General features: G+C 72.7%; 52 protein-coding genes, 1 pseudogene and 1 riboswitch (2 of these 54 cut by a window edge). Of the genes and pseudogenes, 22 read left to right on the top strand and 31 right to left on the bottom strand.

Annotated features, from left to right (window positions below):
• Positions 1-1,563 carry the 5' portion of a beta-N-acetylhexosaminidase gene (locus tag ABT360_RS02565; protein WP_351809483.1) on the bottom strand. Its footprint begins 75 nt before the window's first position, so 1,563 of the gene's 1,638 nt are visible here — the first part of the coding sequence; its start codon is at positions 1,561-1,563; its stop codon lies off the left edge, out of view.
• 178 nt (positions 1,564-1,741) lie between these two features.
• On the opposite strand from ABT360_RS02565, the gene ABT360_RS02560 reads away from it, so the two are divergent.
• From ABT360_RS02560 to ABT360_RS02525, 8 genes are all read left to right on the top strand, one after another.
• The gene (locus tag ABT360_RS02560) at positions 1,742-2,509 is read left to right on the top strand and encodes a 2-oxo-4-hydroxy-4-carboxy-5-ureidoimidazoline decarboxylase (RefSeq protein WP_351809480.1); all 768 of its coding nucleotides are present in this window, start codon (positions 1,742-1,744) and stop codon (positions 2,507-2,509) included.
• A 125-nt stretch (positions 2,510-2,634) separates the two neighbouring features.
• Positions 2,635-3,015: a succinate dehydrogenase, cytochrome b556 subunit gene (sdhC, locus tag ABT360_RS02555; RefSeq protein ID WP_156692719.1), complete on the top strand. Its 381-nt coding sequence runs from the start codon at positions 2,635-2,637 to the stop codon at positions 3,013-3,015.
• An 8-nt stretch (positions 3,016-3,023) separates the two neighbouring features.
• Positions 3,024-3,503, top strand: coding sequence for a succinate dehydrogenase hydrophobic membrane anchor subunit (locus tag ABT360_RS02550; RefSeq protein ID WP_351809476.1), 480 nt, complete (start codon positions 3,024-3,026; stop codon positions 3,501-3,503).
• Between the two features lie 22 nt (positions 3,504-3,525).
• Entirely contained in the window at positions 3,526-5,280 is a 1,755-nt protein-coding gene (sdhA, locus tag ABT360_RS02545) for a succinate dehydrogenase flavoprotein subunit (RefSeq protein WP_351809473.1), read from the top strand.
• Complete coding sequence (locus ABT360_RS02540) at positions 5,280-6,038, top strand: succinate dehydrogenase iron-sulfur subunit (protein WP_351809469.1); 759 nt, start codon at positions 5,280-5,282, stop codon at positions 6,036-6,038. Before sdhA ends, ABT360_RS02540 begins: the two co-directional genes overlap by 1 nt.
• Before the next feature lie 180 nt (positions 6,039-6,218).
• Positions 6,219-7,409 carry a cytochrome P450 gene (locus tag ABT360_RS02535; protein ID WP_351809467.1) on the top strand — a complete coding sequence of 397 codons (1,191 nt, stop codon included), beginning with the start codon at positions 6,219-6,221 and terminating at the stop codon, positions 7,407-7,409.
• A gap of 28 nt (positions 7,410-7,437) precedes the next feature.
• A complete protein-coding gene (locus ABT360_RS02530) occupies positions 7,438-7,629 on the top strand; it encodes a ferredoxin (protein WP_351809464.1) in 192 nt (63 codons plus the stop codon).
• A gap of 94 nt (positions 7,630-7,723) precedes the next feature.
• On the top strand, positions 7,724-8,479 hold the full coding sequence (locus tag ABT360_RS02525; RefSeq protein WP_351809512.1) for a TetR/AcrR family transcriptional regulator: 756 nt from the start codon (positions 7,724-7,726) through the stop codon (positions 8,477-8,479).
• On the opposite strand, the gene ABT360_RS02520 is transcribed toward ABT360_RS02525, so the two are convergent.
• Both ABT360_RS02520 and ABT360_RS02515 read right to left on the bottom strand, forming a co-directional pair.
• On the bottom strand, positions 8,445-9,791 hold the full coding sequence (locus tag ABT360_RS02520; RefSeq protein ID WP_351809461.1) for a metallophosphoesterase: 1,347 nt from the start codon (positions 9,789-9,791) through the stop codon (positions 8,445-8,447). The two genes, ABT360_RS02525 and ABT360_RS02520, sit on opposite strands and share 35 nt — an antisense overlap.
• Before the next feature lie 12 nt (positions 9,792-9,803).
• Positions 9,804-10,055 carry an SCO4848 family membrane protein gene (locus ABT360_RS02515; protein ID WP_351809459.1) on the bottom strand — a complete coding sequence of 84 codons (252 nt, stop codon included), beginning with the start codon at positions 10,053-10,055 and terminating at the stop codon, positions 9,804-9,806.
• Between the two features lie 85 nt (positions 10,056-10,140).
• On the opposite strand from ABT360_RS02515, the gene ABT360_RS02510 reads away from it, so the two are divergent.
• Positions 10,141-11,418, top strand: a complete 1,278-nt coding sequence (locus ABT360_RS02510; protein WP_351809456.1) for a D-alanyl-D-alanine carboxypeptidase family protein — start codon at positions 10,141-10,143, stop codon at positions 11,416-11,418.
• Here the strand turns inward: ABT360_RS02510 and ABT360_RS02505 are convergent.
• The 4 genes and pseudogenes from ABT360_RS02505 to ABT360_RS35325 form a co-directional block, all read right to left on the bottom strand.
• Positions 11,357-12,262: a YihY/virulence factor BrkB family protein gene (locus tag ABT360_RS02505; RefSeq protein WP_351809454.1), complete on the bottom strand. Its 906-nt coding sequence runs from the start codon at positions 12,260-12,262 to the stop codon at positions 11,357-11,359. The two genes, ABT360_RS02510 and ABT360_RS02505, sit on opposite strands and share 62 nt — an antisense overlap.
• Positions 12,250-12,694 (bottom strand): annotated as a pseudogene (locus ABT360_RS02500) (GtrA family protein). Before ABT360_RS02500 ends, ABT360_RS02505 begins: the two are co-directional and overlap by 13 nt.
• Complete coding sequence (locus ABT360_RS02495) at positions 12,655-13,530, bottom strand: decaprenyl-phosphate phosphoribosyltransferase (protein WP_351809509.1); 876 nt, start codon at positions 13,528-13,530, stop codon at positions 12,655-12,657. The pseudogene ABT360_RS02500 and the gene ABT360_RS02495 overlap by 40 nt, the downstream one beginning before the upstream one ends.
• Before the next feature lie 34 nt (positions 13,531-13,564).
• Positions 13,565-14,593, bottom strand: a complete 1,029-nt coding sequence (locus ABT360_RS35325) for a phosphatase PAP2 family protein (protein WP_444852163.1) — start codon at positions 14,591-14,593, stop codon at positions 13,565-13,567.
• A gap of 176 nt (positions 14,594-14,769) precedes the next feature.
• Between ABT360_RS35325 and ABT360_RS02480 the strand changes: the two genes are divergently transcribed.
• Positions 14,770-16,137 carry an FAD-binding oxidoreductase gene (locus tag ABT360_RS02480; protein ID WP_351809448.1) on the top strand — a complete coding sequence of 456 codons (1,368 nt, stop codon included), beginning with the start codon at positions 14,770-14,772 and terminating at the stop codon, positions 16,135-16,137.
• Positions 16,138-16,151: 14 nt separating this feature from the next.
• Positions 16,152-16,922, top strand: coding sequence for a decaprenylphospho-beta-D-erythro-pentofuranosid-2-ulose 2-reductase (locus tag ABT360_RS02475; protein ID WP_351809445.1), 771 nt, complete (start codon positions 16,152-16,154; stop codon positions 16,920-16,922).
• 10 nt (positions 16,923-16,932) lie between these two features.
• On the opposite strand, the gene ABT360_RS02470 is transcribed toward ABT360_RS02475, so the two are convergent.
• The 3 genes from ABT360_RS02470 to glyA form a co-directional block, all read right to left on the bottom strand.
• Positions 16,933-17,520: a 2'-5' RNA ligase family protein gene (locus ABT360_RS02470; RefSeq protein WP_351809443.1), complete on the bottom strand. Its 588-nt coding sequence runs from the start codon at positions 17,518-17,520 to the stop codon at positions 16,933-16,935.
• Between the two features lie 98 nt (positions 17,521-17,618).
• Positions 17,619-18,632 carry a tryptophan--tRNA ligase gene (gene trpS / locus ABT360_RS02465; protein WP_351809441.1) on the bottom strand — a complete coding sequence of 338 codons (1,014 nt, stop codon included), beginning with the start codon at positions 18,630-18,632 and terminating at the stop codon, positions 17,619-17,621.
• Positions 18,633-19,019: 387 nt separating this feature from the next.
• Positions 19,020-20,297 carry a serine hydroxymethyltransferase gene (gene glyA / locus ABT360_RS02460; protein ID WP_351809438.1) on the bottom strand — a complete coding sequence of 426 codons (1,278 nt, stop codon included), beginning with the start codon at positions 20,295-20,297 and terminating at the stop codon, positions 19,020-19,022.
• Positions 20,298-20,333: 36 nt separating this feature from the next.
• A riboswitch (ZMP/ZTP riboswitch) is annotated at positions 20,334-20,425 on the bottom strand.
• A gap of 108 nt (positions 20,426-20,533) precedes the next feature.
• On the opposite strand from glyA, the gene rocD reads away from it, so the two are divergent.
• Positions 20,534-21,736, top strand: coding sequence for an ornithine--oxo-acid transaminase (gene rocD / locus ABT360_RS02455; protein WP_351809435.1), 1,203 nt, complete (start codon positions 20,534-20,536; stop codon positions 21,734-21,736).
• A gap of 162 nt (positions 21,737-21,898) precedes the next feature.
• Here rocD and pdxR read toward each other — a convergent pair whose 3' ends face one another.
• A complete protein-coding gene (pdxR, locus tag ABT360_RS02450) occupies positions 21,899-23,335 on the bottom strand; it encodes a MocR-like pyridoxine biosynthesis transcription factor PdxR (protein WP_351809432.1) in 1,437 nt (478 codons plus the stop codon).
• 47 nt (positions 23,336-23,382) lie between these two features.
• Between pdxR and ABT360_RS02445 the strand changes: the two genes are divergently transcribed.
• Complete coding sequence (locus ABT360_RS02445; protein ID WP_351809429.1) at positions 23,383-23,895, top strand: carboxymuconolactone decarboxylase family protein; 513 nt, start codon at positions 23,383-23,385, stop codon at positions 23,893-23,895.
• Positions 23,892-24,617 (top strand): isocitrate lyase/PEP mutase family protein, encoded by a 726-nt coding sequence (locus tag ABT360_RS02440; protein WP_351809427.1) that lies wholly within the window; start codon positions 23,892-23,894, stop codon positions 24,615-24,617. The genes ABT360_RS02445 and ABT360_RS02440 overlap by 4 nt, the downstream gene beginning before the upstream one ends.
• On the opposite strand, the gene ABT360_RS02435 is transcribed toward ABT360_RS02440, so the two are convergent.
• Entirely contained in the window at positions 24,596-25,657 is a 1,062-nt protein-coding gene (locus ABT360_RS02435; protein WP_351809424.1) for a GNAT family N-acetyltransferase, read from the bottom strand. The genes ABT360_RS02440 and ABT360_RS02435 overlap by 22 nt on opposite strands.
• A 157-nt stretch (positions 25,658-25,814) precedes the next feature.
• Here ABT360_RS02435 and ABT360_RS02430 point away from each other — a divergent pair, with 157 nt between their 5' ends.
• The 4 genes from ABT360_RS02430 (at position 25,815) to ABT360_RS02415 (ending at position 29,725) form a co-directional block, all read left to right on the top strand.
• Positions 25,815-26,321, top strand: a complete 507-nt coding sequence (locus ABT360_RS02430; protein ID WP_351809421.1) for a DinB family protein — start codon at positions 25,815-25,817, stop codon at positions 26,319-26,321.
• 82 nt (positions 26,322-26,403) lie between these two features.
• On the top strand, positions 26,404-26,568 hold the full coding sequence (locus tag ABT360_RS02425; RefSeq protein ID WP_351809418.1) for a hypothetical protein: 165 nt from the start codon (positions 26,404-26,406) through the stop codon (positions 26,566-26,568).
• Positions 26,541-26,900 carry a hypothetical protein gene (locus ABT360_RS02420; protein WP_351809415.1) on the top strand — a complete coding sequence of 120 codons (360 nt, stop codon included), beginning with the start codon at positions 26,541-26,543 and terminating at the stop codon, positions 26,898-26,900. Before ABT360_RS02425 ends, ABT360_RS02420 begins: the two co-directional genes overlap by 28 nt.
• Positions 26,901-26,929: 29 nt before the next feature.
• Positions 26,930-29,725, top strand: a complete 2,796-nt coding sequence (locus ABT360_RS02415) for a SpoIIE family protein phosphatase (protein WP_351809412.1) — start codon at positions 26,930-26,932, stop codon at positions 29,723-29,725.
• A 285-nt stretch (positions 29,726-30,010) separates the two neighbouring features.
• Here the strand turns inward: ABT360_RS02415 and ABT360_RS02410 are convergent, their stop codons facing one another.
• The 7 genes from ABT360_RS02410 to ABT360_RS02380 form a co-directional block, all read right to left on the bottom strand.
• Entirely contained in the window at positions 30,011-30,967 is a 957-nt protein-coding gene (locus ABT360_RS02410; protein WP_351809410.1) for an ABC transporter substrate-binding protein, read from the bottom strand.
• Position 30,968: 1 nt separating this feature from the next.
• Entirely contained in the window at positions 30,969-32,870 is a 1,902-nt protein-coding gene (locus tag ABT360_RS02405; protein WP_351809407.1) for an ABC transporter permease subunit, read from the bottom strand.
• Positions 32,867-33,961: a quaternary amine ABC transporter ATP-binding protein gene (locus ABT360_RS02400; RefSeq protein WP_351809404.1), complete on the bottom strand. Its 1,095-nt coding sequence runs from the start codon at positions 33,959-33,961 to the stop codon at positions 32,867-32,869. The genes ABT360_RS02405 and ABT360_RS02400 overlap by 4 nt, the downstream gene beginning before the upstream one ends.
• A complete protein-coding gene (locus ABT360_RS02395; protein ID WP_351809401.1) occupies positions 33,961-35,487 on the bottom strand; it encodes a GMC family oxidoreductase in 1,527 nt (508 codons plus the stop codon). Before ABT360_RS02395 ends, ABT360_RS02400 begins: the two co-directional genes overlap by 1 nt.
• Before the next feature lie 25 nt (positions 35,488-35,512).
• Entirely contained in the window at positions 35,513-37,009 is a 1,497-nt protein-coding gene (locus ABT360_RS02390; protein ID WP_351809398.1) for an aldehyde dehydrogenase family protein, read from the bottom strand.
• Positions 37,010-37,142: 133 nt separating this feature from the next.
• Positions 37,143-37,685, bottom strand: coding sequence for a hypothetical protein (locus tag ABT360_RS02385; protein ID WP_351809395.1), 543 nt, complete (start codon positions 37,683-37,685; stop codon positions 37,143-37,145).
• Entirely contained in the window at positions 37,682-37,936 is a 255-nt protein-coding gene (locus ABT360_RS02380) for a helix-turn-helix transcriptional regulator (protein WP_351809392.1), read from the bottom strand. Before ABT360_RS02380 ends, ABT360_RS02385 begins: the two co-directional genes overlap by 4 nt.
• Before the next feature lie 106 nt (positions 37,937-38,042).
• Here ABT360_RS02380 and ABT360_RS02375 point away from each other — a divergent pair, with 106 nt between their 5' ends.
• A complete protein-coding gene (locus ABT360_RS02375) occupies positions 38,043-39,227 on the top strand; it encodes an acyltransferase family protein (RefSeq protein WP_351809390.1) in 1,185 nt (394 codons plus the stop codon).
• A 19-nt stretch (positions 39,228-39,246) separates the two neighbouring features.
• On the opposite strand, the gene ABT360_RS02370 is transcribed toward ABT360_RS02375, so the two are convergent.
• From ABT360_RS02370 to ABT360_RS02350, 5 genes are all read right to left on the bottom strand, one after another.
• Positions 39,247-40,236: a malate dehydrogenase gene (locus tag ABT360_RS02370; protein WP_351809388.1), complete on the bottom strand. Its 990-nt coding sequence runs from the start codon at positions 40,234-40,236 to the stop codon at positions 39,247-39,249.
• A 166-nt stretch (positions 40,237-40,402) separates the two neighbouring features.
• Positions 40,403-41,473, bottom strand: a complete 1,071-nt coding sequence (locus ABT360_RS02365) for an XRE family transcriptional regulator (protein WP_351809386.1) — start codon at positions 41,471-41,473, stop codon at positions 40,403-40,405.
• Positions 41,474-41,852: 379 nt separating this feature from the next.
• Entirely contained in the window at positions 41,853-43,073 is a 1,221-nt protein-coding gene (locus tag ABT360_RS02360; protein ID WP_351809384.1) for an NADP-dependent isocitrate dehydrogenase, read from the bottom strand.
• 119 nt (positions 43,074-43,192) lie between these two features.
• Positions 43,193-44,038 carry a DUF3017 domain-containing protein gene (locus ABT360_RS02355; RefSeq protein WP_351809382.1) on the bottom strand — a complete coding sequence of 282 codons (846 nt, stop codon included), beginning with the start codon at positions 44,036-44,038 and terminating at the stop codon, positions 43,193-43,195.
• Positions 44,039-44,061: 23 nt separating this feature from the next.
• Positions 44,062-44,928 (bottom strand): bifunctional methylenetetrahydrofolate dehydrogenase/methenyltetrahydrofolate cyclohydrolase, encoded by an 867-nt coding sequence (locus tag ABT360_RS02350; RefSeq protein ID WP_351809379.1) that lies wholly within the window; start codon positions 44,926-44,928, stop codon positions 44,062-44,064.
• A gap of 235 nt (positions 44,929-45,163) precedes the next feature.
• On the opposite strand from ABT360_RS02350, the gene ABT360_RS02345 reads away from it, so the two are divergent.
• The gene (locus ABT360_RS02345) at positions 45,164-45,763 is read left to right on the top strand and encodes a hypothetical protein (RefSeq protein WP_351809376.1); all 600 of its coding nucleotides are present in this window, start codon (positions 45,164-45,166) and stop codon (positions 45,761-45,763) included.
• Between the two features lie 108 nt (positions 45,764-45,871).
• Here the strand turns inward: ABT360_RS02345 and purH are convergent, their stop codons facing one another.
• Complete coding sequence (gene purH / locus ABT360_RS02340) at positions 45,872-47,425, bottom strand: bifunctional phosphoribosylaminoimidazolecarboxamide formyltransferase/IMP cyclohydrolase (protein WP_351809373.1); 1,554 nt, start codon at positions 47,423-47,425, stop codon at positions 45,872-45,874.
• Entirely contained in the window at positions 47,412-48,029 is a 618-nt protein-coding gene (gene purN / locus ABT360_RS02335) for a phosphoribosylglycinamide formyltransferase (RefSeq protein ID WP_351809370.1), read from the bottom strand. Before purN ends, purH begins: the two co-directional genes overlap by 14 nt.
• Before the next feature lie 252 nt (positions 48,030-48,281).
• Between purN and ABT360_RS02330 the strand changes: the two genes are divergently transcribed.
• On the top strand, positions 48,282-49,076 hold the full coding sequence (locus ABT360_RS02330) for a hypothetical protein (RefSeq protein ID WP_351809367.1): 795 nt from the start codon (positions 48,282-48,284) through the stop codon (positions 49,074-49,076).
• Between the two features lie 33 nt (positions 49,077-49,109).
• Here the strand turns inward: ABT360_RS02330 and ABT360_RS02325 are convergent, their stop codons facing one another.
• Positions 49,110-50,843, bottom strand: coding sequence for a cell division protein PerM (locus ABT360_RS02325; protein WP_351809365.1), 1,734 nt, complete (start codon positions 50,841-50,843; stop codon positions 49,110-49,112).
• A gap of 116 nt (positions 50,844-50,959) precedes the next feature.
• Between ABT360_RS02325 and ABT360_RS02320 the strand changes: the two genes are divergently transcribed.
• Positions 50,960-52,138 (top strand): helix-turn-helix domain-containing protein, encoded by a 1,179-nt coding sequence (locus ABT360_RS02320; protein WP_351809362.1) that lies wholly within the window; start codon positions 50,960-50,962, stop codon positions 52,136-52,138.
• Between the two features lie 201 nt (positions 52,139-52,339).
• Here the strand turns inward: ABT360_RS02320 and sucD are convergent, their stop codons facing one another.
• From sucD to ABT360_RS02300, 4 genes are all read right to left on the bottom strand, one after another.
• Positions 52,340-53,224, bottom strand: coding sequence for a succinate--CoA ligase subunit alpha (gene sucD / locus ABT360_RS02315; protein ID WP_351809359.1), 885 nt, complete (start codon positions 53,222-53,224; stop codon positions 52,340-52,342).
• A gap of 20 nt (positions 53,225-53,244) precedes the next feature.
• A complete protein-coding gene (gene sucC / locus ABT360_RS02310; protein WP_344366249.1) occupies positions 53,245-54,423 on the bottom strand; it encodes an ADP-forming succinate--CoA ligase subunit beta in 1,179 nt (392 codons plus the stop codon).
• Between the two features lie 287 nt (positions 54,424-54,710).
• Positions 54,711-55,622: a hypothetical protein gene (locus tag ABT360_RS02305; protein WP_351809355.1), complete on the bottom strand. Its 912-nt coding sequence runs from the start codon at positions 55,620-55,622 to the stop codon at positions 54,711-54,713.
• 95 nt (positions 55,623-55,717) lie between these two features.
• Positions 55,718-55,975, bottom strand: the final stretch of a protein-coding gene (locus tag ABT360_RS02300) for a hypothetical protein (protein WP_351809352.1). 657 nt of this gene lie beyond the right edge of the window; only the last 258 of its 915 coding nucleotides appear in the window; its start codon lies beyond the right edge, outside the window — the gene reads right to left on this strand; its stop codon occupies positions 55,718-55,720.

Raw genomic sequence — 55,975 nt, 5'->3', positions numbered from 1 at the left:
CTTCTGGGCAGTCGCCCGCAGCGGCATCCGGACACCGTTCGCCACCTGTTCGGCGGTCTGGGAGTTCGCCAGGTCGCACCAGATGGCGAACCGGCCGCCCAGGATCTGGTCCCCGTACCGCTCGGGCACCGCCGAAGAGCCGCGCAGCACCAGCGGCGTCCACTCCTGGTAGATCCGCCGGCCGGTGGGGTACGTGAACTGGTTCGGCTCGCCGAGCACGTAGTAGAGGTACTCGTCGTTGAGGTTCACCACCTTGCGGCCCTCGCGGAGGTACTCCACCGGTTCACGGGCGCCGATCTCCTTGCCCGTCCAGTACTCGACCTCGATGTCCTTGTGGGCGCCGACCGCACCCCCGGAGAAGAAGCCGTCGTTCCAGGCCTTGGCCGTCCTCTTCTCCGCGCTGACCACCGCCGCCCGGTCGTTCAGCCAGCCGGTGGCCAGGTCCTGCACGCGGGCGCCCTGCCCGTACTTCTGCCGCGCGGCGGTGGCGAGCTGCGGGTAGGAGGCGGCCGGGTCGCGCACGGTCAGCGCCTGGTACTCGTCGGCGCCGATGTGGAACCACGGGCCGGGGAACAGGTCCGCGTACTCGCGCAGCAGGTCGTCGACGATCCGTGCCGACTCCGGCTTGGAGATGTCGATGGCGCCCTGCCGGGGCGCGCCCTGGACGTTGCGCAGCTGGAGCTGCGGGTGGGCCCGCAGGACGGCGCCGAGGTGTCCGGGTGAGTCGATCTCGGGGACGACGCTGATGTGCAGCCGGTTCGCGAGGGCCACGATGCGGCGCACCTCGGCCTTGGTGAGGTGCGGTTGCGAGACCACCTCGGGGTGCGAGGTGGATTCGATGCGGAAGGCCTGGTCGTCGGAGAAGTGCAGGCCGAGCTGGTTGAGCTTGAGGTCGGCCATGTCGCGCAGCCGGTCCTCGATCCAGGCGGCGCTGAAGTGCTTGCGGGCGATGTCGACGTTCAGGCCGCGCTGCGGCTTGGCCGGCCGGTCGCGGATCACGCCCTCGGGGACGGCGCCGCCCGAGCGGAGGGCCTGCTTGACGGTGCGGGTGCCGTAGAAGGCCCCGGCCTCGTCGGGGGCGGATATGCGCACGCGCCCGCCCCGGGTGGTGAGGGTGTACGACTCGGGGCCGCCGGCCTGGCCGGCGTTCAGGGCCAGCTCGATGTCGCCCGGCCGGGCGGCGGCCTCGCCCCGGTACGCGGCCTTCAGCTCACCGGCGAGGAGCCTGGCCTCGTCCGCGAGGGCGCCGCTGCCCTTGGCGACGACGACCGCGGTCCCGCTGCCGGGCCGCCAGCCGGGGCCGCGGGCGGGTTCGTGGTCGCGTACGGAGGGGATGGTGCGCGGGGCGGTGGAGAGCGGATACGTCCGTGTGGGTGACGGAGTGGGTGACGCCTCGGGTGTGGTGGCTTTGGGGGTGGTCGCCTCGGGGGTGGTCGCCGCCGGGGTCGTCGCCGTGCCGGGCGCCGCGGTGCCCCGGTCGCCGCCGTCGCCGTCGCCGCAGCCCGCGACCGTGAGGGAGAGCACCACGGCCGCGACGAGACCCCCTGTGGAATGCCGGTTCACGCGCGTACCTCCGTGCCTTGGCTGTCCATGGCTGTACGAAAACTCTCTCTTCCGAGTGAACTTCTCGCATCTCCCGAACAGCGCACGCTCACCCTGGGTAATGTTGTGCCCCTTCCCTCACATCTTCCTCACAGATCTCCCGCTGTCCCTTCCCGACGCCCATTTCGAGGAGCCCACGATGGCCGGCGACTCCACCGCAGGCGCCCCGAAGCGACCGCCCACCCTCCCGGCCGGCACGGGGACGCCCGGTACCGGCGCCGCGGGCGCGGGCACCGCCCGCTCCCGACACGCCCAGAGCGAGGCCACCCGCGCGCCGACCGGAGCGGACCGGCCCGGACCGCCCGCCCGCCGGGGCGCCCAGCCCCCGGCCGGACCGCTCGGGGCGCCACGCCCCGAAGCCCCGCTCACCGGCGCCATACCTGCCCAGAGCCCCGGCGGCCACGCCCTCGAAGGCCTGGTGCGGTTCAACGCCGCCCCGGCCGACGCCGCCGAGGCCGCCCTGCTCGCCTGCTGCGGCAGCCGCAGCTGGGCGCGGCGGATCGCCGCCCACCGCCCGTACCCCACGCTCGACGCGCTGCTCGCCGCCGCCGACGAGGCCAGCTACGACCTGTCCGGCGCCGACCTCCACGAGGCACTGGCCGACGAGACGTCGGCGGGCCTGCCGCCGGGCACCCCCACGGCCGCGCACACCGCCTGGGAGGCCGCGCACGCCGAGTACGAGAGCCGCTTCCGTCACGCGTTCGTGATCTGCCTGGACGGCCATCACCCCGAGGAGCAGCTCAATCAGGCGCTCTCGGCCATCCACGCCCGGATGAGCCACCCCCCGGAAAAAGAGCGGTCGATCGCCGCCGACGAACTGCGCCGCCTGGCCCGTGCCCGTTTGTCCCGTCTGATCGGACGAGCCGGCCCTTCCCTAGCCCGTCCGTGCCTGTTTGATCACACCTGAGGACCCCGCGCGAGGGATCCGACAAGTCGTCGCTACGATGACCGGGGCCGGTGGACCGTACCCGGCCGGGTCAGACCGACATCGAAGCCGGCCGACCCTGATCCCCGCTCCCGGAGGGTTTTTCCGTGCCGGCTGGAACGCTGTATCGCGGCCGGGAAGGTATGTGGTCGTGGGTGGCTCACCGAGTCACCGGCGTCCTCATCTTCTTCTTCCTGTTCGTACACGTGCTGGACACCGCTCTCGTCCGCGTCTCCCCCGAGGCCTATGACGAGGTCGTCGCCACCTACAAGACGCCGATCGTCGCGCTGCTGGAGTACGGCCTCGTGGCCGCCATCCTCTTCCACGCGCTCAACGGTCTTCGCGTGATCGCCGTGGACTTCTGGTCCAAGGGGCCCCGCTACCAGAAGCAGATGCTCTGGACCGTGATGGGCATCTGGTTCGTCCTGATGGTGGGCGCCCTCTACCCCGTCCTCGGCCACGCCGTACGCGAAGTGTTCGGGAGCTGACGCCAGACATGTCCACTGATCTGACCAAGTCCGCCGTGGGTCCCGTCGAGGGCGAGAGCCTGTACGACGTCGACAACCCGGCTCCCCTCATCGAGCCGCCCCGCAAGCGGACCAAGAAGACCCCGAAGTCGACCCGCGGCAACTTCGAGATGGCCGCGTGGCTCTTCATGCGCCTGTCCGGCATCGTGCTGGTCGTCCTCGTCATCGGCCACCTGCTGATCCAGCTCGTGCTGGACGGCGGCGTCTCGAAGATCGGCTTCGCCTTCGTGGCGGGCCGCTGGGCGTCCCCGTTCTGGCAGGTCTGGGACCTGCTGATGCTGTGGCTGGCCATGCTGCACGGCGCCAACGGCCTGCGTACCGTCATCAACGACTACGCCGAGCGCCCGAACACGCGCCTGTGGCTCAAGGGCCTGCTGTACACCGCCACGGTGTTCACCATCCTTCTGGGCACGCTGGTGATCTTCACCTTCGACCCGAACATCCGCTAGGCACGGGGCTGAGGAAATCCGCATGAAGATCCACAAGTACGACACCGTCATCGTCGGCGCCGGTGGCGCGGGCATGCGCGCCGCCATCGAGGCGACGAAGCGCAGCCGTACCGCCGTGCTGACCAAGCTCTACCCCACCCGCTCCCACACGGGCGCCGCGCAGGGCGGCATGGCCGCCGCGCTCGCCAACGTGGAGGAGGACAACTGGGAGTGGCACACCTTCGACACGGTCAAGGGCGGTGACTACCTGGTCGACCAGGACGCCGCCGAGATCCTGGCGAAGGAGGCCATCGACGCCGTCCTCGACCTGGAGAAGATGGGCCTGCCGTTCAACCGGACCCCGGACGGCACCATCGACCAGCGCCGCTTCGGCGGCCACTCCCGCAACCACGGCGAGGCGCCGGTCCGCCGGTCCTGCTACGCCGCGGACCGCACCGGCCACATGATCCTCCAGACGCTGTACCAGAACTGCGTCAAGGAGGGCGTGGAGTTCTTCAACGAGTTCTACGTCCTGGACCAGCTGATCACCGAGGTCGACGGCGTCAAGAAGTCCGCCGGTGTGGTCGCCTACGAGCTGGCCACCGGTGAGATCCACGTCTTCCAGGCGAAGGCCGTGATCTACGCGTCCGGCGGCACCGGCAAGTTCTTCAAGGTGACGTCCAACGCGCACACCCTGACCGGTGACGGCCAGGCCGCCTGCTACCGGCGCGGTCTGCCGCTGGAGGACATGGAGTTCTTCCAGTTCCACCCGACGGGCATCTGGCGCATGGGCATCCTGCTGACGGAGGGCGCCCGTGGTGAGGGCGGCATCCTCCGCAACAAGGACGGCGAGCGCTTCATGGAGAAGTACGCGCCCGTCATGAAGGACCTCGCGTCGCGTGACGTCGTCTCGCGCTCCATCTACACGGAGATCCGCGAGGGCCGCGGCTGCGGTCCCGAGGGCGACCACGTCTACCTGGACCTGACCCACCTGCCGCCGGAGCAGCTGGACGCCAAGCTCCCGGACATCACCGAGTTCGCGCGGACGTACCTCGGCATCGAGCCCTACACGGACCCGATCCCGATCCAGCCGACCGCGCACTACGCGATGGGCGGCATCCCGACCAACGTGATGGGTGAGGTCCTCAGCGACAACACCACGGTCGTGCCGGGTCTGTACGCCGCCGGTGAGGTCGCCTGCGTGTCGGTGCACGGCGCCAACCGCCTGGGCACCAACTCGCTGCTGGACATCAACGTCTTCGGCAAGCGCGCCGGTATCGCCGCCGCCGAGTACTCGGCCAAGGCCGACTACGTCGAGCTGCCGGAGAACCCGGCCTCCTTCGTACAGGAGCAGGTCGAGCGGCTGCGCAACTCCACCGGCACCGAGCGGGTCTCCGTACTCCGCAAGGAGCTCCAGGAGACGATGGACGCCAACGTGATGGTGTTCCGCACCGAGCAGACGATCAAGACGGCGGTCGAGAAGATCGCCGAGCTGCGCGAGCGGTACCTGAACGTGTCCATCCAGGACAAGGGCAAGCGGTTCAACACGGACCTGCTGGAGGCCATCGAGCTGGGCAACCTGCTCGACCTGGCCGAGGTCATGGCCGTCTCGGCGCTGGCCCGCAAGGAGTCCCGCGGCGGTCACTACCGCGAGGACTACCCGAACCGCGACGACGTCAACTTCATGCGCCACACCATGGCGTACCGCGAGGTCGGCGCCGACGGCTCCGAGACCGTGCGTCTCGACTACAAGCCCGTCGTCCAGACCCGCTACCAGCCGATGGAGCGTAAGTACTGATGGCTACCCCCGTACTGGACAAGGCGGAGAAGGACTCCGCCGCCTCGCCGTACATCACGGTCACCTTCCGGATCCGCCGGTTCAACCCGGAGATCTCGGACGAGGCGCAGTGGCAGGACTTCCAGATCGAGATCGACCCGAAGGAGCGCGTGCTCGACGGTCTCCACAAGATCAAGTGGGACGTCGACGGCTCGCTGACCTTCCGGCGGTCCTGCGCGCACGGCATCTGCGGTTCCGACGCGATGCGGATCAACGGCAAGAACAGGCTCGCCTGCAAGACGCTGATCAAGGACATCAACCCGGAGAAGCCCATCACGGTCGAGGCCATCAAGGGCCTGACGGTCCTCAAGGACCTGGTCGTGGACATGGAGCCGTTCTTCCAGGCGTACCGCGACGTCATGCCCTTCCTCGTCACCGAGGGCAACGAGCCGACGCGTGAGCGGCTGCAGTCCGCCGAGGACCGCGAGCGGTTCGACGACACCACCAAGTGCATCCTGTGCGCCGCGTGCACGTCGTCCTGCCCGGTGTTCTGGAACGACGGCCAGTACTTCGGTCCGGCCGCGATCGTCAACGCGCACCGCTTCATCTTCGACTCGCGCGACGAGGCCGGCGAGCAGCGGCTGGAGATCCTCAACGACAAGGACGGCGTGTGGCGCTGCCGCACCACGTTCAACTGCACGGACGCCTGCCCGCGCGGTATCGAGGTCACCAAGGCGATCCAGGAAGTCAAGCGCGCGCTGATCACGCGCCGCTACTGACGCCTGCCGGCGTCTGCCTCACGGCGCCTCACCGAAGGGCCCGTTTCCTGGGGGAAACGGGCCCTTCGGCCTGCGCATCGCCCATACCGGTGGTTTGGCCGAACTACGCATAGACCAGATGGATGCCTGGGGCATGTAGTGGAGATCGGCAGTCCGAATCTCGTCGCTTGCGAGGCCACCATGACGGAAGCCGTTGCGTTCCCCCAGGACCGCACGTGTCCCTACCACCCGCCCACCGCCTACGAACCGCTGCGCGAGGCGCGGCCCCTGTCCCGGGTCACGCTGTACGACGGCCGCTCGGTGTGGGTCGTCACCGGGCACGCCGCCGCCCGCCAACTCCTGTCCGACCAGCGGCTGTCCACCGACAGCACCCATGACGCGTTCCCGATACCGACGGAGCGCTTCGCGGCCGTACGCAGCCGCCGCCGTGCCGCCCTGCTGGGCGTGGACGACCCCGAGCACAACGTCCAGCGGCGGATGCTCATCCCGAGCTTCACGCTCAAGCGCACGGCCGACCTGCGGCCGCGTATCCAGCGGACGGTGGACGAGCTGATCGACGCGATGGTCGCGCAGGGCCCGCCGGCCGAGCTGGTGTCCGCCTTCGCCCTGCCGGTGCCGTCCATCGTGATCTGCGACCTGCTGGGCGTGCCCTACGCCGATCACGACTTCTTCGAGGAGCAGTCGCGCCGGCTGCTGCGGGGCCCGGCGGCCGAGGACACGGAGGACGCCCGCAACCAGTTGGAGGGCTATCTCGGCGATCTGGTTGAGCGGAAACGCGACAAACCCGGGAACGGCGTCCTCGACGACCTGGTCGCGCACCAGCTCACCAAGGGGCAGCTGGACAAGCAGTCGCTCGTCGAGCTGGCGACGATCCTGCTCGTGGCGGGTCACGAGACCACGGCGAACATGATCTCGCTCGGTACGTTCACGCTGCTCCAGCACCCGGAGCAGCTGGCCGAACTGAAGGCGGACCCGGAGCTGATGCCGGTCGCCGTCGAGGAGTTGCTGCGGTTCCTGTCGATCGCGGACGGCATGCTCCGGGTGGCCACGGAGGACATCGACATCGCAGGGGTGACGATCCGGGCGGACGAGGGTGTCGTCTTCTCGACGTCGGTCATCAACCGGGACACGTCCGCGTACGCCGAGCCGGACACGCTGGACTGGCACCGGTCGGCCCGCCATCACGTCGCGTTCGGCTTCGGCATCCACCAGTGCCTGGGGCAGAACCTGGCGCGGGCGGAGATGGAGATCGCGCTGCGGACGCTCTTCGAGCGGCTGCCGGGACTGCGGCTGGCGGCGCCGGCCGAGGAGATCCCCTTCAAGCCGGGGGACACGATCCAGGGGATGCTGGAGCTCCCCGTCGCATGGTGAGGACGGACCACATGGTGAGGACGGACCATTGGACATTCTGATCGACAAGGGCGTCTGTATCGGTGCGGGCCAGTGCGCCCTCACCGCGCCGGACGTGTTCACCCAGGACGACGACGGTTTCAGCGAGCTGGTGCCCGGGAGGGAGGACGGCGCCGGGAGCCCCCTGGTGAGGGAGGCGGCCCGGGCGTGCCCGGTGGGTGCCATCAAGGTGGCGCCCTGACGTGACCGGCCCGGCGGGGCGCCGCCCCCGCCGGGCCGGTCGGTGGCGCACGCGGGGCGCACTAGGCTCGGGCACCGTGAAGGACGTGAACGACGTGACGGAGGCCCAGGTGCCGAAGCCCGCTCGGCCCGCCAAGGCTGCCAAGAGCGAGCAGACCCGCACCCTCATCCTCGAAACCGCGCTCCGGCTGTTCCAGGAGCGCGGCTACGACAGGACGACGATGCGGGTCATCGCCCAGGAGGCGGGCGTCTCCGTCGGCAACGCCTACTACTACTTCTCCTCCAAGGAGCACCTGGTCCAGGGCTTCTACGACCGGCTGGCCGCCGAGCACGAGGTGGCGGTCCGGTCCGTGCTCGCGGGCGACAGGGACCTGGCGGTGCGGATCCGGGACTCGCTGCTGACCTGGCTGGACGTGGCCGAGCCGTACCACCCGTTCGCGACGCAGTTCTTCAAGAACGCCGCCGACCCCGAGAGCCCGCTCAGTCCCTTCTCGCCCGAGTCGGTCGCGGCCCGCGAGGCCGCCATCTCCATCCACGAGCGGGTGCTGTCCGGCTCCGACACCAAGACCGCCCCCGAACTGACCGAGCTGCTCCCCCACCTGATGTGGCTGATGCAGATGGGGCTGGTGCTGTTCTGGGTGTACGACCGGTCGGAGGGCACCGAGCGCAGCCGCCGCCTCGTCGAGCGCACCGCGCCCCTCGCCGCACGGGCGATCGCCCTGTCCCGGTTCCGGGTGCTGCGGCCGCTGGTGCGGCAACTGCACGAGGTGCTGGAGGAGTTCATGCCGGGGGCGGGCGCCAAGGGGGCCACGGGGGCTACGCCTGCTTCGACGCCAGCTCCACGAGCGTGATGTCGGAGGGCGCGCCGACGCGGACGGGCGGCCCCCAGGCGCCCGCGCCGCGGGACACGTACAGCTGGGTGTCGCCGTACCGTTCGAGTCCGGCGACGGTGGGGTTGGCCAGCTCGGCGAGGAGGTTTCCGGGCCAGAGCTGACCGCCGTGGGTGTGGCCGGACAGCTGAAGGTCGACCCCGTGCGCCACGGCGTCGTGGATGACGACCGGCTGGTGCGCGAGCAGCACGGCGGCGCGCGCCCGGTCGCGGTCGCCGAGGGCGGCGGCGAAGTCGGGGCCGTCGCCGTAATTCTCGCCCGCGACGTCGTTGACCCCGGCCAGGTCGAACCCGGCGATCTCCACGCGCTCGTTGCGCAGCGGGCGCAGTCCCAGCTCGCGCACATGGTCGACCCACTCCTCCGCGCCGGAGAAGTACTCGTGGTTGCCGGTCACGAAGAACGACCCGTCCCGGGCACTCAGCCGTGCGAGCGGCTCGGCGGCCGGGCCGAGGTTCTCGACGCTTCCGTCGACGAGGTCGCCGACGACGGCGACCAGGTCCGGCTGGGTGGCGTTGATGGCCTCCACAATGCGCTGTGTGTGAGCCCGCCCCAGGATGGGCCCTATGTGGATGTCGCTCACCACCGCGATCCGGTACCCGTGCGCGCCACGGGCCAGCTTGGCGAGCGGCACGGTGACCCGTGTGACCCGGGGCCCTCTCAGGACGCCGTACGTCCCGTACCCGACGGTCCCGAGCGCGGCGGTCGCGGCGGCCCCGCCGACGACGCGTGACACGAACAGCCGCCGTGACACGGCGGGTGCCCCGGACACCGGGGCGCCCTGCGCGGGCCGGTCCGGCCCGGACGGGTCGGGCGCGGAGGCGGTGACCGGCGCGGCCGCGGGCGCCCCGGCGGTACCGGCAGGTACGGCGACCGGTGCGGGCGCCCCCGGCGTCGCCGTCACCAGCGCGTCCGGCACGGGCGCCCCGCGCATGGGCCTGCCCGGAGCGGTGGCCGCCCGGCGGTCCAGGGCGCGGCGCAGCAGGGGGCGTACCGCCTCTCCCACCACCAGGGCGAGCACCACGTACAGCAGCAGCGCCAGCCACATGAACCCCGGCCAGGCCACCACCTGCTGGAGCCGGAAGGGAGCGCCCGCCCGTCCCGCCGTCAGCGCGCCGAGCGACAGCAGCGGCAGCACGACCAGGGCGACCGTGCCCAGTCGCCGTGCCGCGCTCCCCGGCACCGTCACATCGCGCACCAGGCGCCGCCACACGTACCAGTGCACCGCGGCCAGCAGGACGACGGCCCCGACGAGCACCAGCAGGACGACCCACACGGCCCCTACCCCCTATTCACCGCGCGAGCCGCGACGCAATGCGCGGACACCACGCAACCCGATGGCACCCACCACCGTCCCCAGAACAAAGGACGTGATGGCGAGCAGCAGATGCACCCAGAAGTAGGCAGTCGGGTCGCCCGCGTCGTCGAAGGCGAGACCGCTCCCGTCGTTCCAGAGATTCCGGACGAAAGAGACCCAGATGAACCAGCTCCACACTCCGAAAGCGAGCAGGAACCAGGAGGCGGAGCGGCTGAGCTTCATGGGTTCAGTATCACCGCCGCCGGTGGAGGGCCTTCTGCGGGGTGTGGTGTCGGCTTCCGTGAACGCTCCCTGTACGTTCTCGACCGTGTCCGCTCTGAAAACGACCGTCCTGACGGTCGCCGCCGCCGCGCTGCTGCCCGTCCTCACCGCCGCTCCGGCCCTGGCGGCCCCGGGCCCGGACAAGGAGGACAAGCAGCCGAAGCCGCCCGCCGTCATGTCCACGGTCGGCGGGCTGAAGCTCGGCAAGCCCGGTACGCAGGTGAACCTGGCCCCCGGGGTGCCCGTGCTGCCCAAGGAGGTGACGGGCCGCTCCTGGATCGTGGCCGACGCGGAGAGCGGTGATGTGCTGGCCTCGCACAACGCCCACTGGCGGCTTCCTCCCGCCTCCACCCTGAAGATGCTCTTCGCGGACACGGTGCTGCCGAAGCTGCCCAAGAACCGGTCGTACGTGGTCGCTCCCCAGGACCTGGCGAAGGTCGGCGCGGGCTCCAGCCTCGTCGGCGTCAAGGAGAAGCAGGCCTACACCGTCCACGACCTGTGGCTGGGCGTCTTCCTGCGCTCCGGCAACGACGCCGTGCACGTCCTGTCGTCGATGAACGGCGGCATCGCCAAGACGGTGCAGGACATGAACGCCCGCGCCGCCGAGCTCCAGGCGCTCGACACGCATGTCGTCTCGCCGGACGGGTACGACGCCGTCGGCCAGGTCTCGTCCGCCTACGACCTGACGCTCATCGCACGCAGCGGTATGCAGAACCAGGACTTCCGGGAGTACTGCTCGACGCCGCGCGCGAAGTTCCCCGGGGAGGTCAAGCCCGGCAACAAGAAGCGCTCGACGTTCGAGATCCAGAACACCAACCGGCTGCTGACGGGCGACTTCGGCATCCCGGCGTACCAGGGCATCGCCGGGGTGAAGAACGGCAGCACGACGCACGCGGGCGCCACCTTCACCGGTGTCGCCGAGCGGAACGGCAAGGTGCTGCTGGTCACCGTCATGAACCCGTCGGCGAAGGAGAGCCACGCCGTCTACAAGGAGGCGGCGCGGCTGCTGGACTGGGGTTTCGCGGCTGCCGGGAAGGTGAAGCCGGTCGGCGAGCTGGTGCCGCCGAAGTCGGCGAGGACCGGGACCGGGACGGGCGAGAGCGGCGGGAACGGGCAGACCGGCCCCGGCGGTGGTGACCAGGCCGCCGGCGAGGGCGACGGGAAGGCGACGGTGGCGGCGGCCGGCGGCGCGGGCGGAGCCGGGACGGCGCTGGCGGTGGCCGGCGGGGTGCTGGTGCTGTTGGCGGGCGGGTGGTTCATGGTCAACAGGCGCTGGCCACTTCCCGATCTCGTACGCCGTCGTCGTCAGCAGCCTCCTTCCTAGAGCCGGTCGCCGTCCACGCGGCGCAGAACAGCAGCAGCTTGGCGGTGAAGTTGATCCACAGCAGGAGCGCCACGGGCACCCCGAACGCCCCGTACATCGACTTCGCCGCCACGCCCTTCATATAGCCGCCGAGCAGCAGCTTCAGCGCCTCGAAGCCGACCGCGCCGATCAGCCCCGCCACAACGAGCCGGCGGCGCGGCGGCTGGACGCCGGGCAGCAGGGTCAGGACGTACAGCAGGATCAGGAAGTCGGCGAGGACGGCGACCGCGAGGGCGACGGCCTGGAGCAGCACGCCACCGGCGCCGCTCCCGGAGATGCCGAGCCGTTCGGCGGTCCAGCCGACGGCGGTGGAGCCGAGGCCGGAGGCGGCCAGCGAGGCCAGGCCGGTCGCGCCGAGGCCGAGGAGGACCACGGCGTCCTTGCCCTTGCGTACGACGGGGTTGTCCTCGTCGCAGTCGTCGATCCCCCACACGGCGCGCAGGCAGTCGCGCATGGAGCCGACCCAGCCGATGCCGGTGAAGAGGAGCAGGGCGCCGGCGACGAGTCCGACGGTGCCGGCGTTGGCGACGAGCGCGTCGAGGTCGAGCTGGTCGGAGATGCCGGGGACCTGCTCGGCGAGCTTGCCCTCGATGCTGCGCAGCTGCTGGTCGCTGAGGAGCGCGGCGCCGACGGTTGCGGTGAGCGTGATCAGCGGGAAGAGGGCGAGGAAGCTGATGAAGGTGATGGCGGCGGCCAGGCGGGTCCAGTGCGCCCGGTCGAGGGTCTCGTACGAGCGCCAGGCGTGTGTCCGCATGAGGCGGGCGGCCCAGGGGCCGATGAGGGGGAGCTTGGTCAGCCAGTCCATGCCGTGCGTCTACCCCCGGGGTCCGAAGACCAGTGTGCGGGTCCCCCAGAAGCGCACGCAGGTGCCGAGGACCATCCCGACACCGAGGCCGGAGACGGTGTCGGCGAGCGGGGAGGTGAGCCCGAGTCCGTAGTGCGAGGCGCCGAGGCACGCCAGCTGCACGGCGGCGCCCGCGAGGTTGACGCCGAAGAACGCCCCGTACTGACGCAGGTGGAGGGTGCGGCGGCGGTAGGTGCCGAGGGCGTTGCCGAGGTAGGCGACGGTGCAGCCGGCGAGGAAGGCGACGGCTTTGGCGGGAAGGGGGTCGAGGTGGGGCCGGAGTGCGAGGAAGAGGGCGAGGTCGGCGGCGTACGCGACTCCGCCGGCGATCAGGAAGCCCGCCGCCTCGCGTCTCACAGGTCCGCCACCGCCATCCCGTACATCGACAGCCAGGCCAGCCCGATGACGGCGAGGGGGCGGTCGCGCAGGACGACGTCCTCGGGGGCGCCGGCGGTGCCGCGGTCGGCGAAGACGGCGTAGCGCAGGACGGCGAGGATGAAGGCGATGGTGGAGAGCTGGCGCCAGGTGCCGCTGTGCTCCAGGGCCCAGAGGCAGTAGCCGAGCACGGCGACGCCGGCGGCGAGCTGCCAGACGAAGCGGAGGTATCCGGTGGTGTACTCGGTGAGCAGGACGCGCGTCTCGCCGCCCCGGCCGGCCATCTGGACCGCTTCGGAGTAGCGCTTGGCGGCGACCATGAAGAGGGCGCCGAAGCCGGTGGTGATGAGGAACCAGCGCGAGAGCGGGATGCCGAGCGCCACACCGCCGATCATGGCGCGCATCACGAAACCGGTCGTGACGACGGCGAGGTCGACGACGAGGACGTGCTTGAGGCGCAGGCAGTAGGCGAGCTGTATGGCGAGATACGCGGCCAGCAGCGCGGCCGTCAGGGCGTTGCACAGCGCGGCGGCGCCGAGGAGCGCCCCGAGCGCGAGGACGCCGCCCGCCCCGTACGCCACGGACACGGGGACGTCCCCGGCGGCCACGGGGCGGCGGCACTTGACCGGGTGGGCGCGGTCGGCGTCGGCGTCGCGGGCGTCGTTGACGAGGTAGACGGCGGCGGCCGCAGCGGTGAACAGCACGAAGACGATGCCGAGCTGGAGGGCGGTGTGCCGGGACACCAGCTGGCCGGCGGCGGCGGGGGCGGCGACCACGAGCACGTTCTTGACCCACTGGCGGGGCCGCGCGGCTCGTACGAGGCCGAGCGGTACCACGACCGCCTGGGGCAGCACGCGGGTGGCGGGCGGCGCCGCCGCGACGGTCGGTTCACCCACGACGACCCCCGAAGAAACGATCCTTCACCGGGGGCGGCGTCCACCGTCCGCCCACCGTGGCCGTCACGGCCCCCAGCAGCGCGCCGGCCACCACGTCCGTCGGGTAGTGGACGCCGACCACCGGGCGGGACAGGCACATCGCGGCCGCGACGGGCCCCGCGACCCAGCGGGCGCCGGGCCGCACCGCCGCGAACGCCACGGCGGCGGCGACCGCCGAGGCGGCGTGCGAGCTCGGGAACGAGTACCGCCCGACGACGGGCCGGAACGGCGTCCGCCGCGCACGGGTGCCCCCGCCGTCCACGTCCACGTCCACGTCCACGTCCACCGCTGCGGGTGCCGCGACCGCGCCACGCCCGTCCCGTGCGCCGGACCTCACGGGCGCGCCGCAGCAGCCGCTGCCGGGCCGGGCCTCACCGGACACGGGCGCGCCGCAGCAGCCGTCGTCGGGCGGTGACTCCGCCCCGGCCCCGGTGACGGACACCGCCACGGGCGCGCCGCGGTCACCGGTGCCGGACGGGGGCGCGCCGCAGCAGCCGCTGCCGGGCCCGGGCTCCGGGCCGGACACGGGCGCGCCGCAGCAGCCGCTGCCGGGCCCGGGCTCCGGGCCGGACAGGGGCGCGCCGCAGCAGCTGTCGTTCGTTCCGGAGGGAGTGCCGTGACTGCCGCCGGTGGACACGGCCGGCGGCGTACCGCCCACGGCCACGGGCGTGCCGCGGCGGTTGCCGTCGGCCGGGTGCCGGTCCGGTGGGGTGCGGGAGCCGGCGGAGGGGCGGGGGCGGCGGACGAGGCGCTTGAGGGCCATGCCGGCCAGGTGGGCCGTCGCCGTCAGGGCCGTGGCGCGGAGCCAGGGACCGCGGCGTGGGCGGTCCGCCGCCGCGCCCACGAGGCCGGCCGCGAGCCAGAGCGCGCCGTGCTCCCCGGCGTACGACAACGTCCGGGCGGTCGCCGCCACCGCCGGCCGGCGGCGCCCGTAGGCGTGCAGCGCGCTCAGCAGCGACCGGTCGGCGCCCACGTATCGCATCCTCGCCACCCCTTTCGTCGTCCGTGGACGGTGCACCACGGGCGACTCTGGCGCGCCGCACGCCGAAGGACGCGGCAATCTTTCATGACACTCGTTTAATCACCCATTTCGGCGAGCCGGGCGACTCTGCCGACAAACCCCCCAAACAACCCAAGTGCGGCGATACGGTCCCATTCATGTCTGACGCCGACACCTCCTCCGAGCCCGCCGAGCCGGTGACCGGCTGGGGCCGCACCGCTCCCACCGTCGCCCGCGTCGTACGCCCCCGCAGCTACGAGGAGGCCGCCGCCGCCGTCCGCGCCTGCGGCACGCGCGGGGGGATCGCCCGCGGCCTCGGCCGCGCCTACGGCGACGCGGCGCAGAACGCCGGCGGCTGCGTACTCGACATGACCGCCCTCGCCCGCATCCGCTCCATCGACGCGGACGCCGGGCTCGTGGTCTGCGACGCGGGCGTCAGCCTGCACCGCCTGATGGAGGTGCTGCTGCCGCTCGGCTGGTTCGTCCCGGTCACCCCCGGCACCCGCTACGTCACCGTCGGCGGAGCCATCGGCGCCGACATCCACGGCAAGAACCACCACGTCTCCGGTTCCTTCAGCCGCCACGTACGCGCCTTCGACCTCCTCACCGCCGACGGCACGATCCACACCGTCGTCCCCGGCACCGACCTGTTCGACGCGACCACCGGCGGCATGGGCCTGACCGGGGTGATCCTCTCGGCGACCGTGCAGCTCCTCCCCGTCGAGACGTCCCTGATGTCCGTCGACACCGAACGCGCCGCCGACCTCGACGACCTGATGGCCCGCCTCACCGCCAACGACCACGGCTACCGCTACTCCGTCGCCTGGATCGACCTGCTCGCCCGCGGGGCCGCCACCGGCCGCGCCGTCCTCACGCGCGGCGACCACGCCCCCTACGACGCCCTCCCCCGCCGCGCCCGGCGCACCCCCCTCGGCTTCCGGCCCGGCCGGCTGCCGGCCGCGCCCGCCTTCGTCCCCGAAGGCCTCCTCAGCCGCCCGGCCGTCGCCCTCTTCAACGAGCTCTGGTACCGCAAGGCGCCCCGCCACCGCACCGGCGAGCTCCAGCGGCTGTCCGCCTTCTTCCACCCCCTGGACGGTGTCCCGCACTGGAACCGGGTGTACGGGCGCGGCGGCTTCGTCCAGTACCAGTTCGTCGTCGGGTACGGGCGGGAGGACACCCTGCGCCGCATCGTGCGCCGGATCGCGCGCCGGGGCTGCCCGTCGTTCCTGGCCGTCCTCAAACGGTTCGGCGAGGGCGACCCCGGCTGGCTGTCCTTCCCCATGCCCGGCTGGACGCTGGCGCTGGACATCCCGGCCGGGCTCACCGGCCTCGGCGCGTTCCTGGACGAGCTCGACGAAGAGGTGGCGGGCGCGGGCGGGCGCGTCTACCTCGCCAAGGACTCGCGGCTGCGCCCGGACGCGCTGCGCGCCATGTACCCCCGGCTGCCGGACTTCCTCGCCCTCCGGGCCGAGCTGGACCCGCACGCGGTGTTCACCTCGGACCTCGCCCGCCGCCTGTCTCTGTGAAGGAGTACGTCGTCATGAAGGACGCCTTCGGCGCCCCCCAGTCCCTCCTCGTCCTCGGCGGCACGTCCGAGATCGCCCTCGCCACCGCCCGCCGCCTGATCGCGAGGCGTACGCGCACGGTCTGGCTGGCCGGCCGTCCCTCCCCCGCCCTGGAGGCGGCCGCCGAGTCGCTGCGCGAGCTGCGCACGGAGGCGGACGCGGTGACCGTCCACACCGTCCCGTTCGACGCGCTGGACCCGGCCTCGCACGAGGAGGCGCTGGGGAAGGTGTTCGCCGAGGGCGACATCGACATGGTGCTGCTCGCCTTCGGCGTCCTGGGCGACCAGGGGCGCGACGAGGCGGCTCCGCTCGCCGCCGTGCGCGTCGCCCAGACCAACTACACCGGCGCCGTCTCCGCCGGGCTGACCTGCGCGAACGCGCTGCGGGCCCAGGGCCACGGCTCGCTGGTCGTGCTGTCCTCGGTGGCCGGTGAGCGTGTGCGGCGGGCCAATTTCATCTACGGCTCCAGCAAGGCCGGCCTGGACGCCTTCGCCCAGGGCCTGGGCGACGCCCTGCACGGCACGGGCGTGCACGTCATGGTCGTCCGGCCCGGCTTCGTACGGACAAGAATGACGGCCCGGCTGGCGGAGGCGCCGATGGCGACCACCCCGGAGGCGGTGGCACACGCGATCGAGCAGGGGCTGTGGCGACGGTCGGAGACGGTGTGGGTGCCGGGCACGCTGCGCCTGGTGATGTCGGCCCTCCGGCACCTTCCGCGCTCGGTCTTCCGCCGCCTGCCGCTGTGAGACCCCGGCTTCAGCGGGTGGTGGCCGGCTCGTCGACGGGTGAGCCCTGGGCGGGCACGGATCGTGCCGGGCGGCCGGCACCGAACTCGTACTCGTACAGCTTCCGCCACACCCCGTCCGCGCCCTGCTCGTACAGGGCGAAGGCGCCGACGGTCCAGGACGCCTCGAAGTCGGCCAGCTCCTCGTACGCCCGGTCCATCGCCTCCTCGGTGATGCCGTGCGCCACCGTCACATGCGGGTGGTACGGGAACTGCAGCTCCCGCTCCAGCGGGCCCGACGTGTCCCGGACCCGCTGCTGGAGCCAGGAACAGGCCGCCGCGCCCTCCACGACCTGGACGAAGACCACCGGCGACAGCGGCCGGAACGTGCCCGTGCCCGACAGCCGCATCGGGAACGCCCGGCAGGCCGACGCGACCTCGACGAGGTGCGCCCGGACCGCTGGCAGCCGCGCCGCGTCGACCTCGGTCGGCGGGAGCAGCGTGACGTGCGTGGGGATGCCGTGCGCGGCGGGATCACCGAAGCCCGCGCGCCGCTCCTGGAGCAGGCTGCCGTAGGGCTCCGGGACCGCGATCGAAACGCCGAGCGTTACGGTCCCCACGTCGTTCTCCTCAAGTGTCGGTTCGGTCGTCGTCGTCAGCCGCCAGTGTGGCGGCTGGACCCGTCGCGTGGCCAGAGTCGTTGGAACCGCCACGGTCCTCAGTGCTTGGCGGGCAGCAAGCCCACCTTCTCGTAGGTCTGCGCGAGCGTCTCTCCGGCGACCGCGCGGGCCTTCTCCGCACCCTTGGCCAGGATGGAGTCCAGCGTCTCGGGGTCGTCCAGGTATTCCTGGGTGCGGGTCTTGAAGGGGGTCACGAAGTCGACCATGATCTCGGCGAGGTCGGTCTTCAGCGCGCCGTACAGCTTGCCCTCGTAGCTCCGCTCCAGGTCGGGGACGGAGGTGCCGGTGAGGGTGGACATGATCGTCAGCAGGTTGCTGACGCCCGGCTTGTTCTCGGGGTCGAAGCGGATCACGGTGTCGGTGTCGGTCACCGCGCTCTTCACCTTCTTCGCGGTCGCCTTCGGCTCGTCCAGGAGGTTGATCAGGCCCTTCGGGGTGGAGGCCGACTTGCTCATCTTGACCGTCGGGTCCTGAAGGTCGTAGATCTTCGCCGTCTCCTTCAGGATGTACGGGGCCGGGACCGTGAACGTCTCACCGAAGCGGGCGTTGAACCGCTCCGCGAGGTCGCGGGTGAGCTCGATGTGCTGGCGCTGGTCCTCGCCGACCGGCACCTGGTGGGCCTGGTACAGCAGGATGTCCGCGACCTGGAGGATCGGGTACGTGAACAGGCCGACCGTGGCGCGGTCGGCACCGTGCTTGGCCGACTTGTCCTTGAACTGGGTCATGCGGGAGGCCTCGCCGAAGCCGGTGAGGCAGTTCATGACCCAGCCGAGCTGGGCGTGCTCGGGGACGTGGCTCTGGACGAAGAGCGTGCAGCGCTCGGGGTCGAGGCCCGCGGCGAGCAGCTGGGCGGCGGCGAGCCGGGTGTTGGCGCGCAGCTCCGCCGGGTCCTGCGGGACGGTGATCGCGTGCAGGTCGACGACCATGTAGAAGGCGTCGTGGGTCTCCTGCAGCGCGACCCACTGACGGACCGCACCGAGGTAATTGCCGAGGTGGAACGAGCCGGCGGTGGGCTGGATTCCGGAGAGCACGCGAGGACGATCGAAGGCCATGCTCCTCATTCTCTCAGTTGCCACCGACAGGTCGGGAACGGTCATGAATGAGACGAGCGACACAGGCGGGGCGGGGGGCCCGCCAACGGCCCCGCCGCAGCCGCCGAGCCCGCCCCCGGCGCCCCGCCCCGGGGCGCTCCGGGTCCCGGGGCGGGCGAGGCCCGGAGCGGTACGGCCGGAGGCGAGGCCCGGAGGGCGGCCAGGGGCGGGGCCACGTACGCAGGGCCGGGGCGGGACCGGACCGGTCAGGGCGGGCCAGGGGCCCGGGCTGCGTACGGCAGGGCCCGGGGGCGCCCGGGGGTCGGCCGGGCAGGGGCCGGGGGCGCCCCGGCGCGGGCCGGGGTCGCCCCCGGGCGGCCCCGGCAGCCGGTCGGCCGGGCAGGGGAGTCAGGCCGGGATGCCGGGGGCCGGGTGGGCGGACATCAGGTCGGCGACCTCGGCGCGGATCACCGCCAGGGCGGCCTCGTCTCCGGTGCGGGCGGCGGTGACGCCCCGGTCGATCCAGTCGGCGACGGCGGCCATGGCCTGCGTACCGAGGCCACGGGAGGTGAGGGACGGGGTGCCGATGCGGATGCCGGAGGGGTCGAACGGCTTGCGGGGGTCGTAGGGGACGGTGTTGTGGTTCACGACGATCCCCGCCCGGTCCAGGGCCTTCGCGGCGACCTTGCCCGGGACGTCCTTGGGCGTGAGGTCCATCAGGATCAGGTGGTTGTCCGTACCGCCGGAGACCAGGTCGAAGCCACGGGCGAGGAGCTCCTCGGCGAGGGCCTTGGCGTTGGCGACGACCTGGTGCGCGTAGTCCCGGAAGGACGGCTGGGCGGCCTCGTGGAGGGCGACCGCGATGGCGGCGGTGGTCTGGTTGTGGGGGCCGCCCTGGAGACCCGGGAAGACCGCCTTGTCGATGGCCTTGGCGTGCTGCTCGCGGCACATGAGCATCGCACCGCGCGGACCTCGCAGGGTCTTGTGCGTGGTTGTGGAGATCACGTCCGCGTGCGGCACCGGCGACGGGTGGGCGCCGCCCGCGATCAGGCCGGCGATGTGGGCCACGTCGGCGACCAGGACGGCGCCCGCCTCACGGGCGATCTCCGCGAAGGCGGCGAAGTCGATGGTCCGGGGCAGCGCGGTGCCGCCGCAGAAGATGACCCTGGGCCGCTCCTTCAGGGCGAGCTCGCGCACCTCGTCGAAGTCGATGAGCCCGGTGTCGTGGCGTACGCCGTACTGGACGCCGCGGAACCAGGTGCCGGTCGCCGAGACGCCCCAGCCGTGGGTGAGGTGACCGCCCATCGGAAGGGCCATGCCCATCACGGTGTCGCCGGGCTGGGCGAAGGCGAGGTAGACGGCGAGGTTGGCCGGGGAGCCGGAGTAGGGCTGGACGTTGGCGTGGTCGACACCGAAGAGGGACTTGGCCCGGCCGATGGCGAGCAGCTCGACCTGGTCGATGTTCTGCTGGCCCTCGTAGTAGCGCCGGCCCGCGTAGCCCTCGCTGTACTTGTTCTGCAGGACGGTGCCCGAGGCCTCCAGAACGGCCTGCGACACGTAGTTCTCGCTGGGGATCAGCCGCAGGGTGTCGGCCTGGAGCCGCTCCTCCGCGCCGACGAGCGCGGCGAGTTCGGGGTCGGAGGCGGCGAGGGCGGGGTGGTGGGAGGGAAGGGGAAGGCTGGTCATGGCGTCCTCCAGAGGGCCGGCAGCACGGACGAGGTCTCCGGGTGCCCAGGCGGGCGGCACCCTCGTGTGGTCTGCCGCGCACGGCTCCCCCGGGGTCGCTTCCCCGTACGCCAGTCGCCGCGCGTACCGCCCACCCTAGCCGCCACACCCGCAGCGAGGTTTCTTCGTCCGCATGGCGAGCGACGATAGAAAGGGGCGCCACCACCGCCCCACGCCGCAGGACGAACGGAGACCCCGTGTCGAGAACACAAGAGGCGATCGCTTCCGCGGAGGCGCACAGCGCGCACAACTACCACCCGTTGCCCGTCGTCGTCTCGTCGGCGGACGGTGCCTGGATGACCGATGTCGAGGGGCGCCGCTATCTCGACATGCTCGCCGGCTACTCGGCGCTCAACTTCGGCCACGGCAACCGGCGGCTGATCGACGCGGCGAAGGCGCAGTTGGAGCGGGTGACGCTGACGTCGCGGGCGTTCCACCACGACCGGTTCGCGGACTTCTGCGCGCAGCTGGCCGAGTTCTGCGGCATGGAGATGGTGCTGCCGATGAACACCGGGGCGGAGGCGGTGGAGACCGCCGTGAAGACCGCCCGCAAGTGGGGGTACCGCGTCAAGGGCGTGCCGGACGGCATGGCGAAGATCATCGTGGCGGCGGACAACTTCCACGGCCGGACGACCACGATCGTCAGTTTCTCCACCGACCCCGAGGCGCGGGCGGACTACGGCCCGTACACACCGGGGTTCGAGATCGTTCCGTACGGGGACCTGGCGGCGCTGGACCTCGCCATGACGGACAACACCGTGGCCGTGCTGCTGGAGCCGATCCAGGGCGAGGCGGGGGTGCTGGTGCCTCCGGCCGGGTACCTGGCAGCGGTCCGGGAGCTGACCCGTCAGCGGGACGTGCTGTTCATCGCGGACGAGATCCAGTCGGGCCTGGGCCGCACGGGCCGCACGTTCGCCTGCGAACACGAGGGCGTCGTCCCGGACATGTACGTGCTGGGCAAGGCGCTGGGCGGCGGCGTGGTGCCGGTGTCGGCGGTCGTGTCGAGCGCGGCGGTGCTGGGCGTCCACCGGCCGGGCGAGCACGGGTCGACGTTCGGCGGCAACCCGCTGGCGTGCGCGGTGGCCCTGGAGGTGCTGGCGATGCTGCGCACCGGCGAGTACCAGCAGCGGGCGGCCGAGCTGGGCGACCACCTCCACCACGAGCTGGGGCTGATGGTCGGCGGTGGCGCCGTGGAGGCGGTGCGCGGCCGCGGCCTGTGGGCGGGCGTGGACGTCGTGCCGAGCCTGGGCACGGGCCGGGAGATCTCGGAGAAGCTGATGGACCGCGGGGTCCTGGTCAAGGACACCCACGGCTCGACGATCCGCATCGCCCCGCCCCTGGTGATCAGCAAGGAGGACCTGGACTGGGGCCTGGAACAGCTGCGCCAGGTGCTGCGGTGAGGACCCGGTCCCGGTGACCGGCCGGGCGGCCCCGGCAGGGGGTGCAAGGCCGGCGGGTGGCCCGGCGTGCGCCCCGGCCGGGGGCACCCGGCGCGGTGAAACGGGCGGGCGCGGTGGCCGCCGCCGGGGCCTGCGCCCCGCCCCGCCCCGCCCCCGCCCCCGTCAGGGAAGCGCGCGGCAGAGGGCGTCCAGGGCGCCCGACCAGGCGCTGTCCGTGGGGGTGGCGTAGCCGACCACCAGGGCGTCGCGGCCGGGCGGCACGTCCGGGTGGCGGAAGCCGTCCAGCCCCTGGACGGCCAGGCCCTGCCAGGACGCCGCCTGGACGACGGACCGTTCGGTGCCGGGCGGGAGCTCCAGGACGGCGTGGAGCCCGGCCGCGATGCCGCTCACGTGGATGTCGGGCGCCCGTTCGGCGAGTGCGGCGACGAGTTGGTCGCGCCGCCGGCGGTAGCGCAGCCGCATGCCCCGTACGTGCCGGTCGTACGCGCCCGACCGGATGAACTCCGCCAGCGTCAGCTGGTCCAGCGCGCTCGACACCCAGTCGGAGTGGCCTTTCGCGGCGAGCACGTCACCCACGAGGGCCTCCGGCAGCACCATCCACCCCAGCCGCAGCCCGGGCGTCAGGGACTTGCTCGCGGTACCGAGGTAGACGACGCGCTCGGGGTCGAGGCCCTGGAGGGCGCCGACCGGCTGGCGGTCGTAGCGGAACTCGCCGTCGTAGTCGTCCTCCAGGATCAGCGCGCCCGTCCGCCGCGCCCAGTCGACGGCGGCGGCGCGCCGGTCCGGCGGCAGCGCGCCCCCGAGCGGGAACTGGTGGGCGGGAGTGATCAGTACCGCGCCCTGGCGGTCCAACTCGCCGGTCCTGGTGCCGTGTTCGTCGAACGGCAGCGCGGGCGTGCGCAGACCGGCCTCCGCGAGGAGGTTCCAGTGGATGTCGAGCCCGTACGACTCGACGGCGACGTCCCGCACCCTCCGCCCGCGCAGCACCTGCGCCATCAGCCGCAGCCCGTGGACGAAGCCGGAGCAGATGACGATGCGGTCGGGGTCGGCGTACACGCCCCGGGCGCGTGCCAGGTAGTCGGCGAGGACGGTACGCAGCTCGATGCGGCCGTGCGGTCCGCCGTAGCCGAGCGCCTCGTGCGGGGCGGACGTCAGCGCGCGGCGGGCCGCCTTGAGCCACTCGCCGCGCGGGAAGGACCCGAGGTCGGGCGTGCCGGGGTGCAGGGTGTGCGCGGGAGGGCGGCGGACCGGCGGGCGCCGGGGCGGCACCGGGGCGGCCGGCGTGCCCCCGCGCGCCTGGGCCCGGTGCCCGGCGGCCGGGCCGGGGCGGGGGGCGGCGCGCCGGGCCACCCGTGTGCCGGAGCCCTGCCGGGCGGTGAGCCAGCCCTCGGCGACGAGCTCGGCGTACGCGTCGGCGACCGTGTTGCGGGCGATGCCCAGGTCGGCGGCGAGCGACCGGGAGGACGGCAACCGCGTCCCGGGCGCCAGCCGCCCGGTCCGAACGGCCTCCCGCAGGGCTTCCATCAGGCCGGAGCGCAACCTGGTGCCCCGTAGTTCCAGATGGAGGTCCGCCCCGAAAGTGGCCCAGGAATCCGTCATGGAAGTGGACCATACCCGTGCGCCACACAGCCCGTACGGTCAGAGCCATGACGACAGAGACGAAGACCGACGCCTACGCGACCGAGCACACCCCCCGCCTCTCCTGGGCCCAGCACGCGCCCGAGGTCTACAAGGCCATGGTCCGGCTGGACGCGGCCGCCCGTCAGGGCCTCGACCCGGTCCTCCTCGAACTGGTCAAGATCCGCGCCTCGCAGCTCAACCACTGCGCGTACTGCCTGGACATGCACACCAAGGACGCGCTGGCGGCCGGTGAGTCGGTGGAGCGGATCATCCAGCTCAGCGCCTGGGAGGAGTCACGGCACTTCTACACCGAGAGGGAGCTGGCGGCGATCGAACTGACCGAGGCCGTCACCGTCCTGACGGATGGTTTCGTCCCGGACGAGGTGTACGAGAAGGCGGCGAAGCAGTTCGACGAGAGGGAGCTTGCCCAGCTGATCGCCGCGATCAACGTCATCAACGCCTGGAACCGGTTCGCCGTCACCAGCCGTATGGTTCCGGGCCACTACACGCCGGGGCAGTTCAAGGGCAGCACCAAGTGACCGACCCCCTCGGGGTCTTCCGCGCCCTGCACCACGACCGCGCCCCCGGGGACCCCCTGGTCCTGCCCGGCCCGTGGGACGCGGCGAGCGCCCGCGCCTTCGAGGAGGCCGGCTTCCCGGCCCTCGCCACGCCGTCCGCGGGGGTGGCGGCGTCGCTCGGGTACGAGGACGGGGCGACGCCCGCCGACGAGATGTTCGCGGCGGTCGCCCGGATCGTCCGGTCGGTGTCCGTCCCGGTGTCGGCGGACGTGGAGGGTGGTTACGGCCTCGCGCCCAAGGAGCTCGTGGCCCGCGTCCTGGACGCCGGGGCGGTCGGCGTGAACCTGGAGGACTCCCGGGCCGGCACGCTGATGGACCCCCGGGCGCACGCCGACTGGCTGGCGGAGGTACGGGCGGAGGCGGGCGGGGCGCTGTTCCTCAACGCCCGGGTGGACACCTTCGTCCGGGGCGTCGCCGACCCGGAGGAGGCGATCGCCCGGGCGCGGCTGTACGTCGAGGCGGGCGCCGACTGCGTCTACCCCATCGGTGTGCCGCCCGAGCACATTCCGCTGCTCCGCGCCCGGATCGACGGGCCGATCAATGTGGCGCCCCTCCCCGGCGGTCCGCCGGTTCCGGAGCTGGGCCGCCTGGGCGCCACGCGCATCACGTTCGGTCCGGGCCTGCTGCACCGGGCGATGGCGGCGGTGCGCGAGATCGCCGATCAGGTGCGGCGCAGCTCGTAGACGGTCGTGTCCTCGCCCTCGTCCGCCCTGGTGAAGCCGGCGCGGGTGACGACCCCGTGCGAGGCGTCGTTGCCGTGGTCGACGACGACGCGCAGCACGGCGGTCTCCGGCCGGGTGAATGCCCAGTCGGTGAGGGCGCGCAACGCCTCGGTGGCGTAGCCGTGGCCGCGGGCGCTCTCCACCAGGTCGTAGCCGATCTCGGCACGGCCGTCGGCGTCCGGGGCGGCGTGGAAGCCGACGGCGCCCAGCGCGCGCCGGTCGGAGGCGCGGACGATGACGTACGGGCTCCAGCCGGGGCGGTACGTCCCCTCCTCGCGGGCCTTGGCCACCAGCCGGCCGGCGAGTCGGGTGCCCTCCGGCGGGCCGCCGTCCGCCCAGGTGAATCCGCCGGTGCCACCGTCGTGCAGGTCGGCCCCCACGTTCGGGGACACCTCGCACAGCAGCAGGCGTCCGGTGCGGACCGGGTCGGCGTACCAGCGCCAGACGGCCAGGCGCGGCAGGCCGTCCAGGTCGGCGCGGCCGGTGGCCCACAGCAGGGTCCGCCACGGGTCGCCGGTGCGCGGGGCGTGCGGGAAGAGGCGGTCCAGGACGCGGGTGCTCAGGTGGTCGGGCGGCCGCCAGGCGGGGGCGTCGAGGGCGCCGAGGATGTCGTACGTGTGCAGGAGCACTTCGACGACGCCCATCGCCGCGAAGCCGTCGGCCCCGGCCACGCCGTACGGGTGCCACGCCCGTACGTCCTCGGGCGTGGTGCGGACGGCGGCGGACAGGAGCCCGCCGGTGGCCTCGATGACGCGGACCAGTCCGGCGGGGGTGGTGCCCGGCTCGGCGCGGATCTCGAAGGGGACGTAGGAGTCGGTGGAGCGGCCGGTCAGCTGGGTGGCGTAGCCGGTGAAGTCCTCGGCGATGTGGACGGCCGTGTCGTAGCAGCTCCACTCCAGCCCGGCCGCCGGCCCGGACCAGTCCCGGTCCGCCACGCCGCGCAGCGCGCGGGCGGTGACCGCGACCGCTTCGTCGATGTCGTGTGCCCCCGTGATCGCCATGACGGCGACCCTAGACCCGTACCGTCTGCCGGGGCCACCGGATTCCGGCCCGCCGGCGGCGGGGCGGGCGGCCGATATCCGCTGGGCGCCCGGCCGCAGGTGATCCATCCTGGGTCCAACCGCACGTACGTGCCGGGCACTTCGAAGGGATCCGCCCATGGCCACCGAACGCATCGGCCCCCCGCTGGTCGGCGGTGAGCGCGAGATGCTGCGCGCCTTCCTCGACTACCACCGCGCCACCCTCGCCATGAAGTGCGAGGGCCTGTCGGACGAGGACCTGCGGCGCCGCTCCATGCCCCCGTCGACGCTCACCCTCCTCGGTCTGGTCCGCCACATGGCGGAGGTGGAACGCGCCTGGTTCCGCCGGACCATCAACGGCGAGGACGTCCCGCTGGTCTGGTCGCCGACCGACGACTACCAGGCGGCGTACGACCCGACGGGGTGCACCCGCTCGGAGGCGTTCACCGCCTGGGAGGCGGAGGTCGAACACGCCCGCCGCATCGAGGAGTCGGCCGCGTCGCTCGACGTCACGGGCCACAACGCCCGTTGGAACATCGACGTGTCCCTGCGGCACGTCATGCTGCACCTGATCCACGAGTACGCGCGCCACAACGGCCACGCGGACTTCCTCCGCGAGGGCATCGACGGCACGGTCGGCGCGTGACGGACGGCGTTGACCTCGACCGCGGTTGAGGCCGCAGGCTGTGGCGCGTAACGAAGTCCGCGTACGCGACAGGAGAGACATCGTGAGCCCTCAGGTCGGCGGGGTCCCCGTCCCGCGGGAAGACGTGGACGCCATCGTCGCGTTCGTCGCCGGCGTCCAGCACGCGCAGCAGAACGCCCTGCCCGACGCCTTTGTGAGCGGGTTCCGCGAGGACGCGGTGTGGGCACCGCGCACGGGAAGCGGCTGACCGGTTTCGCGGAGATCAGCGCGTTCACGCACACGGTCCTCCCCGGCACGGTCGACCACGACGTGACCGCAACCCACGAGGTCGAGCACATCCTGTTCGTCCGCCCGGACGTCGCCGCGGTCAAGGTGGGGCAGCGCCCGGTCACCCGGGACGGGAAGCGGCTGGACGGGGTGTTCCGGGGGCAGGCGGATCCGGCCGCACTGGTGGCCGGGAACCCCGAGGCCGTGCCCGGCACCCCGCTGTGCGTACTGGCCGAGGACGACGGTGTCCGGTGGGTCGCCGCCGCACAGAACACCAAGGTCATGGGCCCGGCGACGCCCGCCGCGCGCTAGCGTCCGTATTGCCCGATTATCCTGGGTCTGTGGAAGATCGCGGTGAGCAGAGGCCGCCCGACGGCGGAGTCCGCCCGGAGATCCTCGCCTCCTGGCGGCGCTCGCGGTCCCTCGGGATCGACACCGAGGGCGCCGCCCTGCCGGTCGGGAGCGACCTCGATCCGGACTCGCGGCTCATCAGGGCCGCCGCGCCGGTGCTGCGACACCTGTGCGAGCGGTTCTCGGGCCTGCCCGTCACCGTGACCCTGGCCGACGCCCAGGCACACATCGTGGACCGGCGGGGCGACCCGGTGGGGCTGGAGCTGATGGACGCCGCCTCCCTGGTGCCGGGCGCCAATGTCGACGAGCGGTTCATGGGCACCAGCAGCGTCAGCATGGTGCTGAGCACCAGAGCACCCTTCGTGGTCGTCGGCCACGAACACTTCCTGCACAACCTCAAGGAGCTCACCTGCATGGCCGCCCCGGTGCGCGATCCGGTGGGCGGCACCGTGCAGGGCGCGGTCAACCTCTCCGTACCCAGGGACCTGGCCGAGCCGGGCATGGCACTGGCCCTCCAGGACGCCACCGACCGCATCGCGGAACGCCTGCTGGACCTGAGCGCGGCCAGGGAGCGCAACCTGATGAGCTCCTTCCTCCACGCCCGGCGGCGCGGCGAGCACGCCCGGCTCCACCTCCACTCGGGCGAGCTCGCCCCCCTAGGCGTGGCCGCGCCCCGGCTGGCCCCGGAGGAGCGGATGGTGCTCCTGGAGAACGCCATCGAGCTGATCGGCTCGCCCGGTGAGGCGTTCGCCGAGGTCCCACTGGCGGGCGGCCGGGTCGCCACGCTGCGCCGCCAGGAGCTGCGCCACGGCGACGCGGAGGGCGCGGCCGTCGAGGTCAGCTTCGCGAGCGGTGGCGGCGGCACCGGCGGTACGGGGGTCACCACGACCGCCCCGGACGGCCGGGACGTCCCGCTGCTGAACGGCGCGCCCGACGCATCCGGCGCGTCCGGCCGCGCGGGCACCGGCGACCGGACCGACGCGTGGCTGCTGCTGGTGGGCGAGCCGGGTGTCGGCCGCCTGGCCGCCGAGGCGCGCGGACGGCTGTCGCTGCTGAACGAGGCGGGCAGGCGCGTCGGCACCACCCTGGACATGCGGCGCACCGCCGAGGAGCTGGCGGAGATCGCCGTGCCGCGGTTCGCCGACCTCGTCGTGGTCGACCTGATGGAGGGCGCCCTCACGGGCGAGGAACCCCCGTCGGGGCGGCCGGGCCCCGGTGCGGTACTGCGCCGGGTGGCGGCCTGGGCGGGCGAGGACTCGCGTGACGCGCGGGCCGGCGGGGTCGACGAGCCGGTCGCCTACCCGTCCGGCACGCCGCAGGCCCGGGCCCTCACCACCGGGCGGCCGGTCACGGACGCGGTGCTGACCGGCGCCCTGACCGGCGCCCTGACCGGCCCCCCGGCCGCCGCGGAGCACCCCGTGGACCTGCTCGGCGAGGGCGCGCACTCCTACCTGGGCGCCCCGCTGTGCGCCCGGGGCGCCGTCCTGGGCCTGGTCGGGTTCTACCGCCGAGGCAGGACCACACCGTACGAGCAGGACGACCTGGCGCTCGCGGGCGAGCTGGCCGCCCGTACCGCGGTCAGCCTGGACAACGCCCGCCACTACAGCCGTGAGCACCACTCCTCCCTCACCCTCCAGCGGAGCCTGCTGCCGCGTGACATGCCCCGGCTGACCGCCGCCGATCTCGCGTCCCGCTACCTGCCCGCCGACGCCAGGGCGGGCGTGGGCGGGGACTGGTTCGACGCGATACCGCTGTCCGGGCTGCGCGTGGCCCTGGTCGTCGGCGACGTGGCCGGGCAGGGCCTCCAGGCGGCGGCCACCATGGGCCGGCTGCGCACGGCGGTGCACACCCTGGCCGCCCTGGACCTGCCGCCCGAGGAGGTGCTGAGCCACCTGGACGACCTGGTCAGCCGTGGCCCCGCCGACGAGGAGGACCCGGCGACGGCGGCGACCTGCCTGTACGCGGTGTACGACCCCGTGTCCTGCCACTGCACGGCCGCCAGGGCCGGTCACCCGCCCCCCGCGGTGCTGCCGCCGGACGGCGCGCCGCGGCTGATCGACCTGCCGGCCGGCCCGCCGCTCGGGCTCGGCGGGGTCCAGCCGTACGAGTCCGCCGGGATCGACCTGGCGGAGGGCAGCCTGCTGGCCCTCTACACCGACGGGCTGCTCAAGGAGAGCCGCGGTTTCGGCGGCACCGACACCGACGCCCGCACCGCTCAGTTCCTGGCCTCGCTCGCCGGGCCCGAACCGTCACTGGAGCGGATCTGCGACCGGGTCACGAGTACCCTCCTCCCCGACGGCCCGCGCGACGACGTGGCGCTCCTGCTGGCCCGCGTGCACGCGCTGCCCGACGACCGGGTGGTGTCGTGGGAGCTGCCCTCCGATCCCTCGATGGTCGCCCGCGCCCGTGAACTGACGCACCATCAGCTCGCCGAGTGGGGCCTGGCGGAGCTGGACTTCAGCACCGGCCTGGTGGTCAGCGAACTGGTCACCAACGCCGTACGGTACGGCGGCCGGGGCCCCGTGTGCCTTCGGCTGCTGCGTGACGGCTCACTGATCTGCGAGGTCTCCGACCGCAGCAACACCTCCCCGCGCATCCGCCGGGCCGCCACCACCGAGGAGGGCGGGCGGGGCCTGTTCCTGGTGGCCCAGTTCACCAGGAGCTGGGGCGCCCGCTTCATGCCCCAGGGCAAGACCGTCTGGGCCGAGCAGGTGCCGCACACCGGCCGCCCGGCCCCCGAACCGGACGAGCAGGCCCTGCTGTCCATGTTCGACGACCCGGACTGAGCCACCGCCTCCCCTGCCGGGTCAGCCCGCGCTCCTCCCCGGCACTCGCCCGCCACTGGTGCCCCATCGCCCGGAACAGCGCCAGGCAACCCCCACGCACCGGAAGGGCCTGATGCCGCCATGTGGGCGGCGCCCGGCGACGGCATCGGCGCCCGGGTGGGGACGCTGCGCCAGGGGCCCCAGCAGGCGGCACGGCCCGGCGGGTCGCCGAAGTTCAGGGGCCGGGCCGCTGCGGCGGCCATGGGCGGGGCTCCGTCGCCCATGGCGGCTCAGTCGTGCGAAGGGCTACGGCAGCCAGGCCCGCCACGTCGGCTCGTTGGCCTTGACCCACTTCTCCGCCGCCGCCTCCGGGGAGAGCTTCTGCTCGGCGATCATCAGCGCCACGTCGTTCTGCGCCTCCGTCGTCCAGCGGAAGTTCTTCAGGAAGGCGGCCGCCTTCCCGCCCTTCTCGGCGAAGTCGGCGTTCAGGAACTTCTGCAGCGGGGTGTGCGGGTAGGCGCAGGCGACCTTCTTCGGGTCGGCGTCGCAGCCCTCCTTGTACGCGGGCAGCTTCACCTCCGTCATCGGCACCTTCTCGAACAGCCACTGCGGCTTGTACCAGTACGTCAGGAAGGGCTTCTTCTCCTTGGCGAACTGCTTGATCTGGGTGATCTGCGCCGCCTCGGAGCCCGCGAAGACGACCTTGTAGTCCAGGCCGAGGTTCTTCACCAGGGCCTTGTCGTTGGTGATGTACGACGGGGAACCGTCCAGCAGCTGGCCCTTGCCGCCGCTCTCCGCCGTGCGGAGCCGGTCGGCGTACTTGTTGAGGTTCTTCCAGTCGGTGACGTCCGGGTGGGCCTTGGCGAAGTACGTGGGGACGAACCAGCCGATGTGGCCGGTCACGCCCAGGTCGCCGCCGGGCGTGATGGTTTTCTTGTCCTTGACGTACCGCTGCTCCTGCTCCGGGTGGCCCCAGTCCTCCAGGAGGGCGTCCACCCGGCCCTGGCTGAGGGCGTCCCAGGCGGGGACCTCGTCGACCTGGACGGTGTCGACGCGGTAGCCCAGCTCGTGTTCGAGCAGGTACTTCGCCACGGCCACGTTCGCCTGGGCACCCACCCACGACTGGACGGACAGGGTCACCGTCTTGGCGCCCTGGGCGGCGGCGTACGGAGACGCCTGCTTGGTCATGTCGGCCGCGCCGCACGCGGTGAGGGGCAGCAGGGTCAGTGCGGCGATCAGCGGAGCCATGATGCGTTTACGCATGTCAGGCCTCCTTTCCGGTCGGCTGGGTGACCCGGTCCAGCATCAGGCCCAGGCAGACGATCGCGGCGCCCGCGACCAGGCCGGTCGCCAGGTCGCCCTGGGCGAGGCCGAAGACCACGTCGTAGCCGAGCGCGCCACCGCCGACCAGGCCGCCGATGATGACGACGGCGAGGACGAGGACGACCGCCTGGTTCACGGCGAGGAGCAGCGCGGGCCGGGCGAGCGGGAGTTGCACCTGCCGCAGCTGCTGCCAGCCGGTGGCGCCCAGCGAGCGGGCGGACTCCAACGCGACCGGGTCGACGCCGCGCAGGCCCTGGGTGGTGATGCGGACGACGGCGGGCAGGGCGTACACCACGGCGGCGGCGACAGCCGGGGCGCGGCCCACGCCGAACAGCGCGACCACCGGGATCAGGTACACGAACTGCGGCATGGTCTGGAAGACGTCCAGGACGGGGCGCAGCATCCGCTCCACCCGGCCGCTGCGCGCCGCCGCGACGGCGATGCCGAAGCCGAGCACCAGAGTGACGGCCACGGCGGCGAGCACCTGGGAGAGGGTGTCGAGCGACGCGTCCCACACGCCCAGGACACCGATGGCGGCCATCGCCGCGACGGCGGTCAGGGCCGTGCGCCACGTACCGACGAGCAGCGCGAGGGCGCCGACGGCCAGCAGCAGCGTCCACCAGGGCAGGGCCTGGAGGCCGTCACGTACGGGGTCGAGCACCCAGCCCGTGAAGTGCGCCGCCCAGTCGGCGGTGCCGCCGACGACGGGGACGCCCGAGTAGAGGTGGGCGGTCATCCAGTCGACGCCCCGGTTGACGGGCTCGGCGATGTCGAGGTGCCATGCCTCGGGCCAGGTGAGCCCGCCGGTCAGCCGGCCGGTGACGGCGGCGGCGACCACGGCGACACCGCAGGCGAGCCGGCCGCGTGCCGAACCGTCCCGGGTGCGCGCGCCCGTCGCCGTACGGTCCATGACCACGGCGAGCAGCACGATCGGGATACCGGCGGCCAGCGCCGCGCCCACGTCGACGGACGCGAGGGCCTGGTAGACGCGGTCGCCGAGGCCGCCCGCGCCGATGACGGACGCGATGACCGCCATCGACAGGGCCATCATGATCGACTGGTTGACGCCGAGGAGGAGTTCCTTGCGGGCGAGCGGAAGGCGGGCGGTCAGCAGCCGCTGCTTGCCGGTCGCGCCGAGGGAGGCCGAGGCCTCCAGGACGCCGGGGTCGGCGGCGCGCAGGCCGAGCGCGGTGAGGCGGGCCATGGGCGGGGCGGCGTAGACGACGGTCGCGAGGACGGCCGCGGGGACGCCGATGCCGAAGACGAGCACCACGGGGAGCAGGTACGCGAACGCCGGCAGCACCTGCATGGTGTCGAGGACGGGCCGCAGCGCCCGGTACGTACGGTCCGAGAGCCCGGCGGCGAGGCCGAGGGCGGCGCCGAGCGCGACGGACGCGGCGACCGCGACGACCATGAGGGCCAGGGTCTGCATGGTGGGCACCCACATGCCGAGCAGCCCGCACGCGGCGAACGCGGCGACGGTGGTCAGCCCGAGGCGCAGGCCGGCGACGCGCCAGGCGACGATCCCGGCGGCGGCGGTGACGCCGGCCCAGCCGGCGGCGAGGAGCACCAGGTAGACGCCGCGCACGGCGAGGACGACGGCGTTGCTGATGTGCCCGAAGAAGTACAGGAACAGCGGGTGGCTGTCGCGGTTGTCGACGATCCAGTCGCTGGCGGAGCCGAGCGGGCCGGACAGGTCGACGGAGAGGGAGGCGGGCCAGCTGCCGCCGCCGGCGAGGAGGAGGCCGAGCGGCAGGAGGACGAGGGCGGCGGCCGCCGGCCAGTAGCGTCGTGCGGCGGCGGGCAGCCGGGCCTGGGCGGGGGCGGTGACGGCCGCGGTCATGCCGCCGCCTTCCCCGCGGCCGCCGGGGCCCCGACCGGGACACCGGCGACGACCGACAGCAGGCCCTCGTGGTCGACGACGCCCACGCACCGGCCGGCGTCGACGACCCGTACCGGGCCGCCGCTGCGGGCGACCGCCTCGATGGCCTCGGACACGGTCGCGCCGGGCGCGACGGCCGGACCGGAGTCGGCGTCGCCGGCGCACGGCGGGCGCATGGCGGCGCGTACCGTCATCACCTGCTCGCGCGGCACGTCGCGCACGAAGTCGCGTACGTAGTCGTCGGCGGGCGAGCCGACGATCTCCTCGGGCGTGCCGAGCTGCACGATCCGGCCGTCGCGCATCAGGGCGATGCGGTCGCCGAGGCGCAGCGCCTCGTTGAGGTCATGGGTGATGAAGATCATCGTGCGGCCCTCCTCGCGGTGGAGCCGGATGACCTCCTCCTGCATGTCGCGCCGGATCAGCGGGTCGAGCGCGCTGAACGGCTCGTCGAACAGGAGCACTTCGGGGTCGACGGCGAGGGCACGGGCGAGTCCCACGCGCTGCTGCTGGCCGCCGGAGAGCTGGCCGGGCTTGCGGTCCTCCATGCCTTCCAGGCCGACCTTGGTGACGATCTGCGCGGCCTTGGCGCGCCGTTCGGCACGACCCATGCCCTGGATTTCGAGCCCGTAGGCGATGTTGTCGACGACCGAGCGGTGCGGCAGCAGGCCGAAGTGCTGGAAGACCATGGCGGCGCGGTGGCGGCGCAGTTCCCGCAGCCGGGACTTGTCCATGGACAGGATGTCCTCGCCGTCGATGGCGACGGTGCCGGAGGTGGGCTCGATGAGCCGGGTCAGGCAGCGTACGAGGGTGGACTTGCCGGAGCCGGACAGGCCCATGACGACGAAGACCTCGCCCTTGCGGACGTCGAAGGAGACGTCCCGGACGGCGGCGGTGCAGCCGGTGCGCTCGCGCAGTTCGGCGGCGGGGAGGTCCGCGAGCTCGGGAGAGCCGGGTACGCGGTGGGCCTTGGGGCCGAAGACCTTCCAGAGGCCCTCGACGGAGAAGACGGGGGTCGTGTCGGCGGGGGTCGTGTCGACCGGGGTCGTACTCATCAGGCACCGCCTCCCAGCAGTTCCGCGGCTTTTTCGCCGACCATCAGCACCCCGATCATCGGGTTGACGGCGGGCATGGTCGGGAAGACGGACGCGTCGGCGATGCGGATGCCGTCGAGCCCGCGGATCTTCAGGTCGGGGCCCACGACGGCCTGTTCGTCGTCCACGGCGCCCATGCGGCAGGTGCCGGCCGGGTGGTAGACGGTGTGCGCGACCTTGCGGGCGTACTCGCTGAGCTCCTCGTCGCCCGTCACCTCGGGGCCGGGGCACACCTCGCGCTTGAGCCAGCCGGCGAGCGGCTCGGCCTTGGCGATCTCGCGGGCGATGCGGATTCCGTCGACAAGGGTGCGGCCGTCGTAGTCGTCCTCGTCGGTGAAGTACCGGAAGTCGAGGGCGGGCTTGACCTCGGGGTCGGCGCTGGTGAGGTAGAGGCGGCCGCGGCTGCGCGGTTTGGGTATGTTCGGCGTCATCGACACGCCGTGGGCGGGGCGCTGGTAGCCGAGCCGCTCGGGGTTGTCGGTGAACGGGATCTGGTAGAAGTGGAACATCAGGTCCGGGCCCTTGGACTCGGGGTCGCGGCGCACGAAGAGGCCCGCGTCGCTGTCCATGGCGGAGTTCTCCGGGATGGGTCCGTTCGTCTCCCAGACGATGACCGACTCGGGGTGGTCGAGCAGGTTCTCGCCGACGCCCGGAAGGTCGTGGACGACGGGGATGCCCAGCTTTTCGAGGTCCGCCCTGGGGCCGATGCCGGAGTGCAGCAGCAGCCGGGGCGTGTCCACGGCGCCCGCGCAGACGAGGACTTCACGGCGGGCGGTGATGAGCTGCTCGGTGCCGTCCTTGGTGCGGACGTGGACGCCGGTCGCCGTCGTACCGTCGAGCTGAAGCTTGTACGCCCAGGTCTCCAGCATCAGGTACAGGTTGGGACGTTTGCCCATGATGGGGTGGAGGTACGCGACCGATGCGGACGAGCGCTTGTTGTTCTCCGGGTGGTACGCGAGGTCGAAGAACCCGACGCCCTCGTGGAACGGCTTGCTGTTGAAGCCCTCGACGCGCGGGACGCCGAGCGCGGCCTGGGCGGCGTCGACGAAGTCGCGGGCGATGGCGTTCCGGTCCTTCTCGTCCACGGAGACGATGTTGTTGAGGAGCTTGTCGAAGAACGGGTCCATGGCGGCGGCGTTCCAGCCCTCTGCCCCGGCCTCCTCCCACTCGTCCCAGTCGGACGGCAGCGGCTTGAAGGAGATGAGGGTGTTGTGCGAGGAGCAGCCGCCCAGCACGCGGGCGCGGCTGTGCCGGATGTGGGAGTTGCCGCGCGGCTGCTCGGTGGTGGGGTAGTCGTAGTCGAGGTCGCCGCCGAGCAGACCCATCCAGCGGCGCAGCGTCAGGACGTCGGGGCGGTCGACGTCGGAGGGGCCGCCCTCGATGACGGCGACGGTGACGTCGGGGTTCGCGGTGAGCCGGTGGGCGATGACGCTACCGGCGGTGCCGCCGCCGACGATGACGTAGTCGTACACGGTGTTGTCGGTCATGGTGCGTTTTCCTCTGTCCCCTGCCTCAGCCCGCGAACCAGCGCACGGGGCGCGGGGCGAGGTTCTGGTAGACGTGCTTGGTCTCGCGGTATTCGGCCAGTCCGGCGGGTCCCAGTTCGCGGCCGATGCCGCTCTTGCCGAAGCCGCCCCACTCCGCCTGCGGCAGGTAGGGGTGGAAGTCGTTGATCCAGACGGTGCCGTGGCGCAGCCGTCCGGCGACGCGCCGGGCGCGGCCGGGGTCGGCGGACCAGACGCCGCCGGCCAGGCCGTACTCGGTGTCGTTGGCGAGGGCGACGGCCTCGTCCTCGGTGCGGAAGGTCTCGACGGTGAGGACCGGGCCGAACACCTCTTCGCGGACGACGCGCATCTCGCGGTGGCAGCCGTCGAGTACGGTCGGGCGGTAGAAGTAGCCGTCGCCGTACGCGGGGCCGGTGGGGCGTTCGCCGCCGGCGCGGAGGACGGCGCCCTCGGCGAGGGCGGAGGCGACGTACTCCTCGGTGCGCGCGAGCTGCTGCGCGGAGACGAGGGGGCCGCACTCGACGCCCTTGTCGGTGCCGCGGCCGATGCGGATCTTCTCGGCGCGGCGCGCGAGTTCGGCGACGAAACGCTCGCGCAGCGACTCCTCGACGATGAGGCGGGAGCCGGCCGAGCAGACCTGGCCGCTGTGGATGAAGGCGGCGTTGAGGGCCTGGTCGACGGCGGTGTCGAAGCCCTCGTCGGTGGCGCAGGCGTCGGCGAACACGACGTTGGGGTTCTTGCCGCCCAGTTCGAGGGCGACCTTCTTGACGCTGTCGGCGGCGGCGCGCATCACCTTCGTACCGCTGACGAGTCCGCCGGTGAAGGACACCAGGTCGACATCGGGGTGTTCGGACATCCGCGCGCCGACGGGGTCGCCGGGTCCGGTGACCAGGTTGGCGACGCCGTCCGGGAGTCCCGCCTCGGCGAGGAGCCGGATGAGGGCGACCGTGGTCAGCGGGGTGATCTCGCTCGGCTTGATCACGAAGGTGTTGCCCGCCGCCAGGGCCGGGGCGATCTTCCAACTGGCCTGGAGGAGGGGATAGTTCCACGGCGTGATCAGCGCGCAGACGCCGACGGGTTCGTGGACGACGACGCTGTGGATGTCGGGCGATCCGGCGTCGACGACCCGGCCGCCGCTCTCGTTCATGACGAGGTCGGCGAAGTAGCGGAAGGCGTCGGTGACGCAGTCGACGTCGACACGGCCCTCTTCCAGGGTCTTTCCGGCGTCGCGGCTCTCCAGCAGGCCGATCGCCTCGCGGTCGCGCTGGAGCAGGTCGGCGACGCGGCGCAGCAGCGCCGCCCGTTCGGCGACGGGGGTGCGCGGCCAGGTGCCCTGGTCGAACGCGGTGCGCGCGGCGGCGATCGCGGCGTCGGTGTCCTCGGCCCCGCCCTCCGCGACGACCGCGAGGGTCGTGGCGTCGGCGGGGTCGAGGATCTCGCGTGTGGCGCCGGTGACGGCTGCTCGCCACTCCCCGCCCACGTGGATGGTCTGTTGGTCCGACACGTCGCGTTTGCCTTCCGTTCCCGATTCTCGTCACCGACGGTGGTCGGCGACCCGGGTCCCTGCCCTCGGAAACGGAAAGCATGCGCGAAAGTGGGTTTGCTCACTCCCTGTCGGGGTAGCGGAGCCGTCGCGCTCAGTTGCCGCCGACGGTGTCCAGCTCGTCGAAGACCTCGTCGGGGACCTCGTCCTGGACCCGGAGGCAGGCCACCCACGAGGGCGTCATCCAGTGCGTGATCAGCAGCGCGAACAGCACGGGGAACAGCAGACCGCCGTCGAAGCGGACTTCCCCGAGCCAGGCGGCGAGCCCGGTCCCGGCCGCTCCGGTGAACAGCACGCCCAGAGTGATCCGGTGGGCGATGGACCGGACCCGGTCACGCTCGACGAACTGGCGCTCGTCCAGCATGTGGCCGCGCAGTTGCAACAGCCCGCGGGTGGATCCATTGATGACGCCCATCGCCAGGCACCAGGGAACCAGCAGGGCGAACAGTGCGTACGCACACCAGACGGAGACCAGGTGGACGGCGCCCAGCCAGGCCGCCCCCATCGCCAAGGTCAGCGCCATGTGTGCCCCGACCACCAGGCGGCGCCGCGCCGCGGTGCTGCTCAGGGCCCGCGCCTCACGCCTGTTCATGATCGTGTACATACGCCGGTCGTGGCGCGTCGCGGCGGTGGTCATTTCTTCCTCCCGTTTACCCCGTAAACCTCTTCGGTGAGCGGCTGGAACGGCTCCAGGGAGAACAGCGCCTCCACCGGCAGCCCGAAGTAGCGGGCCGCCTTCAACGCCAGGTCAAGGCTGGGGTTGTACTGCCCTCGCTCGATGTAGCCGATGGTCTGGTAGTGGACACCCAAGGCGTCGGCGAGGGCTTGACGCGACACCTTGCGCTCCGCCCTGACCACGGCCAGCCTGTTGTGTACCTGCTCGCTCATGTATAAGAAGTACTACATCTCATAGCGCTTTCGCAATGATCCGAATGGATGACCGGTGCGGGCGTCGCTCCCCGGAAGGGCTCCCGGGCCGACCTAGGGTGCGTCCATGCGCAGCAGCGACGACCGCGTCTACCTCGCCCCCGTCGACCACCTGCGGGCTGTCGCCGCCGTGCTCGTCGTCCTGTACCACGGGTGCCAGCTGCTGAGCGCGCGTATCGAGGGCCGCCGCTTCGTCCCCGCGACGGACTGGCTGTACTCGGCGAACCCGGCCGCCACGCTGGTCTTCGAGGGCCACACGGGCGTGGCGCTGTTCATGGTCCTGTCCGGCTTCATCTTCACCGTCGGCACGTACGGCAAGCCGGTCCGCTACGGCCGCTTCCTCGCCAACCGACTGCTGCGGATCTACCCGCTCTACCTGGTCGTCACCGTGCTGGGCCTCGCCACCCAGGTCGCCATGCCCACGTTCCAGGACCTGCTGCGGATCCTGACGTTCGCGACGCCGGCACAGCCGTACGGGGGCGTCTTCTGGACGCTGTGCGTGGAGATGCAGTTCTATCTGGTCTTCCCGCTGCTGGGCCGGCTCCTCGGCGAGCGCGGGCCCGGCGCCCTGCTGCGGCTGCTGGCGGCGGTGTCCCTGCTGCGGGCGCTGGTGTGGCTGAGCAGCCCGGTGCCCGAACCGCACACGGCGTCGCTCTACCTGGGCCTGGCCGGGCGGATCGACCAGTTCCTGCTGGGGATGCTGGCCGCCTGGGTGTACGTGCACCACCGCGAGCGGCTCCGGGCCGCGTGGTTGCCGCCGGTCGCGCTGGCCCTGGCGGTGGGCCTACTGTGGTCGTTCAACCAGGTCCACGGGTTCGTCTCCGACAGCCCGCTGAAGCTGGCCTGGAGCGGAGCGGAGGGCGCGGTGTGGGCGCTGGTGGTGGTGGCGTACGTGGCGAACGGGCCGGCCACCGGCGCCTTCTCCCGGGCCCTGGCCCGGCTCGGGGAGGTCAGCTTCTCCGTGTACCTGACGCACTTCATGGTGCTGACGGTGATCGGCGAGTGGGGGTCCCCCCTGTTCGAGCGAGGCCGAGAGCTCGGGGGAGGGTGGTTTCCGGCCGGCCTGCCGCCGGTGTGGGCCGCCTTCGTCGTCACGGTGCTGGTGGCCCTCCCGCTCACGGTCGCGGTGTCGTTCGTGACGTACCACGCCATCGAACTGCCGTTCCTGCGCCTCCGGCGGCCGTACACGGGCGTCCCGGCCACGGTGGAAACACCGCGCCCCCGGCAGCGGGACAGCTACCGGGGGCGGTGAGTTCCGTACGCCGTACGGGTCAGATCAGGCCCAGGCCGCGAACCGCGTCGCGCTCCTCGGCGAGCTCCGCGACCGACGCGTCGATGCGGCTGCGGGAGAACTCGTTGATGTCCAGGCCCTGGACGATCTCGTACTTGCCGTCCTTGCAGGTGACCGGGAAGGAGGAGATCAGGCCCTCCGGGACGCCGTAGGAGCCGTCCGACGGGATGCCCATGGAGGTCCAGTCGCCCTCGGCGGTGCCGTTCACCCAGGTGTGCACGTGGTCGATCGCGGCGTTGGCGGCGGAGGCGGCCGAGGACGCGCCACGCGCCTCGATGATCGCGGCGCCGCGCTTGGCGACGGTCGGGATGAACTCGTCGGCCAGCCACTGCTGGTCGTTCACGACCTCGGCGGCGTTCTTGCCGGCGATCTCCGCGTGGAAGACGTCCGGGTACTGGGTCGCCGAGTGGTTGCCCCAGATGGTCAGGCGCTTGATGTCGGTGACCGGGGCGCCGGTCTTCTTCGCCAGCTGCGAGATCGCGCGGTTGTGGTCCAGGCGGGTCATCGCGGTGAAGCGCTCGGCGGGTACGTCCGGGGCGGCGGCCTGCGCGATGAGCGCGTTGGTGTTGGCCGGGTTGCCGACGACGAGGACCTTGATGTCGTCCGCGGCGTTGTCGTTGATGGCCTTGCCCTGCGGCTTGAAGATGCCGCCGTTGGCCTCCAGCAGGTCACCGCGCTCCATGCCCTTGGTGCGCGGGCGGGCGCCCACGAGGAGGGCGACGTTGGCGCCGTCGAAGGCGACGTTCGGGTCGTCGGTGATCTCGATGCCGCGCAGCAGCGGGAAGGCGCAGTCGTCGAGCTCCATGGCGGTGCCCTCGGCGGCCTTGAGGCCCTGCGGGATCTCCAGGAGGCGCAGCTTGACCGGCACGTCCGCGCCGAGCAGGTGGCCGGAGGCGATGCGGAAGAGCAGCGCGTAACCGATCTGGCCGGCCGCGCCGGTCACGGTGACATTCACGGGAGTGCGGGTCATGGCGATCTCCGTAAGACAGCTGGCGGTGGGGGTCCCTGCCCCTGGTGCTGGACATCCCCTGTTGATCGATCGGTGTCTCGACGTGAAGAGATATCCAGCGGTCAGGCTATCCGACCCGGGGCCCCGTCAACCCCCGCCCCCTTGTGTCGCGGCTCACTGCCGCGGCTCACTGCTGCTCCGTGCAGCCCTTCGTGCCGCTCGCCAGCGTGGCGCACGCCTTCGGTTCGGTCCCGTCGGCGGCCGCGACCATCGGCGTGTACGCGTCCTTGTCGATCTTCACCGCGCCGTTCTGCGTCTCGCCGCCCGCGCTGATGGTGACCGTGTCACCGGCCACCGCCTGGGAGATGCGGGCCCAGGCCGCCCCGCACGTCTTGCTGTAGCGGACCTCGACCTTGGTGGTGCCGACGGTCGCGGAGGACGTGGTGGTGGCGTACTCGCCGCCGCAGCCCATGGCTTCCGGGTCCTGGCCCGTGCAGTCGTCGCCGCTGCACTTCACGCCGGCGGGCAGCGGCTTGGAGGCGCTGGTGCTGGGGGTGGCCGCCGGGGACTGCGCGACGTTCCGGGCGGGGCCGTCGTCACCGCCGCCGAGGTCGGTCAGCAGGACGGCCGCGGCTATCACCAGCAGGGCGCCGACGACGCCGGCGACGAACATGGCCACCTTGCGCCTGCCCTGCGGCGCGGACGACACCGGAGCGGACGCGTGTGCGGGGGCGGGCTTGGGGGCGGGCGCCGCCGCCGAGGCCGCGGGGCCCCGCCGGGCCGGCCCGTTGGGGCCGCCGTCGGGCGGTATGACGGACGGCCGCTCCGCACGGTGGGCGCCCCGGGCGGCGGGCCGGTCCGGCCCCGGCGCCGCCTTCACCCGCGACGAACCGTCGGCGCCCGGCCCGGCGGTGCCGCCGAACTCGCCGAGCGCGGCGCGGGCCTGGGAGATCCGTATGGCCTCCATCGTCATGTCGTGGCGCATCTCGGCGCGGCTCCAGGCGCGCTCCGCGAGCTCCCACATGGTGGTGAGGTGCACCGGGTTGGTCCCGGTGACCTCGGCCAGCGCGACGATCGCCCCCTTGGGTGCGAGAAGCCGCCCGTTCAGATAGCGCTCCCACGACGTCTTGCTGTACCCGGTGCGGTCCGAGACCGCGGCGATGCTCAGACCGCTGCGGTCCACCAGCCGGCGCAGCTGACTCGCGAACTCCTTGACCTGTGGGTCGAGTTCCTCCGGTAGCGCCTTCCAACGAGGCATTGCTTCCCCCTTGTCCCCCCGTACGTGCCTGATGTGCTCCCCGCGCTGCGTCCCCCCTGACGCCTCCCGGAGCCCACCGGGGTCTCCACCCAGGTGTCACCGACAGGGATGCGCGGAGTCAGGATGACAGTTCCTGAGACGGGGGCGCACGGGCGCATTCGGAACGTGAGCGTGCCCCCTTACGCGCCCCTGTCCCGAGTGCCGCCCCAGTTTCGCATCCGTTGCGGGTCGATCACACCATGCCGGAATGGTCACCTCCGTGCCACAGGCCCCGGACATGTCTTGATCGAGATTGGCGGGTGCATGACGCTCGTACGCAGGTCACGGCGCCCGTCCTGCTCGGGGGAGAGGACGGGCGCCGCGGCTCACGTGGCGCGACTCACGTCGACAGCATCTTCTTCTGGAGCCCGGTGTCGAGAACGTCCAGGAACTGCTCGGTGGTCAGCCACGGGTGCTCGGGCGAGATCAGGCCGGCCAGGTCCTTGGTCATCTGGCCGCCCTCGACCGTCTCGACGCAGACCTGCTCCAGGGCCTGCGCGAACCCGGTCACCTCCGGCGTACCGTCCAGGGCGCCGCGGTGGGCGAGGCCCCGGGTCCAGGCGAAGACCGAAGCGACGGGGTTCGTCGAGGTCGACCTGGACTGCTGGTGGCGACGGTAGTGGCGGGTGACCGTGCCGTGCGCGGCCTCCGCCACGACGGTCCGGCCGCCGGGGGACATCAGGACGGACGTCATCAGCCCCGGCGAGCCGAACGCCTGCGCGACGAGGTCGGACAGGACGTCGCCGTCGTAGTTCTGGCACGCCCAGACGTAGCCGCCCTCCCACTTCAGGGCGGAGGCGACCATCTCGTCGATGAGGCGGTGCTCGTAGGTCAGGCCCGCCGCGTCGAAGGCGGCCTTGAACTCGGCGTCGAGGACCTCCTGGAAGATGTCCTTGAAACGCCCGTCGTACTTCTTCAGGACCGTGTTCTTCGTGGACAGGTGGACCGGGTAGCCGCGGGCCAGGCCGTAGCGGAACGAGGCGCGCGCGAAGTCGCGGACCGACTCGTCGAGGTTGTACATCGACAGGGCGACGCCCGCGCCCGGGAACTCGTACACCTCCAGCTCGACCGGATCGGAGCCGTCCTGCGGCGTGAAGGTCATGGTGAGCGTGCCGGGGCCGGGGACCTTGAGGTCGGTGGCGCGGTACTGGTCGCCGAACGCGTGCCGTCCGACGACGATCGGCCTGGTCCATCCCGGGACGAGCCGCGGCAGGTTGCTCATGATGACCGGCTCGCGGAAGATCACGCCGCCGAGGACGTTGCGGAGGGTGCCGTTGGGCGAGCGGTACATCGCCTTGAGCCCGAACTCCTCGACGCGCGCCTCGTCCGGAGTGATCGTGGCGCACTTGACGCCGACGCCGTACTCCCTGATGGCGTCGGCCGCGTCCACGGTCACCCGGTCGCGCGTGGCATCGCGGTTCTGGATGCCCAGGTCGAAGTACTTCAGGTCGACGTCGAGATACGGCAGGATCAGCCGGTCCTTGATGAACCGCCAGATGATGCGGGTCATCTCGTCGCCGTCGAGCTCGACGACGGGCTGGGCAACCTTGATCTTGGACATGAGGCGGTACGTCCCTCTCGCGCGGCGACGACATGTCTCGTCGTCAAGGTAGAGCGCGAGGACCTACGCGGCCTCCCGACGCGCGGTGCGGCGGTCCCGGGGGCCCGTCCTGCCCTCGGCTAGCGCACCGCGAACCGGACGGCGTCCTCCAGGAACGGGATCTCCAGCCACGGCGACGGCTGGGTCATCAGCGAGAGCAGCACGATGCTGGCGCCGAGCACTCCGTACGCGGCCATGTCGGTGAACCGCGACCGGACGGCGAGCATCCCCACGGAGGGCAGGACGCGCCGCAGGGCGGCACCGGTGAGCAGGGCGAGGCCGATGAGCATCGCCCCGATCCGGGGCGCCTGCGGGAACGGGTCGAAGCCGACGATCAACAGACCGAGCGCGGTCAGCCCGAGGACGGTGAGCAGGGGCCACTGCCGCGCGGGCGCCGGCGCGTCCCCCGGCGCGGCCCGCCCGCCGCCCTCCGGCCGCGCGGTGTCCCGCGTGACGGTCGGCGGCCTCCGGGACACCCGCGGCCGAGGTCCCTCCTCCCCGGCGACGCGCGACTCGTCGGCACGGGAGCGGGCGGCGGTGCCGTCGGCACGGGAGCGGGGGGCGGGTTCGTCGGTACGGGAGCGGGGGGCGGGCTCGTCGGCCGGGCGCTCGGCCGGGCGGGGGCCGGCAGTCGCGTCGGCGGGGGCGTCGGCGGGTTCGTCGCCACCGGAGCGGGCATCGGCGGCCCGTGCGGCAGCCGGGCCCTCGGCCGGGCCGGCGGCGGGCGGCTCGGCGGCCGGGCGCGCGGGGGTGGAGGCCTCGGTGCCCGGGCTGCCCGTGACGGTTCGGCCCGCCCGGTCGGCCGCCGGGTCCGCCGTGCCACTTGCGGCGCCGGAGCCGCCCGTCGTGGGACGGCCGCCCGCGGCGGGCCCGGCCGCGGCGGGCCGGGCCGGGGTGGCGGAGTCGTCGTTCGCCCGTACGCCCATGGGGTCGCCCTCTCCGGTCCGGCTCAGCTCGCGGTGGCGCCGGCGGCGCGCTCGGCCGCCTCGACGACGTTGACCAGCAGCTGGGCCCGCGTCATCGGGCCGACGCCGCCCGGGTTCGGGGCGCGCCACCCGGCTACCTCGTTCACGCCCGGGTGCACGTCGCCCATGATCTTGCCGCTCTCGTCACGGCTGACACCCACGTCGAGGACGACCGCCCCCGGCTTGACGTCCTCGGGCTTGATCAGGTGCGGTACGCCCGCCGCGGCCACGATGATGTCGGCCCGCCGCAGGTGCGCGGCGAGGTCCCGCGTACCGGTGTGGCACTGCGTGACCGTCGCGTTCTCCGACTTGCGGGTGAGCAGCAGCGGCATCGGGCGCCCGATGGTGGTGCCGCGGCCGACGACCACGACCTCCGCGCCGTTGATCTCGACGCCGTGCGCGCGCAGCAGCGTGATGATGCCGTTCGGGGTGCAGGGCAGCGGGGCGGGCTCGTTGAGCACCAGGCGGCCCAGGTTCATCGGGTGCAGCCCGTCCGCGTCCTTCGCGGGGTCCATCAGCTCCAGGATGCGGTTCTCGTCGATGCCCTTGGGGAGCGGCAGCTGCACGATGTAACCGGTGCAGGACGGGTCCTCGTTCAGCTCGCGTACGACCGCCTCGATCTCCTCCTGCGTGGCGGTGGCGGGCAGTTCCCGCTGGATGGAGGCGATGCCGACCTCCGCGCAGTCCCGGTGCTTGCCCGCGACGTACTTCTGGCTGCCCGGGTCGTCGCCGACCAGGACGGTGCCGAGGCCGGGGGTGATGCCCTGGGCCTTGAGGTCCGCCACGCGGGCGGTCAGGTCGGACTTGATCGCGGCGGCGGTGGCCTTGCCATCGAGAATCTGGGCGGTCATGTGCCCATCCTCGCGGATGACCCCGCCCGGGTTCCAATTCGCGAGCACTTCGCGTGCACTCGAGGTTGCACTTGCACAACACCTTGTTATTCCGACTGGACAAAAAGTCGACCATACGACGACGATGATCCGCGCAGTGCCGCGGGCAGTGCCGGGGGGCAAAACCGCTCAAAAGTATGTGAAGTTCCTCCGCGCGGGCCGCGCCGTCCCCGCACATCAACGGAGGAAACCCGCCATGAGCTTCGGCGACCCGAACAATCCCTACGGCCAGCCCCAGGGCCAGCCCCAGCAGCAGCCCGGCTACGGCTACCCCCAGCAGGGCCAGCCGCAGCAGCCGGGTTACGGCTACCCGGCCGCCCCGCCCCCGCCGGCGTACGGCGCCGGCTACCCGGGTGGCGCGCCGATGACGATGCCGGGCCTGATGCAGACGGCCCGCGTCCTGCTGTTCATCATCGCGGGTCTGCAGATCATCGGCGGCATCATCGCCGCCGTCGCCATCGCGGCGGCCCAGGACATGTCGGACTCGGTGGGCGCGGGTGAGGCGACCGACGGCCTGGCCGGCCTCGGTTACCTCGTCGTCCTCATCCTGCTCGCCTTCGCGGGGTGGGCGATCTTCCTCGGAGTCCGCTTCTCCAAGGGCGGCAACGGCATCCGGGTGACGACGATCGTCTACGCGGCGCTGTTCCTGCTGCTGAGCCTCGGAAACCTGGTGGGTGGGGAAGGTCAGGGGTCCGCGGTCGTGGGAGCCCTCATCGGCTTCGCCATCGGCGGCATCATCCTCGCCTCGATGGTCACCAGCAGTGCCGGCGCCTGGTTCAACCGTCCGCGCTACTGATACGCGCGGATCCCGCACGAAAAAGGCCGCGGCCCACCGCTCAACAGCGGTGGGCCGCGGCCTTTTGTGCCGTACGAATCCGGATCAGGATCGGGATTGGGATCGGGATCAGTGGAAGAAGTGGCGCGTGCCCGTGAAGTACATCGTCACGCCCGCCTTCTTCGCGGCCTCCACCACCAGCTCGTCACGGACCGAACCGCCCGGCTGCACCACGGCCTTGACGCCCGCCGCGGTGAGGATCTCCAGGCCGTCGGGGAACGGGAAGAACGCGTCGGACGCGGCGTACGCGCCCCGGGCGCGCTCCTCGCCCGCCCGCTCCACCGCGAGCTTGGCGCTGTCGACACGGTTGACCTGGCCCATGCCGACGCCGACGCTCGCGCCGTCCTTGGCGAGCAGGATCGCGTTGGACTTGACCGCGCGGCAGGCCTTCCAGGCGAAGGCCAGCTCGGCCAGCTCGGCCGCGGAGAGGGCCTCGCCGGTGGCGAGGGTCCAGTTGGCCGGGTCGTCGCCGTCCGCCTGGAGGCGGTCGGTGACCTGGAGCAGCGCGCCGCCGTCGATGGGCTTGACCTCGACGGTGCCCGCGGGGGCACCGGGGGCTCGCAGTACCCGGATGTTCTTCTTGCGGGCGAGGACCTCGACCGCGCCGTCCTCGTAGTCGGGGGCGACGATGACCTCGGTGAAGATGTCGGCGACCTGCTCGGCCATCGCCACGGACACCGGGCGGTTGACGGCGATCACGCCGCCGAAGGCCGACAGCGGGTCGCAGGCGTGGGCCTTGCGGTGCGCCTCGGCGATGTCGGCGCCGATCGCGATGCCGCACGGATTGGCGTGCTTGATGATGGCGACGCACGGCTCGTCGTGGTCGTACGCGGCCCGGCGCGCGGCGTCGGTGTCCGTGTAGTTGTTGTACGACATCTCCTTGCCGTGCAGCTGCTCCGCCTCGGCGAGGCCGCCCGTGCCGTCGACGTACAGCGCGGCGCCCTGGTGCGGGTTCTCGCCGTAGCGGAGGACGTTGTCGCGGGCGTACGTGGCGCCCAGGAAGTCCGGGAAGCCGCTCTCGTCGGCGGCGGCGTACTCGTCGGCGAACCAGGAGGCCACGGCGACGTCGTACGCGGCCGTGTGCTGGAACGCCTCGGCGGCCAGGCGCTTGCGGGCGCTCAGGTCGAAACCGCCCGCCTTGACGGCGTCGAGGACGTCGCCGTACCGGGCCGGGGAGGTGACGACCGCGACGGAGGGGTGGTTCTTGGCGGCGGCACGGACCATGGAGGGGCCGCCGATGTCGATCTGCTCGACGCACTCGTCGGGCGTCGCGCCGGAGGCGACCGTCTCGCGGAACGGGTACAGGTTCACGACGACCAGCTCGAACGGCTCCACGCCCAGCTCGGCGAGCTGCTCGCGGTGCGCGTCCAGCCGCAGGTCGGCGAGGATTCCGGCGTGCACGCGCGGGTGCAGCGTCTTGACGCGGCCGTCCAGGCACTCGGGGAAGCCGGTGAGCTCCTCGACCTTGGTGACCGGGACACCGGCCGCGGCGATCTTCGCGGCGGTGGAGCCGGTGGAGACCAGCTCGACGCCGTTCTCGTGCAGCCCGCGGGCGAGCTCCTCCAGCCCCGTCTTGTCGTAGACACTGATCAACGCGCGACGGATGGGCTTATTCACCGACATGAACCTTTCGTCCCTCAATGCGGTAGCCGTGCCGGGCCAGACGCCCCACGACCTCGACGAGCAGCGAGCGCTCGACTTCCTTGATGCGCTCATGGAGAGCGGCTTCGTCGTCCTCGTCCCGGACCTCGACCACGCCCTGGGCGATGATCGGTCCGGTGTCGACGCCGTCGTCGACGAAGTGGACGGTGCATCCGGTGACCTTCACGCCGTGCGCGAGCGCGTCCCGCACTCCGTGGGCACCGGGAAAACTGGGCAGCAGGGCCGGGTGCGTATTGACGATCCGGCCGCCGAAACGGGCCAGGAACTCCTTGCCGAGGATCTTCATGAACCCGGCCGAGACGACGAGATCCGGCTCGTACGCGGCGGTCGCCTCGGTCAGCGCGTGGTCCCACGCGTCACGCGTGGCGTGGTCCTTGACCTTGCACACGAAGGTGGGCAGCCCGGCGCGCTCGGCCCGTTCCAGGCCGGCGATGCCGTCGCGGTCGGCGCCGACCGCGACGATCTCGGCCCCGAAACCTTGCGGGTCGTCGGCGATGGCGTCGAGCAGAGCTTGCAGGTTCGTGCCCGATCCGGAGACCAGGGCGACGAGGCGGGCGGCGGCCACGGGGAAACCCTTTTCGCGTTGCTTTGTGTGGTCCTACAAATGAATCGGGCCCCTCGATACGGGGAACTCTACGAGAGAGCCGACCGTCAGCAACGATACCGGCACACCCAGCCGCCCCCACGGGACGGGGGCGGGGCCGGGGGGTAGCGTCTGAGGCAGGGCCGTCCCCGAACGGGACGGACACGACGACACGAGACCCCCGCCGCGCGCTGTCGCGCCGGGCCCGGGGTCTGAGGGGAAGACGTTCACCACATGCCGGACCGACGCCGCCGCACGGCCATCCACCTCCTGCCGCGGGAACGCCAGTCCACGGAGCCCAGGGACGAGAACAATCCGTTCGCCCCGCCGCCGGAGGGCAGGCCGGACCAGCCCTGGCAGCCGCGCCGACCTTCGAGCGGTGACGGCGACGGCGACGGCACCCCGGAGGGCTCCCCCGAGGAACCGCAGCGGGACCGCCCGGCCTGGGGGAGCCAGTGGAGCCCGCGGCAGCCGGGGCGCTCCTCCGGCGGATTCGGCAACCGCCCGAGCGGCGACCAGCAGGGCGGCGGCCAGGGCCGGGGCGGGTCCGAGTCGCCCACCCCGCGCTGGGACCCCACCGACCCCGCGCAGCGCCGCGCCCGCTACGCACTGCTGTCGGGCATGTGGGCGTTCTTCTTCGCGATCTTCGACTTCCCGGAGATTGGTCTGCTGCTGGGCGCCCTGGCCCTTTACTGGGGCATCAGCTCGCTGCGCGCCAAGCCCCGCGCCGGCGCCGGCCGGCCCGCCGTGACCGACGCCCCGGGCGGGGCCGCGGGCGGCGCCCCGGCTGCTGCTCCGGCCCCGGTCGGCCCGCCGCCCGGCTCGGGACGTCCGCAGACGACCGCCGCGGTGAGCGGGCTGGTCACGGCGGCGCTGGCGCTGATGATCGTGGCGGCGACGTTCACGGTCCAGCTCGTCTACCGCGACTACTACGCGTGCGTGGACGACGCCCTGACGAAGACGGGCCAGCTGTCCTGCAACCAGATGCTCCCGGAGCCCCTGCGCGACGTCTTCGGCGTCCAGGAGTAACGAGGAGCACCGGGCAACGGGCAACGAGGGCGGTCAGGGCTGCTCGGACTTCGAGGCCTCGGGGGCCTCGGGGGCCTCGGGGGCCTCGGGGGCCCCAGGAGTGTCCGAGGTTCCCGTGGCGTCGTCCGCCGGCGGAGGCTCCGGGTACACAGGGGGCCCCAGGTACGCCGGGGGCTCCGGGTGCGGCAGGGGCGACGCGGGGGCTTCCGCAGCCGCGGGGAACGTGGCCACGAGGCCGCCCGAGGCCTCCTTGAGGGCCGTCCAGCGGGCTTCGCGCGCCGCCGGGTCCTCCCACGACGCGGGGAGGAAGTCGTACGGCTCGAAGGCCGGGTCGCCCGGGTCGTCCTCGGGGGCGGACCGCCCGGGCGTACGCACCGGGGCAGGGGCGGCCGCGTCCGGCGACGGTACGGGCACACGGGCCGGGACCGGGGCCGGGACCGGCACCGCTGCCGGCCCGGTTTCACCCCGCCGCCGCCACGCCCGCAGTGCCGTCGCCAGGGGCACGCCGAGGCCCGCCGTCCACACCACGGCCGCCCCGCCCGCCTGCCACCACACCGGGCCGAACGCCTCCAGGCGCCCCGTGCCCAGGGGCCCGCCCGCGGCCGCCGCCAGCACCGCGACCGCCGCCCCGACGCAGAAGGCCGCCAGCAGAGCAGCCGAAGCCGCGTCCCGCAGGCCCCCATGCCGTACGCCCGCGTCCCCCCGCACACCCGCGTCCCCGACACCCGCGTCCCGCGCCCCCTCACCATGCCCGCCCTCGCCCCGCATCCGCCACCCGCAGAACCACCCGACCGCCGCGCCCGCCGCCACGGGCACCACCGCGGCCGTCCAGTTCACCCAGGACCCGCGCCCGTCCGTCGGCACCGCGGCCAGCAGCGGAAAGGGCGGCAGCGCGGCGGCCCCCGTCACCCCGAGCGGCGTCACCGCGGTCCCCGTACCGAGCAGGAATCCGGGCCCCAGCCCGTACACCGCGCCCCACACCGCCGCGTTCGGGACGAGGGCGACGGTCAGCAGCAGGAGCGCCGTCCGCCCCGACCAGGCGCCCGACAGACCCAGCAGGGACTCGCGCGCCGCGCCCGCGTGCCACACCAGCGACACCGCGACGAGCACCGTTCCCCCACCGACCAGCACGCCCAGCCCCGCACCCGCGGCGCGGACGGCGGTGGCCGTGCGGGAGCGGGCGAGCCCGACCCGGACCCGCTCCGGCACCCACGCCGGCAGCGGCCCCGTCGGTCGCCCGTGCGCCGTCCACACCCCGGCGGCCGCGGCGAGCGCGACGAGCGGTGGCAGACGGAGCGCCGCGCCGAGGGGTTCGGCGGGCAGCGGCCCGCCCGCCGCGTATCCGACGGCCCCGGCCGCGACCAGCAGGTAGCCGCCCGTCAGGGCGGCCACCGCGCCGCCCGCCGACGGCTTGGGCCGCGCCTCTCCGGGCTCGGCGGCGTCGCGCGCGGTCCGGTACACCAGCCACACCGGCAGTCCCACGAGCAGCAGCGGGACGACACCGACGGGCGCGGCCGCGCCGGAGAGCGTGGTGGGGCGGACCAGTTCGGCGCCGTGGGCGAGGAGCCAGACACCCGCGGAGACATGCAGGGCGCCGCCGGGGCCGCTGTCCGGGTACGGGGAGCTGATCCACATCACCATCACCAGGACGGTGACGGAGCCGAGCCCCAGCCCGGCGGCGAGCGCGCCGCGCACACAGGACCCGGCCAGCGCGGCGGTCCGGCCGCCCTGCACGAGGGCCAGCGGGTGGTCGGTCGCTTCGGTCACGGCGCCATGCTGCCAACGACACGCGCTTGATCCACGTAACGGCAGATTGGCCGGTGTGGCGCGCAATATACGGTTATGTACTTTTTCGTCGAGTGCAGCCCTGCCGGGGGCCGGCCATGACCCAGACCACGACCACGACCGACGCCGCTCCTTCCACGCCCCCGCTGCCTTCCCCCAAGGAACGGCGCCGGCTGCGTGAGGCGATGTCCATGACGGAGGAACAGCTCGCCCAGCTGGTCGGCGTGACGCGCGCGACGGTGCGCTCCTGGGAGACGGGGCGCACAAGCCCGCGCGGGCGCAAACGGGAGGTGTACGCAAGGCTCCTGGGCACCGCGCGGCGGGACGCACCGGGAGAGCCCACACGCCGCTCGGGAGCCGAGAGCGCGGCCCGCGCCGATGACGCCTCGGACACCCGGGCGGCGGACACTCCGGGGACGGCGCCGGGGCCAGGGGCTGGGACGGGGACAGGAACAGGGACAGGGCCGGAGGCCGCGCCCCTCGCACCCGCCGACGCGTTCGACGCGCTGTACGCGTACGCCGCCCCCGCCCTCGTACAGCAGGCCTACCTGCTCACCGGGCGGCGCCTGCTGTCCCGCGAGGCCGTCGAGTACGCCTTCCACCTGGCCTGGGAACGCTGGCCCGAGGTCGCGGTCGACCGTGACCCGGCCGGGTGGGTGCGGGCGGTGACGCACGAGTACGCGCTGTCGCCCTGGCACCGGCTGCGGCGTTCCCACCGGCACCCCGACGCCCCGACCACCGACCAGGCCGCACAGGCGCTGCGCGGCGCGCTGCTGGACCTGCCTCCGGCGTACCGCCGCACACTGCTGCTCTACGACGGGCTGGGCCTGGACCTGCCGGAGACGGCCGCCGAGACCGAGGCGAGCACCCCCGCCGCGGGCAACCGCGTCCTGCACGCCCGCGAGCTGCTCGCCGAGCGGATCCCGGAGCTCGCCGATCCGGAGGTTCTGCACAAGCGGCTGACGTCACTGCTCGCCAAGGGTCCCGCCATGGTGCTGGCCGCGCCGCGGACCGCGCGCACCGGCAGCGAACGCCGGATCAGGTTCTGGACCAGGGCGGCCATCGCGCTGACCGCGCTCGTCATCGGCGCGACCGCGTTCACGCTGGCCACCGCGCCGACCGGGTACCAGCCGCCCCTGGCTCCGGGCGAGGCGGTCGACGGGGTCCCGGTCCTCAGCGGCCCACAGCGGCTCACTCCCCAGGACGCGGCGCTGCGCGACAGGCTCCGCGGCGAACCGGTCACCGGCCCCGCCCGCCTGGTGCCGGACACGCACTGACCCGCGCGGCGAGACGGCGATGGGCCCGCTCCCGGATGTTCGTCCGGGAGCGGGCCCATCGTCTGTGCGGCAGATCAGCCGGCTGATTGCTCAGGCAGCCGGTGCCCAGGCACCGGTGCTCAGGCAACCGGTTGCTCGGACGGCCGGTTGTTCGGACGGCCGGTTGCTCGGGCAGCCGGTTTGTTCAAGCAGTCGGTGCGCTCAGCCCGCGAGGATCGCGCGCGCCAGCTTGGCCGTCTCGGTCGGCGTCTTGCCGACCTTGACGCCCGCGGCCTCGAGGGCCTCCTTCTTCGCCTGCGCGGTGCCGGACGAACCGGACACGATCGCACCGGCGTGGCCCATCGTCTTGCCCTCGGGGGCGGTGAAGCCCGCGACGTAGCCGACGACCGGCTTGGTGACGTTGGCCTTGATGAAGTCGGCCGCCCGCTCCTCCGCGTCGCCACCGATCTCACCGATCATCACGATCAGCTCGGTCTCGGGGTCGGCCTCGAAGGCCGCGAGGCAGTCGATGTGGGTGGTGCCGATGACCGGGTCGCCACCGATGCCGACGGCCGACGAGAAGCCGATGTCACGCAGCTCGTACATCATCTGGTAGGTCAGCGTGCCCGACTTGGACACCAGGCCGATCTTGCCGGGCTTGGTGATGTCGCCCGGGATGATGCCGGCGTTGGACTGACCCGGCGTGATCAGGCCGGGGCAGTTCGGGCCGATGATCCGGGTCTTGTTGCCCTTCTCCACCGCGTACGCGTAGAACGCGGCGGAGTCGTGGACCGCGATGCCCTCGGTGATGACGACGGCCAGCGGGATCTCGGCGTCGATGGCCTCGACGACGGCGGCCTTGGCGAAGGCCGGCGGCACGAAGAGGACGGAGACGTCGGCGCCGGTCTCCTTCATCGCCTCGGCGACCGTGCCGAAGACGGGGACGGACGTGCCGTCGAAGTCGACGGACGTGCCGGCCTTGCGCGGGTTGACGCCACCGACGATGTTGGTGCCGTCACCCAGCATGAGCTTGGTGTGCTTCATGCCCGTGGCACCGGTCATGCCCTGGACGATGACCTTGCTTTCCTTGGTCAGGAAGATAGCCATGGTGTTTCCGACCTCGTCCCTTACTTCGCAGCCGCGAGCTCGGCGGCCTTGTCGGCCGCGCCGTCCATGGTGTCCACACGCTGCACGAGCGGGTGGTTGGCGTCCGACAGGATCTTGCGACCCAGCTCCGCGTTGTTGCCGTCGAGGCGCACGACCAGCGGCTTGGTGACTTCCTCGCCCTTGTCGGCGAGCAGCTGCAGCGCCTGGACGATGCCGTTGGCGACCTCGTCACAGGCGGTGATGCCACCGAAGACGTTGACGAAGACGGACTTGACGTCCGGGTCGCCGAGGATGATCTCCAGGCCGTTCGCCATCACCTGGGCGGACGCGCCGCCACCGATGTCGAGGAAGTTGGCGGGCTTCACGCCGCCGTGCGCCTCACCGGCGTACGCGACGACGTCCAGGGTCGACATGACCAGGCCGGCGCCGTTGCCGATGATGCCGACCTCGCCGTCGAGCTTGACGTAGTTGAGGTTCTTGGCCTTGGCGGCAGCCTCGAGCGGGTCGGCTGCGGCCTTGTCCTCGAGGGCCTCGTGCTCCGGCTGGCGGAAGTCGGCGTTGGCGTCCAGCGACACCTTGCCGTCCAGCGCGATGACACGGCCGTCGGCGACCTTGGCCAGCGGGTTGACCTCGACGAGGAGGGCGTCCTCGGCGACGAAGGTCTTCCACAGGGTCACCAGGATCTCGGCGATCTGGTCCTTGACCTCGGCCGGGAACTTGGCGGCCTCGACGATCTCGCGGGCCTTGGCCTCGGTGACACCCTCGTTGGCGTCGACCGGGATCTTCGCCAGGGCCTCGGGCTTGGTGGCCGCGACTTCCTCGATGTCCATGCCGCCCTCGACGGACGCCATGGCGAGGAAGGTGCGGTTGGTGCGGTCGAGGAGGTACGAGACGTAGTACTCCTCGGCGATCTCGGGCGCCGTCTCGGCGATCATCACCTTGTGGACCGTGTGGCCCTTGATGTCCATACCGAGGATGTCCGTCGCGCGGGCGACGGCCTCGTCCGGAGTGGCGGCCAGCTTGACGCCACCGGCCTTGCCGCGGCCGCCGACCTTCACCTGCGCCTTGACGACCGAACGGCCGCCCAGTCGCTCGGTCGCCTCGCGCGCCGCCTCAGGCGTGTCGATGACTTCACCGGCCAGCACCGGTACACCGTGCTTGGCGAAGAGGTCCCTCGCCTGGTACTCGAACAGGTCCACGCGCGTCCGTCCCTTTTCTGGTGATCGCGGTTCCGTTGTCTGCGTGGGCGTGCCGCGGAGGGCAACGTGACTGCGCTGTCACAAGGGAGGCGTACACGGTGTCCGTGGACGCGGCATGTCCGTCTCGCAGATTATCCCCGTGAGACCGGGCCACCTAAATCGCAGGTCACACCGGAGCGGTGATACCTGTCACAAGCACGGACCTCAAACGGGCGGCCCCACCGACTGTGAGACCGCCCGTTGCTACGGATTTCGTACCGGATCAGACGCGTCGGATCCGGTACGGATCAGATGCCGTAGGGGAGGTAGTCCGGGGTGACGGCGCCGGCCGTGCCCTGGAGGCCGGAGACGGCGTTGCCGACGAGCGGCTGGACGTCGGAGGTGACGCCCGCCGCCAGGCCGGTCGCGAAGGGCTGGACGTCGCCGGTCACGTCGTACGCGAACGGCGCCACCTCACCGGTCACGCCGTACGCCAGGCCGGTCGCGCTGCCGCTCACGCCCTGGGCCACCGGCTGGACCTGGTCGGCCACTGCCTGGACGAGCGGCTGCACCGAGCCCGTGACACCGTCCGCGAACGGGTCGACCTGGCCTGCCACGCCACCGGCGAGCGGCTGGACCTGGGAGACGACGCCCTCGGCGAACGGGTACGCGTCGGAGACCAGGTCCTCGGCGAGGACACCCGCGTCACCGGCCGCCTGGCCGGCGACCGGCACGGCGGAGTGGACGGCGCGGTATGCGATGGGCGGCAGCGCGTCCTGGGCGGCGGCGTCCGCGACGGGGGTGACGGTGGCGGCCGGGTCGCTCTGCACCTCGTGGGCGAAGGCGGAGAGGGGGCCGAAGAGGTAGTCGATCTCGCCCTCGGCCTCGCTCTGGACCTCGGTGCCCACACCCTGGACCTGCGCGGTCGCGTACTGGGCGTCGGTGGTCACGTCCTGGGCCTGCGCGGTCGCGTACCGGGCGTCGGTGGTGACGTCCTGGGTGACCTGCTGCCGGGTGTCCTGGACCTGCGCGGTGGCGACGGCGGTGGTGTCGTCGGCGACCGTGTCGACAGCCGTGTCGGCCGCGTCGACCACCTTGTCCGGGGTGGAGAGCGGCACGGAGACGGAGACCTCGGCCGCACTGGCGGCGGCGGTGCCGATGGCCCACATACCGGTGGCGGTGGCGGCGACGGCTATGGAACGGCGGATGTTCTTGTGCATGGGTGCGTCGGATCCTTCGAATTCGGTTCTGGAGACGGCGGGCAGACCTGTCCCGCCCCCGCGCGGCAGGTCGATTGAGCGGGGGAAGGCCTGCCCTAGCCGGGGAATTCGAGGATGTTGCGGGGTCGGTCCTGGGTGGGTGCCTCGGTCGCGGGCAGCGCGGCGCCCCGGACCGGACCGGTGTGTGCTTCCGCCGAGGACGCCACGGCGTGCTGGTCGCCGCCGCGGGACGTGCCGCCGTCACCGGCGGCGGACTGGCGCACGGCCCCGCCGCACGGGCCGGGCGCCAGGGGCTGCGGCGGCGCGGCGGCGTGCGTGTGCGCGGGGCGGCGTTCGCCTTCGGCCGCACGGGT

It is taken from the genome of Streptomyces sp. NPDC000229 (assembly GCF_040300825.1).
Classification (GTDB): Bacteria; Actinomycetota; Actinomycetes; order Streptomycetales; family Streptomycetaceae; genus Streptomyces.
The sequence above is the reverse complement of the archived record's forward strand: the minus strand, read 5'-3'. Positions and strand labels throughout refer to the sequence as shown.

Excerpts from the sequence above, each read along its gene's own strand:
- sucD (WP_351809359.1), bottom strand. The coding sequence starts at position 53,224 with ATGGCTATCTTCCTGACCAAGGAAAGCAAGGTCATCGTCCAGGGCATG.
- ABT360_RS02445 (WP_351809429.1), top strand. The coding sequence starts at position 23,383 with ATGACGACAGAGACGAAGACCGACGCCTACGCGACCGAGCACACCCCC.
- ABT360_RS02550 (WP_351809476.1), top strand. The coding sequence starts at position 3,024 with ATGTCCACTGATCTGACCAAGTCCGCCGTGGGTCCCGTCGAGGGCGAG.
- ABT360_RS02535 (WP_351809467.1), top strand. The coding sequence starts at position 6,219 with ATGACGGAAGCCGTTGCGTTCCCCCAGGACCGCACGTGTCCCTACCAC.
- ABT360_RS02365 (WP_351809386.1), bottom strand. The coding sequence starts at position 41,473 with ATGCCTCGTTGGAAGGCGCTACCGGAGGAACTCGACCCACAGGTCAAG.
- ABT360_RS02405 (WP_351809407.1), bottom strand. The coding sequence starts at position 32,870 with ATGACCGCGGCCGTCACCGCCCCCGCCCAGGCCCGGCTGCCCGCCGCC.
- ABT360_RS02320 (WP_351809362.1), top strand. The coding sequence starts at position 50,960 with ATGACCCAGACCACGACCACGACCGACGCCGCTCCTTCCACGCCCCCG.
- glyA (WP_351809438.1), bottom strand. The coding sequence starts at position 20,297 with ATGACCAGCCTTCCCCTTCCCTCCCACCACCCCGCCCTCGCCGCCTCC.
- ABT360_RS02430 (WP_351809421.1), top strand. The coding sequence starts at position 25,815 with ATGGCCACCGAACGCATCGGCCCCCCGCTGGTCGGCGGTGAGCGCGAG.
- purH (WP_351809373.1), bottom strand. The coding sequence starts at position 47,425 with ATGTCGGTGAATAAGCCCATCCGTCGCGCGTTGATCAGTGTCTACGAC.
- ABT360_RS02330 (WP_351809367.1), top strand. The coding sequence starts at position 48,282 with ATGCCGGACCGACGCCGCCGCACGGCCATCCACCTCCTGCCGCGGGAA.
- ABT360_RS02480 (WP_351809448.1), top strand. The coding sequence starts at position 14,770 with ATGTCTGACGCCGACACCTCCTCCGAGCCCGCCGAGCCGGTGACCGGC.
- ABT360_RS02395 (WP_351809401.1), bottom strand. The coding sequence starts at position 35,487 with ATGACCGACAACACCGTGTACGACTACGTCATCGTCGGCGGCGGCACC.
- pdxR (WP_351809432.1), bottom strand. The coding sequence starts at position 23,335 with ATGACGGATTCCTGGGCCACTTTCGGGGCGGACCTCCATCTGGAACTA.
- ABT360_RS02540 (WP_351809469.1), top strand. The coding sequence starts at position 5,280 with ATGGCTACCCCCGTACTGGACAAGGCGGAGAAGGACTCCGCCGCCTCG.
- ABT360_RS02400 (WP_351809404.1), bottom strand. The coding sequence starts at position 33,961 with ATGAGTACGACCCCGGTCGACACGACCCCCGCCGACACGACCCCCGTC.
- sdhA (WP_351809473.1), top strand. The coding sequence starts at position 3,526 with ATGAAGATCCACAAGTACGACACCGTCATCGTCGGCGCCGGTGGCGCG.
- ABT360_RS02380 (WP_351809392.1), bottom strand. The coding sequence starts at position 37,936 with ATGAGCGAGCAGGTACACAACAGGCTGGCCGTGGTCAGGGCGGAGCGC.
- ABT360_RS02505 (WP_351809454.1), bottom strand. The coding sequence starts at position 12,262 with ATGGACTGGCTGACCAAGCTCCCCCTCATCGGCCCCTGGGCCGCCCGC.
- ABT360_RS02375 (WP_351809390.1), top strand. The coding sequence starts at position 38,043 with ATGCGCAGCAGCGACGACCGCGTCTACCTCGCCCCCGTCGACCACCTG.
- ABT360_RS02345 (WP_351809376.1), top strand. The coding sequence starts at position 45,164 with ATGAGCTTCGGCGACCCGAACAATCCCTACGGCCAGCCCCAGGGCCAG.
- ABT360_RS02370 (WP_351809388.1), bottom strand. The coding sequence starts at position 40,236 with ATGACCCGCACTCCCGTGAATGTCACCGTGACCGGCGCGGCCGGCCAG.
- ABT360_RS02355 (WP_351809382.1), bottom strand. The coding sequence starts at position 44,038 with ATGGGCGTACGGGCGAACGACGACTCCGCCACCCCGGCCCGGCCCGCC.
- ABT360_RS02435 (WP_351809424.1), bottom strand. The coding sequence starts at position 25,657 with ATGGCGATCACGGGGGCACACGACATCGACGAAGCGGTCGCGGTCACC.
- trpS (WP_351809441.1), bottom strand. The coding sequence starts at position 18,632 with ATGGCCTTCGATCGTCCTCGCGTGCTCTCCGGAATCCAGCCCACCGCC.
- ABT360_RS02360 (WP_351809384.1), bottom strand. The coding sequence starts at position 43,073 with ATGTCCAAGATCAAGGTTGCCCAGCCCGTCGTCGAGCTCGACGGCGAC.
- ABT360_RS02560 (WP_351809480.1), top strand. The coding sequence starts at position 1,742 with ATGGCCGGCGACTCCACCGCAGGCGCCCCGAAGCGACCGCCCACCCTC.
- ABT360_RS02515 (WP_351809459.1), bottom strand. The coding sequence starts at position 10,055 with ATGAAGCTCAGCCGCTCCGCCTCCTGGTTCCTGCTCGCTTTCGGAGTG.
- ABT360_RS02350 (WP_351809379.1), bottom strand. The coding sequence starts at position 44,928 with ATGACCGCCCAGATTCTCGATGGCAAGGCCACCGCCGCCGCGATCAAG.
- ABT360_RS35325 (WP_444852163.1), bottom strand. The coding sequence starts at position 14,593 with ATGCGATACGTGGGCGCCGACCGGTCGCTGCTGAGCGCGCTGCACGCC.
- ABT360_RS02475 (WP_351809445.1), top strand. The coding sequence starts at position 16,152 with ATGAAGGACGCCTTCGGCGCCCCCCAGTCCCTCCTCGTCCTCGGCGGC.
- ABT360_RS02410 (WP_351809410.1), bottom strand. The coding sequence starts at position 30,967 with ATGCGTAAACGCATCATGGCTCCGCTGATCGCCGCACTGACCCTGCTG.
- ABT360_RS02305 (WP_351809355.1), bottom strand. The coding sequence starts at position 55,622 with ATGCACAAGAACATCCGCCGTTCCATAGCCGTCGCCGCCACCGCCACC.
- ABT360_RS02385 (WP_351809395.1), bottom strand. The coding sequence starts at position 37,685 with ATGACCACCGCCGCGACGCGCCACGACCGGCGTATGTACACGATCATG.